The following is a 56,234-nucleotide window of genomic DNA, read 5'->3' on the forward strand; positions in this document are numbered from 1 at the left end:
GCGCAAAAAAACGCCCGGGTGAACCCGGGCGTTTCAGCTTTCAGCCTGCAACAAGCTTAGAACGTATAGCTGCCGCGCAGATACACGGTACGGCCGATGGCGTCGGCATAGCGTGGATCATAGCCAGCCTGGAAGGTCGTGGTTTGATAGCTCAGTGGCGGCTCTCGATCGAACAGATTGCGCACGCCGACGGTCAGGGTCACGTTCTTGGTGGCTGCAACCGTTCCGAAAGCGTCAAAGGTGGTGTAGGACGCCACTTTGTGCTCTTCATCCTGGTCCAGGTAGCCAGACTTGTAATGACCCGACATGCCGGCACTGAAGATACCGCTGTTCCAGTTCACGCTGGCCGTATGCTGCCAGCGGAAGATCGGACCGGCGCCGGAGAAGACGCCGACGTTCTGCTTCCACTTACCGCCTTCGGCACTTTGATACTCGTACTTGTTGACGTACGTGCTGTTGGTGACCAGGGCGAACGTGCCAAAGTCACTCGTGCGCAAGCGGTAGTTGACGCTCAAGTCCAGGCCGCGGGTCTTCACGCCACCCAGGTTCTGGGTACGCAGGTCGACATAGCCGCAAGTGGCCGGATTCGGGCATTGCGAACCGTCGGTGGCCAGGTTGCCGTTCGCCGTGCGGTGGTACACGGCCGCGTAGGTAACCGGATCTCCAAACACGTCGTCTTCCGCCAGGCTGCCGATCGAATGGTCGAGCTTGATGTCCCAGTAATCGATGCCGATGCTCAGGTTGGCGATCGGTTCGAAGACGACGCCCAAAGTAATGTTGCGCGACTCTTCAGGCGACAGCTTTTTATTACCGCCAAACAAGGCCTGGAATTGCTGTTGGCAATTCGTTGCCTTGGGCTTGCCAGGCAATGCCGTACCGCCCGGGCAATTGATAGGGTCATCACGCTGGCTGGTATTGGTGTACGTTTGCGAGGAATTGATCTCGTACAGCGATGGCGCGCGGAAACCAGTCGAGTACGAACCGCGGAACAGCACTTCTTTCGTCGGCTGAAAGCGGAATGCCACTTTCGGGTTGGTCGTATTGCCGAAATCGCTGTAACGGTCATAACGCACGGCGGCGGTCACGTCCAAGGTCTTGAGGATAGGCACGTTCAACTCGGCGTACACGGCTTGCGTCGTGCGCGAACCTTCGTCATGCGTTTCCGGATCGATACCGGTACTGGCAACGACCTTGGCGGCATATTCCGAATTGGCGGTGCTGAGGAATTTCTCATGTCCCACCTGCGCACCCACGGCCAGAGCGGCAGCGCGGCCAGCGCCCAGCCAGTCGCCCAGCTCGCGGCTTGCATTGAAGTCGGCGACCTTGGTCGTACCCTTGGCATTGCGGACATTGCCGTTCAATGCGGCACTTTCGATCAAGGCCATGCCGGCCGCATCCTGGTCGCCGTACGGGTTGATGATGCCGTTCAAGACACCCTTCGTGATGATGCCGCCATCGCTGTAGCCCATCAGATTCACAGCGACCTTGTTTTCATTGAAGGTCAGCGCAGCGTTGTAATCCCAGCCGGCGAGGTTGCCGTTCAAGCCAGCGACGAAGCGCTGTTGCTTGTTGATATTTTCATCAGCGCGCGAACCGTTTGGCAAATCGCGCCATTTGACGTTCACGAAGCCAGGATTGACGCCGGCAGGCATGAAGTTGGGATCGACGTAAGCGGCGTCGAGCGGAATGTTCGGCGTGAAATTGCCATTGCCCGGGTAGTACGGATTCGGCGAACCATCAAGGCGCGTGCGGTTCTGGCGCAAGCCACCATACGGCACCGGGGCGATAGCGCTGTAGACCTTGCTTTCGCTGTTCAGGTATTCCAGGCTCATCTCATGATTTGCGTTCAGCTTCAGGACGCCCTTGAGCAAGCCGGTCGTGCGTTTGCTTTTTGGCACATAGTCCACGAAGTTCGAGGTCGACATATTGCAGCTGGTGCCATCGCCGCTCGGTACCAGGAAGGTACCCGCGGCGCAGCTAGGCGCCGTCGGATTGCCCGTCTGGTCGTCCTGATAGTAATTGGCGGGGCTGGTGGTCGGCGAAATGCCGCCTGGATAGCGCTTGTTGTAATTGCGCTGGGTACCGGTAATGGCACGCTGGCTCTGGGTATCGAGCATACCGAAAATATTGAAGCCATCCTTATCCAGGTCGCCATAGCCGAAACCGACATTGGCATTCTTGGAGAAGCCACCCGATTGTTCCGGCATATCGGCACCGATGCTGACGATGCCGCCCTGGAAGTCCTTGCGCGTGATGAAGTTAATCACGCCACCGACGGCATCGCTGCCGTACAGCGACGACGCGCCATCGCGCAATACTTCAACGCGTTCGAGCGCGGCAAACGGGATCATGTTCAAGTCGGGCGCCGAGGCGTCGAGCGCATTGTTGGCCATGCGGCGGCCGTTCAGCAAGACGAGGGTCTTGTTCGCGCCAATACCGCGCAAGTCGGCGAACGAGGCGCCGCCGGTGCCCAAGCCAACGACCTGGCTGGTGCCCTGCGATGCCTGCGAGGCGCTCAGGTTCGACATGACCTGCTCGATGGTGGTAATGCCCTGCTTTTTGAGATCATCCATTTTCATGATGGTGATCGGCACTGAGGTTTCACCATCGATCCGTTTGATGGCGGAGCCGGTGACTTCGACACGCTGCATGGGTGCATCGTTCTGTTGTGCCATGGCTGGCTGGGCCAGCATGGTCAGGCCAGCGACGACGGCGCTACCCGTAAACATCAAACGCAAAGAACGAGACAAGACTGTTTCCATCATCATTGCAAACTCCCCTTGATATATGTTTTTATTGCATTTTTATCATGTGAACTCGGCGCCACCGAACTGCCGATGCGGCGCTCCGTACAGGGCGGCTATCCGCGCATTAACATTCTTTATCGTTATAAAAACCGCACCCGGGCCTGCGCCAAAGGGCCGTCCGAACTTGATGAATGATGATGCTTAGCCGCCATGCCACTACCGGTCAAAGGCCCAGTTGCCGTTGGCAGACTGAACCTTAATGAACCATCAAAACACGGGGAATTGGAGGGTGTCAACGATGCACTGAGCGCAGGAATGAAAAACAACAATTTACAATTCAGTAATACTGTTTTGCACAATGATGGTGTACGGTATGCACCAGAAATCAGCGTCGCTGCACTATGTCAGTGAGGTTTTTTTACGCCTGCCGGGAGGCAAGCGGCAGCCTGATTTGTATATGACAGCCGGGAGTGCAGTCGATGGCGCACACCTGGCCGCCCAGTTGCTGCACGATGGTGTAGACGATGTGCATGCCCAGGCCGGAGCCGCCCTGCCCGCGCTTGGTGGTGAAAAACGGTTCAAACATGTGTTCGCGCACGGCGGGCGCCAGGCCGATGCCGTCGTCGGAAAAGTCCAGCAGCAGCCAGCGCGCATCCGCGTCATCGCCGTCCGCCTCGATGCGCGCGCGGATCGTGATGCGGCCCGGGCCACCCTGCGGATAGCCATGGCGGGCGCTGTTCATCAGCAGGTTCGAGAGGATTTGCGACAGCTTGCCGGCCGCCAGGCGCACCTGGCAATCGGGCGCGATATCGAGTTCCACGCCCAGCGCCGCCTTGCGCAGTTCCGGGCTGTGCGCCGACACCAGGCCGTGTACATAATCGTGCAACGCCAGGTCGGCCACATATTCGCTGACCTGGTCCACGGCCAGCTGCTTGAAATTGCCGATCAGGTCGGCGGCGCGCGCCAGGTTGCGCTCGATCAGGGCGGCCGCGCCTTTCAAGGATTCGGCGATGTCGATCAGTTCGGCGCGGCTGACCTTGGCGCCGCCCAGCACCTGCACCAGCTGGTCGGCATAGCTGCCCATGCTCGACGCCGCCGTCAGCGCCACGCCGATGGGCGTGTTGACCTCATGTGAGACACCGGCAACGAGCGAGCCGAGGGCCGCCATCTGCTCCTGCTCGATCAGGTTGGCCTGCGCCGCCAGCAGGGACTCGGTGCGCACGCGCACGATTTCTTCCAGCTGCTGGGTGCGCTCCTGGTGCTGCAGCTCGGCCGCGCCGCGGGCCGAGAAGATCGACAGCAGCAGCAAGGCCAGCAAGCGCTTGTTTTCATCGATGGGACGCGTGTCGATGGCCGACAGGATGCCCAGGGTCTTGCCATCGGTATCGATCAGCGGCATGCCGACATAGCTTTCCGCCTGCATGTCGACCAGGAGGCTATCGAATGGAAAGCGGCGCTGGATATCGCTGCCGTGAAAACACATGCTCTGGCAGGTCACGTCCTGGCAAGGCGTGTGCTGCAGGCTGTATTCGATATTCGGCTGGTAGCCGTCGCCGCCCCACAGGGCCAGGGTGCGGATGCCTTCGCTGCCATCGTCCAGGCGCACCAGGCGCCCGGCGATCACATAGTGCACGTCAAGCGCTTCGGCCAGGTCCTTGACGAGGATGCGCAGAAAGTCGTCGCCACGGGCGTGCGCCGTCGAGGCGGTGATCGAGCGCAGGGCCGCCTCCGCCAGGGTGCGCCGCTGCTCGGGATCGAACAGGGGTTCTTGCGAATTCACATCAAACAACGGAATACTCATGAATGCTCCTGCGCAGCACGGAAAGCGCAGGCAAAGCTGCCGGCGCGGCGATCCTCAGCAAAGGCCCGGGTCAACGGACTTGCCGCGATTGTACCCCTGGCTATTGTTTAATAATACAGATACACAGGAATTTTTTATAGCCAGCCGGAACGCTTGAACAAGTAATACATATAACCGCAGACACAGCTCATCACTGCCACGGCGGCCGGATAGCCATAATGCCAGTCCAGTTCCGGCATGAACTTGAAGTTCATGCCCCAGATGCCGGCAAACGCCGTAAACACGGCGAAGATCGCGGCCCAGGCCGCCAATTGCTTGTTCACTTCGCTCTCATCGATGGCGACCATCGACAGATTCACCTGGATCGCCGTGCTGATCGTATCGCGGATGGTGTCGAGCGTGCCGTTGATGCGCGCCAGATGGTCGTGCACGTCGCGGAAATACTCCTGGGTATCGTGGCACAGCGGCGGCACCCGCCCGCCGTGCAGCTTGCCCACCGCTTCCATCAGGGGCGCCACCACGTGGCGCAAGACCATGACCTTGCGTTTCAATTGATACAGCCGTTCGATATTGTCGCGTTCGGTGCCACGGTCGAAGATGCGGTCCTCGATCAGTTCCAGCTCCGATTCGAGCGCGTCGAGCACGGGAAAGTAACGGTCGACAACGGCGTCCATCAGCGCGTACAGCACGAAGGCCGAGCCCTGGCGCAGCAGATGCGGTTCGCGCTCGGCACGCGCGCGGACACCAAGGAAACCTTGCGAGCTGTTGCTGCGCGAAGAGAGCACGTAGTTGGCGCCGACAAAAATATCGACTTCGCCCAGCACCAGTTCGTTCTCGACCATTTCCACGGTTTTCACGACGGCAAACAGGGAATCGCCATACTCCTCGATCTTCGGCCGCTGGTGGCCCCGCTGCGCGTCCTCCACCGCCAGTTCGTGCAGACAAAACTCGTGCTGCATCTGTTTCAGTTCGTCCGGCGTGGCGTCGAGCAGGGCCACCCAGACGAAGCAATCGGGGCGTTCGACGTAATCGCTGATATCGTCGATCGGCAAGTCGGCCAGTTTTTTGCCATCCTGGTAGGCCACGCAGTTTATGAGCATGCTATTCCACAGTTCAAGTTAACACCGGACGAAACAGTCCGGCAGGCGTCAGCTTACCTTATCGACTGCACTTGTTGTGGGTGTTGTGGCGTGCGAGGAACGCCAGGAGGGGAAGCGGACGGGGCGGGGCCCCGTCCGGACGACAATCAATCGTCCTTGGCGCCGTCGATGCCCAGCTCGGAGATCTTGCGGGTGATGGTGTTGCGGCCGATGCCCAGGCGCACGGCGGCGTCATTCTTGCGCCCGTGCGTATGCTTGAGCGCCGTCTTGATCAGGGCCGATTCGAACTGGCGTCCCAGCACGGCCATGACTTCCTGCTGCCCCGCGCCCAGCATGCCGGCCGCCTGCAATTCCAGCAAACCGATCCATCCTGGCGGCGCGCCGTTGGCGGGCGCGGCCGCTTCGAATACCTGGCCGCCGTGCGGCTGGGCAACGGCCGCCGGCACAGCCTCGCCCGCCGCCGCAGTGGCCGCGCCATCGCCCTGCCCCTGCGTCAATTCCAGCGGCAAGTCCTTGATTTCCACCGTCTGACCCGGCGCCATGACGGTGATCCAGTTGCACAGGTTTTCCAGCTGGCGTACGTTGCCGGGCAAATCGAGGCTGCTGAGGAACTGCATCGTCGGTTCGCTCATGCGTTTGGCTTCCACGCCCAGCTGACGCGCGCTTTGCACCAGGAAGTGGCGCACCAGGATGGGGATATCCTCGCGCCGCTCCCGCAAACTGGGCAGGCGCAGGCGGATCACGTTCAGGCGGTGATACAAGTCTTCGCGGAACAGGCCGTCACGCACGCGCTGCTCGAGGTTCTGGTGCGTGGCCGTAATGACGCGCACGTTCGCCTTCATGGGCTGATGGCCGCCGACGCGATAGAAATGGCCGTCGGACAGCACGCGCAGCAAGCGCGTCTGCAAGTCGAACGGCATGTCGCCGATTTCATCGAGGAACAAAGTGCCGTTCTCGGCTTGCTCGAAGCGGCCCCGGCGCGTCGTCTGCGCGCCCGTAAAGGCACCGCGTTCATGGCCGAACAGTTCGGATTCGAGCAAATCCTTCGGGATCGCCGCCGTGTTCAGCGCGATGAAAGGCTGTGCTGCGCGCGGGCTGTGCTTGTGCAGCGCGCGCGCCACGAGCTCCTTGCCGGAACCGGATTCGCCCGTGATGAGCACCGTCACGTTCGACTGCGACAAACGGCCGATGGCGCGGAAGACTTCCTGCATGGCCGGCGCCTGGCCGAGGATTTCCGGCGTTTCCGACGGGCCCGATTCAACGCTCGTTTCGCGCAGGCTCTCTTCCAGCGCGCGGCGGATCAGCTCGACAGCCTTGTCGATGTCGAAAGGCTTGGCCAGGTATTCAAAGGCGCCGCCCTGGAAGGCTGCGACGGCCGAATCGAGGTCGGAAAAGGCCGTGATGATAATGACCGGCAAGCCGGGAAAGCGCGACTTGACCGTCTGCAGCAATTCCAGGCCGGACGCGCCCGGCATGCGGATATCGGACACGAGCACTTGCGGCGTGTCAAATTCCAGTGCGGCGATGGCGTCGCGCGCATTGGCAAAACTCTTGGTGGCGAGATTTTCCCGCGCCAGGGCTTTTTCCAGCACCCAGCGGATTGATTCGTCGTCGTCAACTATCCAGATTGGCTTCATTAGTGTGTGCGTCCCGCAATGGATTTCATGGGTGGGATACCTCCTCGCTTATGGCAAGGGTAGAACGATCCTGAAATCGGTGTATCCAGGCCGGCTTTCGCACTCGATCACGCCCAGGTGCTGTTGCACGAAGGTTTGCGCCAAGGTCAGCCCCAACCCGCTGCCGCCTTCCCTGCCCGACACCAGCGGGTAGAAAATCCGGTCGCGGATCTGGGGTGCGATGCCCGGTCCATTGTCAATGATATGCAAGTCTAATGCCAGGCCGTAACGGACCTTGGCCAGGGTCACCTGGCGCGCCACGCGCGTCTTGAAAATGAGCTCGGCATCGCCCGCCTCGATGCGCTCGGCCAGTGCCTGCGCCGCGTTATGCGCGATGTTGAGCACGGTCTGTATCAATTGCTCCTTGTCGCCGCGGAATTCGGGGATCGAGGCGTCGTAATCGCGCGATATGGTCAAGCCACTGGGAAACTCGGCCAGGATCAGGCTGCGGACCCGTTCGCACACTTCATGGATATTCACGTCGCCGACGATATGCGGGCGGCGGTGCGGCGCCAGCAGGCGGTCGACCAGGGTTTGCAGGCGGTCCGCTTCCTTGATGATCACTTGCGTGTACTCGCGCAGCTCACTCAGGTGCAGGGCCGGCAATTCCAGCTCCAGCAGCTGGGCCGCGCCGCGGATGCCGCCCAGCGGATTCTTGATTTCATGCGCCAGGTTGCGGATCAGCTCCTTGTTGACCTGGCTCTGGTCGAGGATGCGCTCTTCGCGGTCGAGTTTGAGCTGCTGCACGTTCTCGCGCAACTCGATCAGCACGCCGTCGCGCGGCGCGTCGAGCGCGCTGACGATGCTGTGCACGCGCAGCGGCTCGCGTCCCAGGCGTTCCAGGCTCAGGTCCTGGCGCAAGTCGGAAAATTTATGTTCGAGCGCCTGCGCGCAAATGCCGGCCAGCTCGTCTGGATTCAAGAACAGCGCCGTCAGCTTTTGCCGCGACAGTGCTTTCAATGAGCTTTCCAGCAGGTTCTCCGCCGCCGCGTTGGCATAGCTGATGCGGCCGTCGCCATCGAGCAGGATCACGGCCGAAGCGAGCAAATCGAGGGCGGCCAGGTGCGCCGGGCGACTGGAATGGTTGTCTAGTGTCATGTGCTTTACCGAATATTCGCGATCTCGCGTTTCAGGGCCTCGACGTTCTGCTGTGTCCGGCTAATGTTGTCCTTCAACTGCGCCACTCTTTCCTGGTATTTCGCGTAATTGCGCTCATTGCCCTGGCGCTCGGGCTGGCCGCCATTGAACTCCAGGCGCTGCGCCGCCAGTTTCTGTTCTTCGCTGCGCAATTCGTCCTGCAGGATCTGGCGTCGGTCCAGGTCGCGCGCGCGCTGCTCGGCGCCATCGACCTTGGGAAACGCGCCGGCGGCAGGCGCTGCCGTGGCCGCCGCCTGCGTGGCGGGACGGGCCTGCGTGCCGGCCAGCGGCGCCGTCTTGCGTGGCGGCTCCGTCATGGAGCCCGGCAAATCGAGCAACTGGCAATGCGCGCCAGCCCGCTTGTCCGTATACGTTTTATGTCCTTGCGCATCGGCGCACACATACAATTGCCCGTGCGCCTGTGCCGCCGCGCCCAGCAATCCTGCCATCAGCGCCATTCTGTAATGCTTGGTCAATCTCTACTCCTGTCGGCGCGTGCCGCATCGTTCCTGGGCCGACTATACAACAACGCACTGTGGCGCCATAACAAAAAACGCGGGCAAGACCATCGCCTCACCCGCGTTTTTTTATTCACTACCGGCATGCTGCCGGCGTGGCGCCATTACAGCGAGTAGTACATGTCGAACTCGGCAGGATGCGTGGTCATGCGCATGCGCTGTACGTCCTGCATTTTCAGTTCCAGGTAGGCGTCGATCATCGAATCGCTGAACACGCCGCCACGGGTCAGGAACTCGCGGTCCTTGTCCAGTGCGTCCAGAGCTTCTTCCAGCGAAGCGCACACGGTCGGGATCAGTGCGTCTTCTTCTGGCGGCAGATGGTACAGATCTTTCGAGGCGGCTTCGCCCGGATGGATCTTGTTGGCAACGCCGTCCAGGCCGGCCATCAGCAGCGCGGCGAAGCACAGGTACGGGTTCGCCAGTGGATCCGGGAAGCGCGCTTCGACGCGGCGGCCTTTTGGATTGGCCACATGCGGGATACGGATCGAGGCGGAACGGTTTTTCGCCGAGTACGCCAGTTTCACTGGGGCTTCGTAGCCTGGTACCAGACGCTTGTACGAGTTGGTGCCCGGGTTGGTGATCGCGTTCAGTGCCTTGGCGTGCTTGATGATGCCGCCGATGTAGTACAGGGCGAAATCGGACAGGCCGGCATAGCCGTCGCCAGCGAACAGGTTTTTGCCATCTTTCCATACGGATTGATGCACGTGCATGCCCGAACCGTTGTCGCCAACGATAGGTTTCGGCATGAAGGTGGCGGTCTTGCCATAGCTGTGCGCCACGTTCCACACCACGTATTTCAGGTTTTGCGTCCAGTCGGCGCGCTCGACCAGGGTCGAGAACTTGGTGCCGATTTCATTCTGGCCGGCGCCGGCCACTTCGTGATGATGTACCTCAACCGGGATGCCCAGCGACTCCAGAATCAGGCACATTTCCGAACGCATGTCCTGGAAGCTGTCTACTGGTGGCACTGGGAAGTAGCCGCCCTTGACGGTAGGACGGTGGCCGCTGTTGCCGCCTTCGATGTCCTTGCCGGTCGACCACGAACCTTCGTCCGAACCGATCTTGACGAAGCAGCCCGACATGTCGATCTTCCAGCGCACGCTGTCGAAGATGAAGAATTCTGGCTCAGGGCCGAAGTAGGCGGTGTCGCCCATGCCCGACGATTTCAGGTAGGCTTCGGCGCGTTTCGCGATCGAGCGCGGGTCGCGGTCGTAGCCCTTGCCGTCCGACGGTTCGATCACGTCGCACTGCATGAACAGGGTCGTTTCTTCCATGAATGGGTCGATATTGGCCGTGTTTGGATCCGGCAGCAAGATCATGTCGGACGCTTCAATGCCTTTCCAGCCAGCGATCGAAGAACCGTCAAAGGCGTGGCCCGACTCGAATTTGTCCATGTCGAAGTGCGACACGGGAACCGTCACGTGCTGCTCTTTACCACGGGTATCAGCAAAGCGGAAATCAACGAATTTGACTTCGTTTTCTTCTACCATCTTCAAGACTTCTGCGGCTGTCATTGCCATGCGTATCTCCTAAATGAATGTGGGGTGAGCCGACCTTAATGCGTCTGGGCTGATGAAGCGAAGCAAACATTGCGTGCCACCAAAACTCATAAGGATCATAGCAGATTCCATGCCAGCTTCTGGTGGGATGACGCCGCCAAGGTCAAAACCCGGCCATCCCAATGAAAGTTTTCGTGCCCGCGATTTTCCTGCTGCGTTTGCGTCAAATCAAGAATGCACTAAGCAAGTGCAAAAAACGAATAACGCACCATTATCGTGCATTTTATGCCGATTCTTGAAAAATGCCTCCTTGTGGTGCATGCGCGATGCACCATGGTTTCCCGTTTGCGGCGCGCGGATGGCGCACTATAATCGACCACACCTGCCACTTTCATCGAGGACGCCATGACCACCGCCGCCGACATCCTGACCACCGCCCGCAGCCGGGCCAATGAAGGTACGCCGTATGCCGGCGCCGTCACGCCGCAGGAAGCGTACGACCTGCTGCAGCGCGATGCGGCCGTCAAGCTCATCGACGTGCGCACGAATGCCGAGCGCGACTGGGTGGGACGGGTTGATATCGCCGATACCCAGCATGGTGCGGTGCAGTGGGCCACCTACCCCGGTGGCGTGCCGAATCCCGATTTCCTCGCGCAATTGGCCGCCCAGGCCGGCAAGGACGAGGTGCTGCTGTTCCTGTGCCGCTCCGGCGTGCGTTCGCGCCACGCGGCCAAGCTGGCGACCGAGCACGGCTACCTGAACTGCTACGACATCCTCGAAGGTTTTGAGGGCGACAAGGACGCCGACGGCCACCGCAAGCAGATCGGCGGCTGGTGCAAGGCGGGGCTGCCGTGGCTGGGCGCCTGACGCTGGCAGCCTGATTATCTGAACCGTGTTTGATCTGGCGGGCCACCCTGTGGCCCTCTATCGGCTACAACCATCCATGCGCGCCCGATTTTTCAACTGCGGCGCAAATTCTCCTTGCAAGCGCGTACCTTATATAGTACAACATAGGGGTGCGTCATGGATGCTTCCGGCTTGCGGCAGATTACCCTGCTGTTCTATGCGAATGGCAATGGCGGCGAACCCGTGCGTGACTGGCTCAAGTCGTTGCCGGTTGAAGAGCGCCATGTGATCAGACAAGACTTGATGCATGCGCAATGGCGCTGGCCCGTGGGCATGCCCTTGTGCCGCCATCTGGGGCAAGGCTTGTCGGAGGTACGCAGCAGCCTGCCCGGCAACCGCATCGCGCGCGTGCTGATCTGCCATCACGGCGACTGCCTGGTGGCGCTGCACGGCTTTATCAAGAAAACCCGCGCCACGCCCGATGACGACCTGGCGCTGGCCCGCAAACGCTACAAGGAACTGACATGAACGCCACCGCTCCGCACCTCGGCAGCAGTCTCGACGACTTCCTCAAGGAAGAAGGCATTTTCGAGCAAACGCAAAACCGCGCCATCAAGGAAGTGATCGCCTGGCAACTGACGCAGGCGATGCAGGAACAATCGATGTCGAAGACGCGCATGGCGGCCCTGCTGCAGACGAGCCGCTCGCAGCTCGACCGCCTGCTCGACCCCAGCAGCGACGTGACGCTCTCCACCCTGGAGCGGGCCGCCGCGCTGGTCGGACGCAAGCTGTCGATCACCCTCATTTAGTACGCCTATCAAAACCTACTACGCGTCGTAATTTGCGGTCTGCGATGCTCACTGTACCTTCGTACAGCTGCGCTTCTCAACCACAACTTCCTTCCGCTCGCTACGGTTTTGTTAGGCGTTGTTAAGCGAGTTAATCGCTCAGGCCGGCTCGCCCACCTCGGTGGCAGGGTGTTCGCCCATCAGGGACAGAATACGCTTGCGCACGAAATTGATGTGGCTGCGCAAGCCATACAGCCCATCGGCAAACGACAGGGGAATCGAGATCTGGTTGACCATTTCCTCGATCTGGTCGAGCCGCTTCAATTGCGCCGCATACACTTGCGCGCGCTGCTCTGGCGGCACGTCTTCCAGCGCCTGCTCGACCGTGCGCAGCTGGCCGTACCAGCGGTACACGCGCGAGCGGATGCGCCACACGTACAAAGGCGGCACGACGCGCGACAGGGGCAGGATCAGGGCGCCGAGCGCCACCACCAGCACCCACATGCGATCAAAGAAATTGGCCAGCCAGAAACTCATGTAGCGCTGCAGCACGGGCGCGCCATCCTTGTAGAATTTCAGCGCTTCCGGTGCCACGGGAATTTCCGTGTAGCGCGCGGACGGGAACTGCCCCTGCTGCTGGAACCAGCCCGTGCCCCCATGGATGCTGGCCGCCGCCTGCACGAACAGGTCGACGAGGGCCGGATGCAAGTCTTCGCGCGCGACCAAAGTTGCCGTCGGCGCGATCAGGTGATAGTCCTGGGCGGGAATGTTCTGCCCCAGGTCGACGATACCGCGCGGCAAGACGACGTGGGTCAGGAAAGGCAGGCGCCGCGTGTACGCCTCCGCCTGCGAAAAATCAAACAGCTTGATGCCCGGCGTTTGCAACAGCATCTGGATCAGCGGCGCTTCCGGCGCCGAGCTGAACACGAGTCCGTCGATACGCCCTTCCAGCAGCTCCACCGTGGCGGGCGTGTTTTGCAAGTCGCTCACCGTCAATTCCTTCGCCTCGACGCCATTGACAGACAGCAACTGCCGGAACAGGCCGGGCACGCCCGTGCCTTCCGGTCCCAGGTTAATCTTCATGCCCTTCAATTGCGCCAGCTCCGTCACAGCCTTGTCTTCGCGCATGAAGAGCCAGACAGGTTCCGTAAACAGGCTGCCCAGGGAAATCAGGCCGTGGCGCTCGGCATCCTCGTGCTCCGTCGAGCCGCTTTGCACGAAGGCGATATCGGTTTTGCCATTGTTGAGGCGCTGCAGGTTTTCCTGCGAACCCAGCGACGGCTGCAAGGTCACCTTGATGCCGTGCTTGGCCAGGGTGGACGCATATTTCTTGCCGAACTCTTCATAGGCGCTGTTGTCCTGCCCCGTCGACAGGCTTACCTGGCGCGGCGGCGCCGGGTCGACCAGCCAGTAAGCGAGCGCGCAGAACGCGCCGACCAGCAGCAAGGTGGGACCGGCGGTGGCGAGGAAATCGCGCACGGAAAAACGGCTGAACGCGAGGATTTTGGACATGTGGTGGCGCATAGGTTTCATGGGTGGCTACGATGCCAAGAAAAGCTCAACTATGCAAGGCACTTTCACATGCGCGGCGTGGCCAAATCCGCTACAGTGGCAGATCAACCACCCGCCCTCCGGAGCCCCGCATGCTGAAAATTCTTGGAAAAGCCGCCTCGATCAATGTCCGCAAAGTCCTGTGGACGTGCGATGAACTCGACCTGCCGTATGAACGCGAAGACTGGGGCAGCGGCTTTCGCAGTACCGATGACCCCGCATTCCTGGTCTTGAACCCGAACGCCATGGTGCCCGTGCTGCTCGATGGCGACCTGGTGCTGTGGGAATCGAACACGATTTGCCGCTACCTGTGCGCCCAGGCGGGCCGCGACGATTTGCTGCCAAGCACGCCCCGCGCCCGCGCGGAAGTGGAAAAATGGATGGATTGGCAGATGGGTGACCTCAACAACAGCTGGCGCTACGCCTTCATGTCGCTGGTACGCCAGAGCCCGGCACACCAGGACGCGGCGCAACTGGCGGCCGGGATCGCCGGATGGAACAAGATGATGGGCATCCTCGAGCAGCAGCTGCAGCGCACGGGCGCTTTCGTCTGCGGCGAGCAATTTACCTTGGCCGATATCGTGCTGGGCCTGTCCGTCAAGCGCTGGCTGATGGCGCCGCTGCAGCGTCCCGACTACCCTGCCATCGCCGCTTATCACGCGCGCCTGGCGGACAAGACGGGCGTGTTTGCCGGCTAAAAAAAACGCCGGCGAGAACGCCGGCGTTTTGCTACAACTGCTTGCCAGCGGCTAATTCGTGCACTGTTTCGCCACGCCTTCGGCCGGCGCAGGCGCTTCGATCAGCGGCATCAGGCTTGGCGCCAGGGACACCAGCAGTTGCACGGGCAAGGCGCTGGTGAAGTCATAGTTTTTCGATTCCGGTCCGCGCACATACGCCGTCATGCTGCCATAGAATCGCTCGCCGATATTGAAGACGAACGTGGCCGAACGGTTCACATAGCGCGACTCGATCAGGCGGCCGCCGGCGCCATAGACGTCGAAGCGCTGGTCGCCCGTACCCGTCTTGCCGCCCATCGGGATCGGCACGCCGTCGGCGCCAACGAATGCCGTCTTCGCCCGTTTCGCCGTGCCGTCCGACACCACTTCGCGGATGGCCTTGGCAACGGCGCGCGCCACGTCCGGCGACAACACTTGCTCCGCTTCCACCTTGCTGCCCCGCTTGACCATGGTGTCGTAAGGCGTGTTGGCGGCGAAATGCATGGAATCGATGCGCACGCTCGGTTTGCGCACGCCATCGTTGATGATGATGCCCATCAACTCGGCCAGCGCGGCGGGACGGTCGGCCGACGCGCCCAAAGTCGTCGCATAGGACGGCACGAGCGAGTCGAATGGATAACCCATCTTCTTCCACTGGCGGTGGATTTCCAGGAACCCTTCCACTTCCAGCAAATTGGCGATGCGGCGGTCCTGCGCGTGCTTGCGGTGCGTATTGAACAGCCATTTGTAGACTTCCTGGCGTTCCTTTTCGCTGGCCGCCACCATCTGCGACAAGGTGGAACCTTCATGCTGGCGCAGGTACGCCACCATCCACAGTTCCAGCGGATGCACGTTGGCAAGATAACCGCGGTCGGCCAAGGACCAGTTTTCCATCGCGTACTGCTGGTACATCTTGGCGACGCGCTCGGGCGGCACTTCGTTTTGCGACGTCAGGTTGGCGTTGAGGAAATCGCCGAACTCCGCCACGGTCCCTTTTGGATTGACGGTGCGGAAGATATTCGCCAGGCGCACGGGGGTCGGGCGGATGCTGGCCAGCAGGATCTTTTCCTGCTCGTCAACGCTCTTGCCGCGGTACTTCTGGTAGAAGCGATGCAGGAATTCTCGCCCTTCCTTGTCGGCAAACCGGCTCAGGTACTGGGCCCGGCGCGGATCGTCCGCGTCCGCCAGCAGCGAGGCCGAGGAATCGGGGCGCGAAAACATGTAGTAGCGAGCCACGTCGCGCATCAGGCGCACGAACACCAGGTTGGTCGACTGGCGCAGCGCCTGCTGCACCGTCATGATGCGGCTGTCGTCGAGCTTGGAGAAGTTGCCGAAATGGTGCAAGCCGCCGCCCGTGAAGAAGCCTTCACCGGGGTTGCCCGAATATTTGCGCTCCATGGCGGCCGCCAGCATGGCGGGCAAGTTACGCGCCTCGCCGAGCGGCAATGGTTTCAGATAGGCAATCGCCCACTGCGACAGCATGTCCTTCGGATCGACGGCGATTTTATTCAGCTCGGCGGCGCCCATGCCGCTGTAGCGCTGGTGCAGCTGGTCGATGATGTCCATATACGTCACCAGGGTGCGCAGCTTGGCCGTGGAACCGAGGTCGAGCTTGGCGCCCTCGTTGATGTCGAGGGGCTGGTCGTAGTTATCCGTCTGCACGCGCAGCAAGTTGGCCTGGTCGCCCTTTTGCAGCAAGGTAAAGCTGTAGACGACGTTGGCCGGGTCGCCATTGCCCAGCATGCCCTTGCCCGTCAAACCGGCCGCTTTCGCCACTTCCGGGTCGCGCAGTTCGCGCAAGACCTTGGTGACGGCGTTTTGCGCCTGCGCGTCGAGCGTGCTGACCACTTTCAGGTCCAGGCGGTCGAGGTTGTACAAGCGCGGATCGCCGAGCATGCTGGCCAGGTGATTGCGCACGGCATTCGAGGCCTTGCGCGTGACGAACGAGGTCGACGCTTCCGATTGCACGCCAGAGGCCGTCGATGGGCGCAGCTTCTCGGCGATGGCCGCATCGCGCAGCTGCGGCGAAATCACGCCCGCTTGCGCCAGCAGGCGCAGATGGCTGTTCGCCAGCGCTTCCAGGTCGGCGCCGCCAGCCACCAGGTAATGCGAAGGACGGCGCTGGGCGATCAAGAGGCTCAGCGCCTGCTTGTAGGCCAGCGCGCTGCCCGGCTGGTCCATTTTGCCCTTGAGCAAGGTCTTCACTTCGGCAAATGGACGGCCATACCAGACCCACATGCCGTCGCCGATGCCGTTGACTTCGCCAAAACCGCTCTTTGCCGACAGCGGCACGGTGTTGAGGTAATTGACGACGATCTTGCGCCGCGCTTCCATGGTGTTTTCGCCATCCTGGTACGAACGCAGGCTGGCCGAAATCATTTGCAGCAGCTTGTCCTGCATGGAACTGGTGCGGCCATCTTCCGAATGCCGGTATTTTTCAATTTGCGTGGCCAGGGTGCTGCCGCCGCCGCCGCGGTGGCCGCCGAACAGGTTCAGCGCCTTGTCGAGGACGGCCTTGCTCAGACGGTCCCATTCCACGGCCGGATTGCGCTCGGGCGTGCCCGGGTCGAGCAATTCGCGGTTTTCAATGAACAGCAGGCTTTGCACGAGCGCGGGCGGCGCTTCGGCAAAGCCGTCGAACATGCGCTCGGGATAGCTGGCAGCGAACAGGGGCGCGGCGCGGCAATCGAGGATGCTCAGCCCCGCGCGGTTTTTCTCGTGATACGTGGCAAAGATGCCCCGGTCGACCAGTTGCACCATTTTCGGCGACATGCGCGCCTGCGCCGTCACTGCATAGTCGCGGGCATTCAGCTTGGTAATGAAATCCGGCAGGCTGGCATAGCCAAGGCGCTCATCGTAGGGCCCGTGCTGCGGATAGCGGATGGCGCCGGCCGGTGCTGGTCCAGGCTCGACCTTGAACGCCAGCTGGCGGTCAAGGCGCGTGAAAAACTCCGCCTGCAGGGCAGATGTGCGCACTTCGCGCATGACGAACCACGCCACGCCGGCGATCAGCGCCAGCACGATGATGGCAAAGATCGGCCAGATGCGCGAACGGCGCTTCTTCGGCGGACTCGCCGGCGGTGGCGCCTCCGCGCCCGTGTCGGGGAGTGGATCAGAAGGGGGCCGCTCTTGCGCGGCCAGATTGACGCCTGTGTCTTTCATGGGATGCTGGGGTAAGGTTGGGTTTGGACGGCGCGGAAAATGCGGTAGCGATACCGCTCCGCGCAGGATAAGACGAGGGCCAGCCAGGGCCGGTCACAACAAAGCTTGCTTAACATGATGTCCATACCGGTGAATCAAAAAAACACGCTGCTGCACAGGCAGGCGACCCCGCGTTCGGCACGCAAGGCCCCTGTTCACCATTCCACCACATCGGCATGAAAACGACTGACGAGCGCACACAAAAATCTTGCTTCATTGAAGATTTTCGCAAAAAAACAACGTCCTGGAACGTACGCTAGCGTACATAGAGGCAAGGCGGGCTGAACGCCAGCGAAAAAGCCGCCGGCGCCGGGCTGGCTGCAGCTCAGATGGTGGTGTATTCCGCCTGCAAGGTATCGAGCGCGGCGCACATCTGCGCAAAGGCGGTGGCGGCCTGCGCGGGCTCGCCCTTGACGCCCAGTTCGATATGCCGGCGCGTCTGTGCATCACCCACGCTGGGCAGGCTGAACACTTTGATCAGCGGAAACTCCGCTTCCAGGCGCACCATCAGCGGCGTCAGCAGGGATTCGGCCGTTTCGTACACGAGCAAGGCATGTTCCGCGTGCGGCACCTGGTTGAACAGGTGCGCATAATGCGTGTCGAGCACCCATTCGATCATGGGCCACGACATGACGGGAAAGCCGGGCACGAAATAATGCTCGCGCACGGCAAAGCCGGCAATCTTGTTGTACGGATTCGGAATCAGCTCGGCGCCTTGCACGAATTCCGCCATTTTCAGGCGGTGCAGGTTTTCCGGCGAGTTCAAATCGGCCGGCACGCCCGCCTCTTCGCCCATTTCCGTGATCCGTTGCTGGATATTGAGCTTGCCCTGCGGATGCAGCACCAGCGGCAAGCCCAGCGCATCGGCAGCCGCCTGGCGCGTATGGTCGTCCGGCGTGGCGCCGATGCCGCCAAAACTGAAGACGATGTCGCCGCTGGCAAAGCTGCGCTTGAGCAAGGCCACCAGGCGGGCCGGCTCGTCGCCCACGTATTCCGCCCAGCTCAGCTGCAAGCCCCGCGCCTTGAGCATTTGTACTACTTTCGGGAAATGCTGGTCCGTGCGCTTGCCCGACAGGATTTCGTCGCCGATGATGATCAATCCGATAGCCATGAAACTCCCTCGTAGAATTCGATAAAAATACTCAAGCGTCCGCTGTCGCCACGTCGGTCATGCCGCGTACGCCCCGCAAACGCGACAGTGCTTCCAAGCAGTAATACTGGAACCACAGGCCCGTAAAGATAAAGATCAGCACATACAGCCAGATGGCGAACGCCGCCAGGAAGGGGAAGAACACCACCGACATCACGCCGCCCATCCACAGCATGCCTGGCACGGCGCCGGCCGCGCCCGACACCATGCCGATGGCCAACAGGGGCCAGCGCTGCGTGCGCATGATGGCGTGGCGCTCTTCCGCGCTGGCGTAGTCGGCCATGGCGTCATACGCCATCACGCGGTACGTCAGCCAGCCCCACAGGACGGCTTGCCCCATCAATGCGGCCGGCGGAAACGCGTACAGGGGCAGCATGATGACCCAGGCGATGATGAACAGCAAGAACGTGGCCAGCGAAGTGGCGACGCTACCCAGCAGGCTGCCGCCATGCTTCTTGTCCAGCTGTGGAAAGTGCCGTCCGCCCACATGGCGGCCGATGGCCGGCATGGCGAACAGGCCCATGAAGATCAGCGCCGTCAGGATCATCAGCGGCAGCAGCATGAACATGGCGATCAGCGGCACGATCACGGCTTTCAGCATGCCCAGGCCAAAGGTGGACAGCACCTGCCCGCTGGTGCGGAAGAAATCGTACTGCGTAAACAGCGCATGCAGGCTGTCGATCAGCGGCTGCAAGCCCACATACAGCAGGCCGCCCCACAGGATCAGCGACAGGATGAACGGCGCCACACTCAGCAGCAATATCCTGCCGTGCAATTGCGACAGCAGGGCGCGGCCATACGAATTCAACACTTTACGCATCAACGGCGTCCTTTTCGTTTGATTCTTGCAAATTCCACCATGCGGCGCAGGCCCAGCCATTGCTGCTGCCAGAAGCCGCGGCCATAGTCGCGTCCGGGCCGGCCCATGCCCTTGCTGTCGATGCGGGCCAGCTGGTCGCGCACGCCCGTGCGCGCATAGCCGGCCGAGAAATTCGCGGTGCCCAGCAGCATATCCCAAATCGGCAAGACGACGCCGAAGTTGCAGCCGCCCATGCTGCCCTTGCCTTTCGACTCATGCCCCACGCCGATCGCGTGATGCGTGCGGTGGAAACGGGGCGAAATCAACAGCCGCTCGCCGATGCGGCCGAAGTGTATCCTCACATTCGCATGCTGCAAGCTTTGCAGAATGCGCGAAATCGATACCAGCAGCACATACTGGCCCGGCGGCACGCCGATGCCGAGCGCCACCAGCGCCATCACCACGTCGCGCAGAAAGTCATCGAGCAGGTGGTTGCGGTCATCGCTCCACAAATTCATGTTTTGCTGGCTGTGATGCAGGCTGTGCAAGCCCCACCACCAGCCGAAATGGTGCGAAGCCCGATGGTAGCAATAGTCGACGAAGTCCAGTATCACAAAATAAATGATAAAACTGAGCAAGGGACTGATGCCAGGCAACAGCGACTCCAGGTTCAAGGGGTGGATGTCATCGAAGCGCAAGGCGCCCGCCAGCGCATCCATCAGCGGATCGAGCGTAAAGAAGACGACGACGGAAAACAGGCCGATCCGGTGCAGCACGGTGTAGATGAAATCGTTCCAGCGGGCGCGCGGATCCGTGATCTTTTGCGCCGGAATCCAGGCTTCGAGCGGGCGCAGCACGAGAAACAGCAGCACCAGTTCGCACAGGCCGATCAGCAGCCACTCCGTGCCCTCGAACGCTTCTTCCGTGAATTCGCCAAAGCCCAGGTGATACACGAGTGGGTTGACGATGGTCTGGAACAGCCAGCCTTGCGCCACGCCAAAGGCATCGACCACGGCGTCGATCACCGGGGTGACGAAGCCGAGGATATCGGCGGCCATCATGGCTGGCCCTTCTTCTGCGCGTAGGCGGGATGCTCGCGCAAGGTGGCAAAGCAGAAACCCTTGTCTTGCAAGCCAGAAATCAAGGCATCGAGGTTGGCCGGTGCCCACGCATCCTTGCGCGACCAGATGCCCATGTGCGAAATGAAAATGTCGCCGCTGCGCAAGTTCGCCAGCGCTTTCTTCAGCAGCATGGCGTTCGGATACTTGTCGCTGGGCAGCTCATCGCCGGAATACCCCGCCGGCGCCCAGCCCGCGTGCTGGTAGCCGCAAGCGCTGCCAGCCGCCAGGGTACGCGGCGACGTATAGCCGCCTGGCGCGCGCCAGAACGGATCGAGCTTGTGCCCGGTCAGTTCCTGGAAGCGCGTATCGACCCGGCGCAATTCTTCGCAGAACTGCTTATCGGTGAAGGCGGCCAGCTTGCCGCCATCTTTGCCGAACTGGGGCTTGACCTGGATCAATCCATTGGCCAGATCTTTCTTCCAGTACACGTGGTCAAACGTATGCGTGCCAAATGCATGGCCTTCGGCGACCCGGGCTTTCCAGTACGGCGCCCACGAGGCATCGAGCGAATAGTCGCCGCGCGTCGTCTTTTCATTGGCCAGGAAAAACGTGGCTTTAACATGACGCTTGTTCAGCACGTCGGCAATCAGTTGCGCTTGCGACTGACTGCCCGTGTCGAAGGTCATATAGATGGTGCCCTTGCAGGCGGCCGGGGCTGAAGATGCGGCTGCGGCCGGGGCTGCTGGTACCGGTGCGGCGGCATGCGCGGGCGACAGCATGGCGCTGGCGCACAGCAGCATGGCGGACACGCGGCCCGCGGGAATCAGGTATTTCATCATCACACCCGCCATCACATGCGCGGCGAGTGGGTGGCGAAATACACGCCATGGGGCGAGCGGCCTACCGGTATCGTCTTGATGACCTTGCGCGTCGTCAGGTCAATCACGGCCACTTTCTTGATCCAGCGCAGGGTCACCCACATGGTCTTGCCATCGGGTGTGATTTCCATGCAGTCCGGACCGCCCGGCACATTGATGGTGCCCACGTTTTCCAAGGTTTTCTGGTCGATGATGTTGATGGTGTTCGACACGCGGTTCGAGACAAACGTCATGCGGTTGTCGCCGAGCGCGCGGAAATTATGCGTACCGGCGCCCGCCTTGATGCGCTTGACGGTCTTTTGCGTGCGCCAGTCGATCACTTCCACGTAATCGCTGCCCATGATGCCGACCAGCAAATGCTTGCCATCGGGCGTCATCGTGATACCGGCCGGCGCGGGGCCGACAGGCATGGTCCACTTGACGGTTTGCGTGGCCAGGTCGATGGCGCTGACCTGGTTGCTGCCCTGCTGGGTAATGAAAGCTATGGTGCTGTCGGCCGTGAACGCCATGTGGCTGGGCAGCTTCGGCAGCGGGATGCGCTTGGCCAGGGTCAGGTTCTTGCCGTCGTAGCGGTACAGGTCGATGCGGTCCAGGCGCAGCGAATTCGAAATGAACCACTTCTGGTCCGGCGAAAAGCCGATCTGGTACGGGTCGAGGATGTTGCTGATGCGGCGCTGGATCTGGCCCGATACGGGATCGAGGAAAATGAGCTCGTTGCCAACGGAACTGGCGACGATCAGCGACTTGCCATCGGGCGTTTCCATCAGATGGTGCGGTTCCTTGCCGACGGCAAAGGTGGACAGGGGAGCATAGGTTTTCTGGTCCAGCAGTTGCACCGTAGCATCACGGGAATTGAGCACCACCACCACTTCGGCTTGCGCCGTCGATATTGCGGAAACCAGGCACAGCGAGGAAAAAACAAGGCGGCGTAGACTGCGGAACATGGAAGAAATCACTGTTAAATACAAAACATGCATTTTACGTGGAACACTGTATTTATTGTGTGAAATCCCCTTTAAATGCGACCGACAACCACACATCGGCGTAATTTCCGGTTTTTCCCTGCACCGGGCCTGGAATGGCGCTTTGCAACTCATTGCTCTACAATCTGAAGCTTTCATCGCCTACACAAGGATTATCATGACCACCACCACTACCGCTTCCGGCCTGCAATACATCGATACCGTCGTTGGCGAAGGCGCTGAAGCGCAAGCCGGCAACAATGTTGTCGTGCATTACACGGGCTGGCTGCAAAACGACGACGGCAGCGCCGGTTCGAAATTTGACTCGAGCAAGGACCGCAACGATCCATTCGAATTCCCGCTGGGCGCAGGCCGCGTCATCCAGGGCTGGGACGAAGGCGTGCAAGGCATGAAAGTGGGCGGCAAGCGCCAGCTGATCATTCCTGCGGCACTGGGCTATGGCGCACGCGGCGCCGGCGGCGTGATTCCACCGAACGCCACCCTGATTTTCGACGTCGAACTGCTGGGCGTATAAGTAGCTGAAGGCTGCGATCCAAAGACCGCGCCAGGCGCCGCCCTGTTCACTCAGCGGCGGCGTTTTTGTTTTGAGTGTGTCCTCTAATGTACGGCGCGCTTTTTTCACTATGATGTCAGGCACTGCAGCACGCACGGTGGCCACTCCGCCGCGCCTGCCGCACTTTTCCAGCGATTCCATCAGCACACAGGAGCCATCATGAGTTTACAAGAGCAATTCGAACAAGCGCAGCTCGATTCCAAGACCCTGTCCGAGCGTCCGGACAATATGACCTTGTTGAAAATATACGCCTTGTTCAAGCAAGCGTCGAGCGGCGACGCCACGGGCGAGCGTCCTAGCATGACCGACTTCGTCAACCGCGCCAAGTTCGACGCCTGGGCGGCCCTGGCCGGCACCTCGAAGGAAGATGCGCAGCAACAATACATCGACCTGATCGAAGACTTGAAGGACTGATCGTCCCTCCCTGCCCCGGCGCCTGCCGGGGCAGTATAATTTCTGTATGACACCATCACCGAATTCCCTGGTTTCCCTGGCCCATGCCGCCGACCTGCCCCGCTTGTTCGATGTCTGGCACCTGTCCGTACGCGCCACCCACGATTTCCTTGCCGATAGCGATATCGCTTTCCTGGTGCCCTTCGTCCGCGACGAGTTGGCCAGGGTGACGGCAGAACGCCTGCTGCACGTGCTGCGCGCCGATGACGGCGTCGCCTATGCCTTCCTGTGCGTAGAGCACGCCAGGATCGAGATGCTGTTCGTGCATCCCGACCAGCGCGGCAGCGGCGCCGGCCGCGTGCTGGTGCGGCACGCCATCGCGGCCCTGGGCGCCACGGCTGTCGATGTCAACGAACACAACACGCAAGCGCATGGCTTTTACCGCCACCTGGGCTTTATCGGGGAAAGCCGCTCCGAACGCGACCCGTTCGGCAAGCCTTTCCCCATTTTGCACCTGAAACTGGCCGAAAATGGCTAAAAACTCACCAAAAACCACCAAAACAGGCCGTTAACGCAAAAGTGGCTACCAAAATGGTAGCCACTTTTTCATGTTGAAACGGCGCTAGAATTTACTTTTTCGCCGCCGCCAGCGCTTGCGCGATCCAGCCGTCAAACTTTTGCTGGTGGAACTTGATCCAGCCAGCCGTATGGCGGGCGATATCGGCTTGCGTGTTTTCGCCACGGCGCATGCGCTCGTTCTGCGCATTGATGTCGGCCACGGGCAGTTGCATCACTTCGAACAGCTTGGCAGCCGCCGGGTTTTTCTCGGCCCAGGCCTTGTTCGACACGATGCGCGCCGTGTTGACGGCAAAGCCGTAATCGCTGCCATTGTCCAGACGCGTGTTCACTTTCTCCGGATTGGCCGAGAACGGCACTTTCAGCCAGACCACGTCCTTGCCCGGCACCAGCACGCCGCTGACCCAGTACGGCGTCCACGTGTAGTACAAAATCGGTTCGCCGCGCTTGTAGCGGCCCATGGTGTCGGCGATCAGGGCCGCATAGCTGCCCTGCACGTGCGTCACCGTTTCGCGCAATTTATACACATCCATGTGATTTTCGATCAGCGCTTCGCAGCCCCAGCCGGGGTTGCAGCCCGTCAAGTCGGCCTTGCCGTCGCCGTCGTGATCGAACAGCTTGGCCAGGTTCGGGTCGCGCAACTGGTCGATATTCGTGATGTTGTACTTCTCGGCCGTCGCCTTGTCGATCAGATAACCTTGCGCGGCAGGACCGGCGTATTGGCCCGTGCGCAACAACTTGGCGTCGCCGCCCGCATTGTTATAGAAATCCTTGTGCATCGGATCCCAGTGCACGGCCATGAAGGTGGCGTCGCCGTTGGCGATGGCGATATGCGCCGTCGGATACTCCACTTCCTTGATCGGCTGCACTTCGTAGCCGAGCTTTTCCAGCGCCTTGTCGACCAGCATGGTCTGGAAGGTTTCTTCCGCGATCGAGCTTTGCAGCGGCTGCACCTTGATGCCCTTGCCGGGCAGCGCATCGGCGGGCGCGGTCGGCGTCTGCGCCATGGCCAGGCTCGTGGTCAGGGCCATGGCGGCGATTGCCAGGGCGGAAAACAGCTGGAACTTGCGTTGCGATTTTTGCGTCACTTTAAAATTGTCAATTTGATGCATGTGGTTCCTTTATTGTGCGTTGGCCAGCGTAGCTTGCTGTTCAACATTATTTTTCTCCGTATTGCCGCGCACCAGGCGCAGCACGAAACCGGCAGGACCCGTCTGGTACCAATGGCGCACGCCGCGACGTGGCTGGCCCATCGCTTGCGTCAAGCGGTCCAGGGTGATGGCCAGCAGCACGATGCCCAGGCCACCGACGGTTGCCAGGCCCATGTCCAGGCGGCCGATGCCGCGCAATACCATCTGGCCCAGGCCACCGACGGCGATCATCGAGGCGATCACGACCATCGACAGCGACAGCATCAGCGACTGGTTGATACCGGCCATGATCGATGGCATGGCCAGCGGGAACTGCACGCGGGTCAGCAACTGCCACGGCGAGGCGCCATAGGCGCGGGCCGCTTCGATCAGGTCGGGACGCACCTGGCGGATACCGAGGTTGGTCAGACGCACGAGCGGCGGCAGGGCAAAGATGATCGTCACGATCACGCCTGGCGCATTACCGATACCAAACAGCATCACCACCGGCACCAGATAGACAAACGCAGGCGTCGTCTGCATGGCGTCCAGCAAGGGACGCAGGATATTCTGTGCGCGGTCGCTGCTGGCAAGGAAAATACCCAGCGGCAAACCGATGGCCAGGCAGAAAGCCAGCGACGTCAATACCAGCGACAGGGTCGTCATGGCTTCCGGCCAGATGCCCAGCATCGACACGACCAGCAGCGCCAGCACGGTGCCGATGGCCAAGGTGCGGCTGGTAAATTGCCACGCCAGCAAGCCGATGATGGCGATCACCGTCAGCGACGGGGCCGCCAGCAGCACGCCTTCCACGCCGGACAGCACGCTGTCGATCGGTGCGCGCACGGCCTGGAAAAACGGGCGGAAATGGGCGACAACCCAGCCCAGGCCCTGGTTGATCCAGCTTTCCAGCGGCAGCGAGCCGTCGAAAATCTGCGTCAGGTGAAAACCGGAGGCCGCGTGTTCCGGCTGTACGGCCGGTCCGGCCGCATCCAGCCAGGACGTGTCGCCCGGCGGCGTCAGCGCCCAGGGATTGATTTGCGCGGCCGGCTGTTCAACAACAGCTTCTACTGTGGAAACGGTGCTTGGATTCATGCTTGTCCTTTCTGTTGTTGTTCGGCAATGGCTGGCGTATCGCGGTCGAGGAACTTCAGCAAGGTTGTCTTGCTGATGGCGCCGCGGAAGCTGCCGTCATCGGCCACCACTGGGACGGCGTAAGGCAGCTGCGCCACCTGGCCGAACAAGCCGGCGACCGGCTCGTCCGCATTGATGGTCTGCACGTCGGGCAGATAGGCATGCGCCAGGCCCAGCGGACCAACATGGCCGTCGAGCGCGCTGCGCAGTGAATCGGCCGACACGACGCCGAGGAACTTGCGCTGCGGATTGACGACGTAGGCAAACGCGCGATCCTGCTCTTCCAGCATCGACAGCGCGGCGCGCGAGCCGCGGCTCGGCGACTCGGACACGACGATCTGGCTCTTGCGGGCAATATCGCTGGCCTTGAACACGGCCGCCGCATCGACGCCGCGCACAAAGTTGCGCACGTAATCGTTGGCAGGTTTGCGCAGGATTTCTTCCGGCGTGCCTACTTGCACCACGTGGCCGTCTTTCATGATGGCGACGCGGTCGCCGATACGCATGGCTTCATCAAGGTCATGCGAAATGAAGACGATGGTGCGGCGCTTGATTTGCTGCAAGCGCAGCAGTTCCGATTGCATTTCCGTACGGATAATCGGATCGAGCGCGGAAAACGCTTCATCCATCAGCAAAATCGACGGATCGCAAGCCAGCGCACGGGCCAGGCCCACGCGCTGCTGCATGCCGCCCGACAATTCGTCGGGATAGCTGGCGCCGTAGCCGTCCAGGCCCACTTGCTCCAGTGCTTGCTGGGCCAGCGCATGGCGCTCGGCCTTGGGCATGCCGGCCAGTTCCATGCCGAAGGCAGTGTTGTCGAGCACGGTAATTTGCGGCAGCAGGGCGAACGACTGGAACACCATGCTGATGTCCTTGCGGCGCAGGGCGCGCAGCTGGGCGTCGGGCAAGGTATTGATGTCGTTGCCGTCGATCAGGATGCGGCCGGCCGTCGGTTCGATCAAACGGTTCAGCATGCGCACCAGGGTCGACTTGCCCGAACCGGACAAACCCATGATGACGAAGATCTCGCCCGCTTCAATGGTAAAGGTGGCGTCGAAAACGCCGATGGTGCAATCGGTCTTGGCCAGAATGTCCTGCTTGCTGGCGCCTTGATGAACGAGTTCAAGCGCTTCTTCTGGCTTGTCGCCGAACACTTTGAACACATGGTCGATAATGATTTGTTTTGCCACGATGTGGTTCTCCCTCGATTTGACGAATGGAATGAAACCCTGCAAGCCTGCTAGCTTGCGGCGGGAATCAACAAACCCTGTTGCGTCGGCTACGCCACGGCGCACAAGCGCACGGGAGCGACAGGAAACAGGGGGTGACACGCGTGTGACCAGCGGATGGCCAAAGCCGGTGCCGGGGTGCCGTGTGCGTGCTAAAAGAGGCTGTGGTTCAGGACTTTTAACAACGCTAGCGCCATGCAAATACATGGCACCAAATGTATTTGACCGAAAAAAAATCGACCAAGCTACTTTTAACTGGATGCGGGTGTAAAACCCGAAGAATTATTCACCACTGAGCGAGTGGAGAGTACTGCGAAGCAGAAGGTGAAACGCGGTGTAGCTGTTGTAAATATGACTCAAGTATAACGCAAAAAGCCAGCAAAGTCCAATGGCTTTCCAAATAGAAATGTGCTAGCAATGTTCGCTAGCGTACAGTCAGACGTCAAAAAGGCGAAAAGCGACGTGTTTTCGTCGTCTTTTCGCCTTCCGCCGCAGCTTCATTTTTTACCACCAAATGGAGCGCCAGACAAGCGGATCAAGCTGGCTCGGTAAACACCTTGCGCATCTTCTCGGCGATCTTGCCTTCAATCGTGGAAGCGAAGGCGCTGAGCATGAAGCCCAGCTTGATTTGCAGTTGCGCCTGCTCTTTTTCCAGGGTCAGCGAACCATCGACGCCGCTGCGCTCGAAGCGCAGCACATCGCCATCCCAGGCGCACGCCAGATCGTATTCCTGGGCCAGCTTGTCGGCCACTTGCTGCGCCGCTTCGCGCGCCTTTGCTGCTGTCAGCTTATGTTGCTGAACTATATTTATATCCGCCATCAAACGATCCTTTTATTATAAAAACGGGTGCCATACGGCCAGCATCATACCAGCCGCCATGCGGCGGGCACGGCCGCAGCCGGCGCCGGACGGCTAAAAAAGCCCGCCCTTCCCGCCCATCGCTTGCGCCGGATCAAACCGGGCACGCCGAAGCGGGACGACTATTCCTGTTCCAGCTGCGCGTCTTGGAGAACCACCATGGACCAGAAAGTCATCGTGCCGGTCGAAGCCGTACTGACCAAATGCGTGTCCCTGCCCGTCGGCTATGTCCCTACTCCCTCGGCGCCATACCGTTTGCACCGCAAGAATGCGCAACTGACTCTGCAGCCGGGTCCGCCCCGCCTGACCGAGGCCACGGTGCGCAACGTGGCCGCCGTGCCCGTCGGCTCGCGCGTGCTGATCTGGAAGCAAGACCCGTCCGTCAGCGAACTGGGCACGCGCAAGAGCTTTTTGCCCGGCCTGATCCTGCAAGGCCCGCGCGACGCGCGCATCACGTTTGGCGAACCGGGCATCGCGCAGGTCAGCCCGAATGCCTTCGGCGACTTCATCGTCTCGCCCAACACCGACCAGTTCGACGCCGTGCACACGTTTGCCATCGTGCGCATGACATTGACCATGTACCAGCGCGCGCTGGCCAGCAACGACACGGCGCCACCCCTGCCCTGGCAATGGAACAGCGCCAGCAACACGGCACCGCTGCGCGTGTTCCCGCACGGCTTGCCCAATGTCATGAATGCCTATTACAGCCGCAGCGACAAGGCGCTCAAGTTCGGCGACTTCATCCCCAGCGGCGCCACCGAGCGCGTCTACACCTGCCGCTCGCTCGACATCGTCTCGCATGAAACGGGGCACGCCGTGCTCGATGGCCTCAAGCCCAACTGGCTGCTCAGCAACAACCCGCCGCAAACGGGCGGCTTGCACGAATCGTTCGGCGACCTGACGGCCATCTTCCTGGCCCTGTCGCAGCTGGACCAGGTGGAAGCGGTGATCGCGCAAACGAAATCCGACCTGCACGACAAGACCTTCCTGGCCGACCTGGCCGAGCAGTTTGGCCTGGCCCTGGGCCGGCCCAACGGCTTGCGCAATGCGGACAACGACATCAAATTGTCGGAAGCGGGCACGGAAGTGCACGCCATCTCGCAAGTGTTTACGGGCGCCATCTACGACATCCTGGCCGACATCTTTGCCCACGAACGTCAGCCCCAACTGGAAGACGATGCGGCCGTGCTGCACCGCTGCGGCGACTACCTGCGCAGCCTGGTCCTGCGCGCCCTGGTGGCATCGCCCGACCAGGCCGCCACCTATGCCGACGTGGCCGGCCACATGCTGACGATCGCCCAAGCCGATGGCAATGGCGCCTACCTGGACTTCATCCGCAACAGCTTTACCGTGCGCGAAGTATTGAAAGCCAATGCCATGACGGAAGATGGGCAAATGACCTTTGCCCCCGATATCGTCGACGACGACAACGCCGTGCAAGACAGGCGTGCCTGCTGCGGTACCATGAACCATGCGGAATACAGCGAGTCGGATCAATTGCTCGAAGCGGAGCGCGAAGCGCTGGCCGCATGGTGCCGCGATTACGGTCCCCGATAAATAGCACTGCGCACCAGCGCGCCCGCGTCAAGCCAGCCGGAACAGCGGCAGGCTGTGGCGCGTCCCACCACCACCCACAGCAAGGAACAGCATGAAAATTTCAGCCCGCAGCAACGGCGGCTTTGCCGGCCTGAGCGAACAGTATGAGATCGATACGCAAGCCCATCCGGCTGGCCCCGGTCTGGAAGCGGCACTGGCCAGCAGCGGCTTTTTCACGCAGCCGCAGGCCACGGCCGAACAGGTGGGCGCCGATATTCCCCGGTGGCAGATCACCGTCGACGCACCCGCCGCGCGCCGCACCATCACGTTTGCCGAGGATGGCAGTGCCGAAAATGCACGTTGGCAGCAATTGCTGACGCAAATACGCGCCAGTGCCTGATCGTTCCGGCACGTATTGTGTGCCGATCTTGATTTGGGTAAAACAAAAACACCACACGGCAAGCCAGCATGCGACCCGCCCCGCACCCTGCAGCATCGGGCGACTGTCGCTTTCTTGCCGCGTTCTTCATGGCAACGTCCCGGATAGTCGCTGAATTGCCCACTCTGCGCGGCAACGGCACTGCCAAAAAATGAATTTGCTTATATGTATTGTATATAAGCGGGATTTGTGAGAAATAGCGAATTGCCTTAAAATACAATGCTTTGCTTTAGTATGCGCCGCCGACGTTCCTGCAGGCGCTACAGCACCTCCCCCAAATTGATAGGACTGTTATGACCCACGTTGTCACCGAATCCTGCATCGCCTGTCGCTATACCGACTGCGTCGATGTCTGCCCGGTAGATTGTTTCCGGGAAGGCCCGAACTTCCTGGCGATCGATCCGGACGAATGTATTGACTGCGCCGTCTGCGTGGCAGAGTGCCCGGTGAACGCGATTTTCGCGGAAGAAGACGTGCCGGGCGACCAGCAAGCCTTCATCAAGATCAACGTCGATCTGGCCCGTAACTGGCCTTCGATCACCAAGACGAAGGCAGCCTTGCCGGAAGCCGAGCAATACAAGGACGTCAAGGACAAGCTCGACATGCTGGTGCGCTAAGCGCACGTCAGCACGGCGGCCGTTCCTGCCGGGAGACTATTTCCCGCAGGAGCGTGGCAGCAAAAAACAGACAAAAAGCAGCGGAAACGCTGCTTTTTTTGCTTTTAAAGCATGGTTGCAGGTCTATCCATGCAAGTGTGGCGCGCTGTCACAACTATGCGCAAACTGTGGATCTATGCGCGGTAAAGCACATTTTGTCCTCAACAAATATCGTAAAATTGGATTATGATATTTGAGCCGATATTGGCGCTTGGAATTAAACAAGGACTCTATATGCTTTACCAACTGCACGAACTGCAACGCTCTTTCCTCACTCCGGTGATGCAATGGGCAGACATGTCCTCCAAGTTATTTACCAACCCGGTTTCTCCACTGGCCCACACCCCGTTTTCGCAACGCATCGCAGCCGGCTACGAGCTGATGTACCGCCTTGGCAAAGACTACGAAAAACCGCAATTCGACATCCAATCCGTTCTCGTCAAAGGCGAGAGCGTCGACATCCGCGAACACGTTGTCGTGACAAAACCGTTTTGCCGCCTGATTCACTTCAAAAAAGAAACCACTGGTTTGCAACAGCCCAAAGTTTTGCTGGTTGCCCCCCTGTCCGGTCACCACTCGACCCTGCTGCGCGACACCGTGCGCGGCTTGCTGGCCGAGCACGATGTCTACATCACCGACTGGACGGACGCGCGCATGGTACCGCTGACGGAAGGCCCGTTCCACTTGGACGACTACATTTATTATGTGCAGGAATTCATCCGCCTGCTGGCGCCTGACTTGCACGTGATTTCTGTCTGTCAACCGACCGTGCCCGTGCTGGCCGCCATCTCGCTGATGGCGACGGCAAAAGATCCGCACATGCCGAAAACCATGACGATGATGGGCGGCCCGATCGACCCGCGCCGCTCGCCCACGCAAGTGAACAACCTGGCGACGGAAAAGAAATTCTCGTGGTTTGAAAACACCGTGATCTACGCGGTGCCGCCGAACTATCCGGGCTTTGGCCGCAAGGTGTATCCGGGCTTCCTGCAGCACGCCGGCTTCATCGCCATGAACCCGGGCCGCCACGCGCAAAGTCACCGCGAGTTCTACATGCACCTGGTAACGGGCGACGACGAGCCGGCGGAAGGTCATCGCCAGTTCTACAACGAGTACAACGCCGTGCTGGACATGCCGGCCGAGTATTACCTGGAAACCATTAAAACGGTTTTCCAGGAATTCAGCCTGCCGATGGGCACGTGGAAAGTGGGCGGCCAGCTGGTGCGTCCGCAAGACATCACGAACGTGGCGCTGTTCACGGTAGAAGGCGAACTGGACGACATTTCCGGCGCCGGCCAGACGCAGGCGGCGCACGACCTGTGCTCCGGCATTCCTGCCGAGATGCAGCAAGACTTCGTGGCGCCGAAATGCGGCCACTACGGCATCTTCTCGGGCCGCCGCTGGCGCGAAATCATTTGCCCGAAAATCGGTGAATTCATCCAGAAGCATTCCTGATCCGGATAGCACCACCCAGAACGCCACGCCAGTTCACACCGGCGTGGCGTTTTTTTATGCCCAGCTCATGCGCGCGACGTTTCGATTTTCACCGTCGGGCGCGTATTGACAAAGATCTGCTCGACTCGCGGCTCGCCCGGCCCCGGCTTCTTCATCGCATAGCCATTCACGGGTTGCGAACGGTTCACCCACAGCGCGTAATACAGGTGGTCGGCGCGCGGATCTTCCGTGTTCGGGTGGATCAGTATGGTCAGGCCCAGGCTGTTGAGCTGCAGCCACGGCACGATCACGTGCAGCAAGTCATTCGTAAAGCCAAAATAAAACGACGGCGTCACATGCGGGCCGCGCGGCTCCAGGTTCCAGTCGCCCAGTTCGATCTGGAAGCGTTCGGCCGCCCACTTGCGTATCAGCGCCGCCTTCTGGTAACTGTCTTCGTCAAAATAGATATGCGCGTGATAGCTCTCGATATCCGTGTAGGCGCGCGGTGTCGACGGCAAGGTTTCCTCGCCGGGCCGCACGCTGACGGGGCGCGGCGTGGGCGCCGTGTCCGTATGCTCGCCCCATGGACTCTTGCCGGGTGCAGGTTTGACACGCTTGACGGCGCCATCTTGCGCCAGGGCCGTCCCCGCCAGCCCCGAAGCGGCCAGCGCCGCCACCAGGCCGCCGCCGCGCAAGATCGTGCGGCGCTGCGGCGAGAGGAGGTTAGCCCATTCCAGATCGATGGCCGCGTGTTGAGTGTTGTCAGACATGTCAATTCCTGTTCTTGATGATAGGTATGGAGAGAGAAGGCAGATCAAAAGTGAACGGTGGCGCGGGCATAGTAATAACCGCCAAGCACGCCAAGCGGTCCCGAGTTATCGTAGGCGCCCGTGTACTGCGCCAGATTCGCGACGCTACGCGCCTCGCGCGGCACCTGGCTCGGTTTCTGGTCGAAGACATTGTTGGCGCCCACCGTCACGTTGATGCGCTTGCTGATGTCGTAACCGAGGCTGACATCCGTCACGAAGGCGGCCTTCAGCTGGTAATCGCCACCCGTGATGGTGTTCAGGCGCTTGAGCTTGCCGTAACGCGTCTCTCGCAGGTTGAATGTCCAGCCGGCTTTTTCATACGCCACGGTGACGATCTCCTTGTCGCGCGGCGCCCGGTACAGCAAGTCGTACTCGGCCGACTTGCTCAGGGTGCCGATGTTCGGCAAGCCTTGCAGCACAGCCGGCAGCGCCGCCTTGCCAACCAGGCTCGTGTGGTTGATATTCGCGGCCGCCGTCCAGCGCAGCTTGCCATCGGCCACGCGCAAGATATCTTCGGCCGTGAAATCGATGCCGCGCGTGCGCGTGTCGCCCACGTTGGCAAAGTAATGCGCAACGAGGCCATTGCCGACCGTCAGCTCCGCCGAACGCAGCAGGTTTTCAATGACTGTTGCTTGCGCCGCCGTCAAGGGCCGGCCGCTGCCGTCGAGCGCCACGCCCGAGCTGCGGTCGATGCCGATGTTTGACGACACGCCCAGGCGGTCGCTGACCTTGATTTGATACGCATCAACGGCCAGGCGCAGGGTGGGCGTGGGGTTGAAGGTCAGCCCGGCCGACAGATTCGTCGATTTTTCCGGTTTTAATGCTTGCGCACCCAAAGCCCGCGCGGCAAGCGAATTGGGCTGCGCCAGGGTATAGGGCACGCCCGCGTGGTCGGACGTGTTCGAATACGATTGCGTCACCAGGCTGGGCGCGTGAAAACCGTTGCTGACGGTGCCGCGCACGGCCACCGTGGGCGTGACGTCATAACGGGCGGACAGACGCCCCGTCGTCTTGCTGCCGAAATCGGAATATTTCTCGGCGCGCAGGGCCGTGTCGAGCAGCCATTGCGGCGTCAGTTTGGCGCCCAGGCCGATGTACGCGGCATAGCTGTGGCGCGCCGTGTCGGACGCGTCGACGGGCAAATAGCCGGCCAGCGCCGACGAGCCGCTGCCCTGCCAGGAAGCGGGTTCGCCAGGGCTGCGCTGCTGCGTTTCATGCGAATACTCGAGGCCAAGGCTCAGGTCCACCGGCTCGCTCAAGCCCAGCTGCACGGGACGGCGCACGTCGGCGTTGGTGGTCGAGCGGCTGTAGCGCTGATTGCCGATGTCAAAATCCGTCTTGCCACCCGGATAGGTCAGCGAGTAATTGGCCGAGTGTTCGACGCCCACGTCGATATCGTCGCGGCCATAGGTCGTGCTCAGGTCCCAGGACCAGCCAGCCGTCTCGCCCTTGACGCCGCCCGTCAGCGAAAAGTCGTTTTCGCTCGTCGTTTCATACGGCGTGAAGCCGTCCGGATACACGGCCAGCAAGCCTTTGTTGTTATTGAAAATGGTATTGGGCAGGCGGAAATTCTGCGCCGAGCGGGCATTGCGGTGCGCATACGTGCCGAAACCGTACAGTTGCACTTCGTTCGACACGTCGTAACCGAGGTTGGCGCTAAGCGAGGCGGTCGTGCTTTGCGGCACGCCCGTATTGCGCCAGGGATTGCTGTTGCGACTTGCTTCGGCCGGGTTTGGCGAAGCGCCGGCCGGCAAGCTGTTGTTCGGTCCCAATTTCACCAGCTGACCATCGCTGTTGCGCACGACCGGATACGACAGATAAGCGGGATTGAGTGCAAAATTGCGCACGGCGATGCCCTGGCGCTGGACTTCGGCGCCGAAGTGGGCAAAGCCGTGTTCGCCCAGGCGCGTGCCGCCGTCGATGCGCACGGAACCGTTCGTGCCGTCGCCCTCGTAGGTGGAGCCGAGCTGCGTGCTGAAGCTGCCTTTGTCATCCGCCTTCAGGATGATGTTGATGACACCGGCGATGGCGTCGGAACCGTAGATGGCCGAGGCGCCGTCGCGCAGGATTTCCACGCGGGCAATGGCGCCCGTGGGAATCAGGGCCAGGTCGGTGGCGACGGAACCGGGAAAACCATCCTCATTGACGATGGCTGTCGTATGGCGGCGCTTGCCGTTGACCAATACCAGGGTATGCGCGGGGTCGAGGTTGCGCAGTTGCCCGGCGCGCACGATGCTGCCCAGGTCAGGCTGCACGCGGGCCGGCAAGTTAAACGATGGCAAGGCCGTGTCCAGCGCGTCGAGCAGGTTCAATTTGCCCGTCGCCTGCAATTGCTGCGCGCTGATCACGTCGACCGGCGCGGCGCTGTTGGCCACCGTGCGCCCCGTGCCGCGCGCACCCGTGACGATGACGGTGTCGAGCGGAGCTTGCGCATGCGCCACGCCAGGCGCTCCCAGCACGAGCACGGCCGCCGAGATGGCGTGCGCCAGCTGCCGCAGGCACGGGGCCGGGTCTTGCTTGTCAATCAATTCCAGCATACGAAAACATCCTTTCAAAGTCGTCAACACAGTGGCTGCAGACTAAAGGATGGACAAACAAACAAGAACGAATGGTTTCGTATTTAGATATTTCGTTTTGGCAACGTGCAACAGCGGCGCCGCAGGTCAGGGAGAGGATGGGGCCGTAGCCAGGCTCTGGTCGAGCCGCTTCCAGTAATCGCGTTCCAGCCGGGCCGTGTCGATATCGCGCGCCGCTTCGTTGAAGCGCTTTTGCCGCGCCGCACCTTCGGCATCGCGCTGGAAGCATACGTAGACGGGGCGCTCCTTGAAGACGGTGTCGATGATGGCGATGCGTTCCCGTTCGGCCTTGCTGAAGTTGCGTCCCATCAGCAAGTGCTGCAGGACATGGCGCTCGATGACGATCACGCGGTAACGCTTGATCAGCAGTTTCTTCAGATTCGTCGCGTCGTTCAAGCCTTCTTCCGTCTTCAGCTCGCCGCGCGCCACCATGCCATCGAATTGTTCCCCATTCGAATAGCCAGCCACGGTACCGATGCGCAACTTGCCCAGATCGGCCAGGGTGGCGCCGGGCACGCCATCCTCCTTCAGGTAGGCCAGCACGCCCTGTGTATTGCCAACCGGCACAGAAAAGTGGCAGAGTTTTTCCCGTTCCGGCGTGCGCCAGACGGCCAGCAGTCCGGCGTAGCGAGGACTGCCCAGGCCGAATTGCATGGCGCGCTTCCAGGGAAAATATTCATACTTGACCGTATAGCCGAGGCGCTCGAAGACGGCGCTGACCATGGCGCCCGACATGCCGTCGGCAGGCAGGCTGCGGGTAATGAAGGGCGGCCAGTCTTCCGCCGCGAAGCGGACGATGCGCGAGCTGGCAGCGCCCGGCGCCGCCATGGGAGTAGCCGTCTGCCCGTGCCCGAGGGCAAACGCAGAGTGCATGAACAAACAGAAGGGCAAACCAACTGTCCGGAGGAAACGCATGTTTGGCTCCTATGGCCTGGCGCGCATTGCAATGCAGGTGCGGCAACAGGACTGGCGGTCGGCTTTTGATAACTAACTTGATAAAACCATGCTCCCACAAAAAAAAGAAATTGCAAAGTTGTTTATTTGCACTTTGACATTCCCATTGGAAATAAAATACGATTGCGGCGTGCCTGCAACAGCCCGCCTTGGCGCACCTTATCCCCTCTTGCAAAACAGGTTTTTACTTGTGCGCGCCCCAGATGGCCGATAATGGCGTTTTACCGTATCGAAGATGACCGTGCCGCATCCCGCCTCTCCCTCACTTGCCGACCAGATCGAAGACTTGCTGCCGCAAACGCAATGCACGAAATGCGGCTACAACGGCTGCCGCCCGTATGCGGAAGCGATAGCCGCCGGCAGCGCCGACATCAACCAGTGCCCACCGGGCGGCGCGCAAGGCATCGCGCGCCTGGCCGGCTTGCTGGGCAAAAAAGTCATTCCGCTCAATCCCGTCAACGGCCTCGAACGTCCGCGATCTGTCGCCTATATCGACGAATCGCTGTGTATCGGCTGTACCCTGTGCATCCAGGCCTGTCCCGTGGACGCCATCGTCGGCGCCGCCAAGCAGATGCATACGGTGGTCACCAGCCTGTGCACGGGCTGCGACCTGTGCGTGGCGCCCTGCCCCGTCGACTGCATCGTCATGTACCCCGTCAGCGGCGACGCGACGGGCTGGGATGCCTGGAGCCAGGCCGAAGCGGACGACGCGCGCGCGCGCCACGATTTCCGCACGCAGCGCCTGCGCCGCGAAGCCGAGGCCAACGACGCGCGCCTGGCCGCCAAGGCCGTCGCCAAGATGCAGGAAGTAACGCAGGAAGTACCCGTCACGCCAGATGAACAGGCAGAAAAGGAGCGCAAGCGCGCCATCATCGCCGCCGCCATGGAGCGCGCGCGCGCCAAGGCCGCTGCCGCCAGCCCGGACACCGCCCCGCCAGCCCCCAACACGCCCAAAAAAGACGCATGAACGCCGCCAAACGCCTGGAAATCTTTACGCGCTTCCGCGCCGCCAATCCATCCCCGAAAACGGAACTCGAATACACGTCGCCGTTCGAGCTGCTGATCGCCGTGCTGCTGTCGGCGCAGGCAACGGACGTGTCCGTCAACAAGGCGACCCGCTTGCTGTATCCGGTCGCCAATACGCCTGCCAAGATACTGGCGCTCGGCGTCGACGAGCTGGCCAGCTACATCCGCACCATCGGCCTGTTCCGCACCAAGGCGAAGAACGTCATCGCCACCTGCCAGATCCTGCTCGAGCAGCACGGTGGCGAAGTGCCGCGCGACCGCGCCTCGCTGGAAGCCTTGCCCGGCGTGGGCCGCAAGACGGCAAACGTGGTCATGAACACGGCGTTTGGCGAACCAACGATGGCCGTCGACACGCATATCTTCCGCGTCTCGAACCGCACCGGCATCGCGCCAGGCAAGAATGTCGATATCGTCGAGCAAAAGCTGCTCAAATTCGTGCCCAAGGAATTCCTGCACGACGCCCACCATTGGCTCATCCTGCACGGCCGCTACACGTGCACGGCGCGCAAGCCGCAGTGCTGGAACTGCATGATCGCCGATCTGTGCGATTACAAGGACAAGTCGCCGATGCCGGCCGTGGTGTAAGCAAAGAAAAACGGCCCGAATGGGCCGATGTCGTTGCGTCGTAGGTCGGGTTAGCCCGCAGGGCGTAACCCGACAACACCGCGGTCCGTGCCAACAATGTTGTCGGATTACGCTCCGCTAATCCGACCTACAGCAACACCATATTGTCGCGGTGGATCAGCTCGTGGCCTTCCATGTAGCCGAGAATCGCCTCGATCTCGGTGGAAGGCTTGCGCATGATGCGGCGCGCTTCGCCGCTCGTGTAGTTCGACAGGCCGCGCGCCACGGGCACGCCGTCCGCGTCGACGCAGGTGATGACGGCGCCGCGGCCGAACTCGCCATTCACGCCCGTCACGCCGATCGGCAACAATGATTTGCCTTCCTGGCGCAGCTTTTGCACGGCGCCCGCATCGAGCACGACGGCGCCAGCCGTATGCAGATGATCGGCCATCCACTGCTTGCGCGCCGTCAATTGCCCCGTTTGCGCCCGCAGCTCCGTGCCGATCGCTTCGCCCTGAGCCAGGCGGCTGAGCACGTCGCTGTCGCGGCCCCAGGCGATGATCGTGTGCGCGCCGGACTTGGCGGCACGCTTGGCGGCGAGGATTTTCGTCAGCATGCCGCCACGCCCCAGGCTGCTGCCGGCGCCGCCGGCCATCGCTTCGAGGGCAGGGTCGCCAGCGATGCCTTGCGTGATCAGATAAGCGTTCGGGTCCTTGCGCGGATCAGCCGAGAACAGGCCGTGCTGGTCCGTCAGGATGACCAGCGCATCGGCTTCGATCAGGTTGGCCACCAGGGCGCCCAGGGTATCGTTGTCGCCGAACTTGATTTCATCGGTGACGACGGTATCGTTTTCATTGATGATCGGCACCACGCCCAGGCGCAGCAAAGTCGTCAGGGTGGAGCGGGCATTGAGGTAGCGTTCGCGGTCGGCCAGGTCGGCGTGCGTGAGCAGCACTTGCGCCGTGCCAAGGCTGTGGGCGCGGAAACTGCTTTCGTAGATTTGCGCCAGGCCCATCTGGCCGACGGCGGCGCACGCCTGCAATTCGTGGATATCGGTGGGGCGCTGCTCGAAACCGAGGCGCAGCATGCCTTCGGCGATGGCGCCGGAGCTGACCAGCACGACTTCCTTGCCCAGGGCGCGCAAGCCGGAAATCTGCGCGGCCCAGCGCGCGATGGCGGCATGGTCGAGTCCGCGGCCATCGTTGGTGACCAGCGAGGAGCCGACTTTGATGATGATGCGGGTAGCTTTTTGAATCACGGAATCCATGGGGCGGCGCTCTTCACTTAATAGACGTCAGCGCGCAGGACGCAGCAGCAGCAAGGCCAGCCCCGCCGTCAGCTCCATTGCGCACATGAACAACACAAAACCCTGGGGCAAGCCGAAGCTGATGGCCGCGAACAGACGGCCGGCGGGCTGCGCCAGGACCAACATTGCAGTGATATCGCCGAGGACAGGCGGTTCGCCCTGCCGTGCCGCGAACAGCGCCAGGAGCGCGGTAGCGCCCCAGACACCGACATGAGTAGCGTAGAACTGGCTGTAGCCATTGACGCCATTGAGGAAGATGCCCATGCCGGCCGCCATGTCATCGGCGAACAGCAGACAGGCGACCGCGCTCAGCCCGTAAGCATACGCGATCAGATGCAATACACGGCGCTGCCACGCTTGCTTGCGCGCGGGCGCGGCAGCGACCATCTGTACCGACATCAGGATAAAGCCTTAGTCGAGGATCTTGAAACGCGGATCATCCGGGTCGATCGACGAGATACCACGTGCTTCTTCGGTCATCTGCGTTTCTTCGGCACGGCTTTCGCTGTGTTTCTTTTCTTCCAGATGCTGGTAAATCGCATTCACCAGTTCCGGGCAACCTTGATGGTTCAGCGCGGAGATCTCGAAAACAGGACCTTTCCAGGCGAAACGCTTGAGGAAGTCCTTGACGATCTTCTTGCGCTCTTCTTCCGGCACCATGTCGAGCTTGTTCAACACCAGCCAGCGCGGCTTGTCGACCAGCGACTCGTCGTACTTTTTCAATTCCTTGACCAGCGCCTTGGCTTCCTTGACAGGATCGACGTTGGTTTCAAACGGCGCCAGGTCGACGATGTGCAACAGCAGACCCGTGCGCTGCAAGTGACGCAGGAATTGATGGCCCAGGCCCGCGCCTTCGGAAGCGCCTTCGATCAAGCCGGGAATATCGGCGATCACAAAGCTTTTCTCGTGCGACACGCGCACCACGCCCAAGTTCGGGTGCAGGGTGGTAAATGGGTAATCGGCAATTTTCGGACGCGCGTTCGAGACGGCCGAAATGAAGGTTGACTTGCCGGCGTTCGGCATGCCCAGCAGGCCAACGTCGGCCAGCACTTTCAGTTCCAGACGCAGTTCGCGGCGTTCGCCTTCCTTGCCCTCGCCTTTTTGGCGCGGTGCGCGGTTGGTCGAGGACTTGAAATGGATATTGCCCCAGCCGCCTTCGCCGCCCTTGGCCAGCATTTCCGTCTGGCCGTGTTCGGTCAAATCGGCCAGGATTTCGCCGCTCGCGTTGTCGATGATCAAGGTGCCGACCGGCATGCGCAGGTGGATGTCATCGGCGCCCTTGCCATAGCAATCTGCGCCACGGCCAGGCTCGCCATTGCGAGCCTTGTGCATTTTGGAGAAGCGGAAATCGACGAGCGTGTTGATATTGCGGTCGGCGACTGCCCAAATGGTGCCGCCCTTGCCGCCATCGCCGCCATCGGGACCGCCGAAAGGCCGGAATTTTTCACGGCAGAAAGAGGCGCAGCCGTTGCCGCCATCGCCCGCGATGACTTCGATTTTTGCTTCGTCGATAAACTTCATAATTTTGCCGCCATAAAACTAAAAAGGCTCTACCTTGGGCAGAGCCTTTCGATTGAAGGCTTGCGCCTTACATCATACGATCATTGCGGAGCGAACTGGCTCCGCGATGAATTACGCTGGTACTGCTGCGTTAGGTACAACGGTCACGAATTGCTTCGAGCCAGCACCTTTGACAACGAACTTCACTTTGCCCGCGATCAGCGCGAACAATGTGTGGTCCTTGCCCATGCCTACGCCTTCGCCGGCGCGCACTGGGGTGCCGCGTTGACGAATGATGATGCCGCCAGCATTGATAGCTTGGCCGCCGTAGACTTTAACGCCCAGACGTTTTGATTCTGAATCACGGCCGTTTCGCGTTGTGCCGCCGCCTTTTTTATGTGCCATTTAAGACTCCTTGATAGCTGATTAATTCAAACAGCGGCGATTAGCCGTTGATCGAAACGATTTGGATTTCGGTAAAATTCTGGCGATGGCCTTGATGCTTTTGGTAGTGCTTACGACGACGCATCTTGAAAATTTTGACCTTATCATGGCGACCATGCGCCACAACCGTAACCAGTACCGTTGCACCTTCGACCAATGGAGCACCAAACTTGATGCTGTCGCCCGCGCCTACTGCGAGAACTTGATCGATGGTGATTTCGGAACCAATGTCTGCCGGTATCTGTTCTACTTTAAGTTTTTCGCCAGCGACAACTTTGTATTGTTTGCCACCGGTTTTTATGACCGCGTACATGATTTGAAACCTCATCAAATGTTGAAAGAATTTGTCCCACTGCCATGAAAAGCAAGCCATGCACAACAGGGGGAACCAGCGATTATACACGGACTGATAAATTGCGTCAAAAACTATTCACAAAGGCCGATGATCGTGGTATGTCGACAACCCGGCCATCCTGTCAGGCTTGCGCCAGGCGGACAGCAAAACGCGCGCCAGTGCCAACAAGATCAATCAATTGCCCTACAGTCATAGGCAAACGTCACGCACGCGCAAGCCTTGTCGTATAATCGCGGCACCCACAATCTAATGCAGGTTCGCCTTGTCTGACGCTAACAAACACGTTAACCAAAACACCATCGTGCAAACGATTGCCGCCGATATGGACGCAGTCAATACGGTGATCCGCCAAAAGTTGCACTCCGATGTAATTCTGATCAACCAGATCGCTGAATACATCATCAGCGCAGGCGGCAAACGCATCCGTCCCGTGCTGATTTTGCTGGTGGCCAATGCCCACGCCTATCGCGGCACGGCGCATCATGAACTGGCCGCCGTGGTCGAATTCATCCACACCGCCACCCTGCTGCACGACGACGTCGTCGACGAATCGTCGATGCGCCGCGGACGCCAGACGGCCAATGCCCTGTTCGGCAATGCCGCGTCGGTGCTGGTGGGCGACTTCCTGCACTCGCGCTCGTTCCAGCTGATGGTGTCGCTCAATAATATGCGCGTCATGCAAATCCTCTCGGACGCCACCAACGTGATCGCCGAAGGCGAAGTGCTGCAGTTGCTGAACATGCACGATCCGGACGTGACGCAGGAAAGCTATTTGAATGTCATCCGCTCGAAGACAGCCAAGCTGTTCGAAGCGTCGGCGCAACTGGGCGCCCTGATCGCCGGCGCCAGCGAAGACGATATCGAAGCGGCAGCCGAATACGGCCGCTCGCTGGGCACGGCTTTCCAGCTGATCGACGACGTGCTCGACTATGCAGGCGACGCCGCCGAAATCGGCAAGAACGTGGGCGACGACCTGCGCGAAGGCAAACCAACGATGCCGCTGATCTGGCTGATGGAAAACGGTACGCCGGAACAGCGCGAACTCGTGCGCAGCTGCATAGAGCAAGGTGACGAACAGCATTTCGATACCGTCCTGACGGCCATCACCAGCAGCGGCGCCCTCGACTACACGCGCAAGCAGGCGGAAATCGCCGGCCAGCGCGCAGCCGACGCCATCGCAGGCTGGCCGGACAGCGTCTACAAGCAATCGATGCTGCAACTGTGCTCGTTTGCCGTGGACCGCAATCACTGATCACGTTTTACTATATGCAATACAAAACGGCGCCACTGGCGCCGTTTTTTTATTTCACCGGCTTGCCGTCGGCGCCGACCACGGCCTGGCCATCTTCCTTGGCAAATGCCCCTTGCTGCGGCAGCGGCAGGATCTCCAGCACCTTTTCCGACGGCCGGCACAGGCGCACACCCAGTTGCGTGACGACGATGGGTCGGTTGATCAAAATAGGATGGGCTTGCATAGCGTCCAGCAGGGCCGCGTCGGGCAAGTCCGGATTGGCCAGGCCCAGCTCGTCATACAGGGCGCCCTTGTCGCGCATGGCGGCGCGCACGGACAGGCCCGCGCGCGCGATCAGGTCGACCAATTCCTCGCGCGAAGGCGGGTGCTTGACGTAATCGATGATGACGGGTTCGACGCCCGTGTTGCGGATCAGGGCCAGGGTATTGCGCGACGTGCCGCACGCCGTGTTGTGATAAATCGTGATCGTCATGTCGTGATGTCCTTCAGTTAGTAGGTTCGCTGACGCAGCAAGGCGCGCCAGCACAGCAGTTTTCGGTCAGGAAGGCCAGCAAGCCGTTCATGCCCGCATAATTGGCGGCGTAAATGATGGAGCGCCCCGCCTTGTTCGCCGTCACCAGATTGGCGTGCGCCAATTCTTTCAGGTGAAACGACAGCGACGATGGCGCAATCGCCAGCGCTTCGGCGATTTTCGTCGCAGCCATGCCTTCCGGCCCCGCTTGCACCAGCAGGCGGAACACGGCCAGCCGCGATTCCTGCGCCAGCGCAGCCAGCGCTGCGATGGCGGCCGTGCTCGTCAGTGGCTCGGCTTGCGCCGCGATTGAGTTTTCATTTTCCATATTTCAATAATAGTCGAATTATTGAATCATTTCAAGCGAGGTGTCTTGCCGAGGTGTCTTACGTAACCCAGCGCACCGACTGTCATGGCCTATCGGTCTACCTTGATGAAAAAATCATTGCGATCGGCTTACCATGACACGCTCAACCCCGCTCAAAATCCTCGGCTGGAGCCTGGCCGCCCTGCTCGCCCTCATCGCCATCGTCATCATCTTCGTGCTGACCTTCGACTGGAACCGCGCCCGCCCCTACATCAACGAAAAGGTGTCGGAAAGCACGGGCCGCAGCTTCGTCATCGGCGGCGATCTGCAGGTGAAATGGCAGCAAGGGCTGAAGACGGAACCGGGCTGGCGCCGCTACGTGCCGCGCCCCGTCATCAGCGCGCAGGACGTGCGCATGAGCAACCCGGACTGGGCGACGGCCGGCCCGCAACTGGCCAGCGCGAAACGCATCGACGTGGCCATCCACCCGCTGCCCCTGTTGCAGCATCGCGTGGTGTTGACGGACCTGGCGCTGACCTCTCCCAACATTGCCCTGCAGCGGCGCGCCGACGGCAGCAACAGCTGGACCCTGAAGGACAACGGCCCTTCGGCATGGGACGTGGAAATCCAGCGCATGGCCTTCGGCGACGGCGTCATCCGTTATCTGGACGAGGGCATCGCCCTCGACGTGCACGCCAAGGTCAGCTCGACGGCGCCCGACGCCACGCCGGGCGACGCGCCAGGCAATGTCCCCGTACAAAAATACGGCATCGCCTTCACCCTGGGCGGCACCTACCGCAAGGCGCCCGTGACGGGCGGCGGCAAGGCGGGCGCCGTGCTGTCATTGACCGACAACAACACCGTCTATCCCGTGCAGGCGCATGCCGTGCTGGGCAAAAACAAGGCCAGCATCGATGGCACCTTGACGGACCCGCGCTCGCTGTCCGGTATCGACTTAAAGCTAAGCCTGGCCGGCGCCAGCATGGCCGACCTGTACCCGCTGACGGGCGTGCTGCTGCCGGAAACGCCGGACTACGCCACCAAGGGTCGCCTGCTGGGCAAGAAGGACGGCGCCACCTGGAACTGGACCTATCAGAATTTCAAGGGCACGGTGGGCCAGAGCGACCTGGCCGGCACCCTGCAATATTTGCCGCGCCAGCCCCGTCCATTGCTGCGCGGCGAAGTGACGTCGCAGCAGCTGCGCCTGGAAGACCTGGGGCCCACCATCGGCGCCGACAGCAATGTGCGGAAACAGGCCCGCGGCAAGGCGCCCGTGCAACCCGACAACAAAGCCTTGCCCGTGGAACAGTTCAACACAGCCAAATGGAATGCGCTCGACGCCGACGTGAAATTCACGGGCAAGAAACTGGTGCGCACGCACGATATCCCGCTCAACGATATCGTTGCCAACATCCACATGAAAGACAAGGTACTGAGTTTGACGCCGCTCAACTTCGGCATGGCCGGCGGCAACATCACCTCGAACATCACGCTCGACGGCCGCCAAAAGACCATCGCCGCACAAGCCAAGGTGGCGGCGCGCCACCTCAAGATACGCGAACTGTTTCCCAAGCTGCAATCGATGCAAGCGAGCTTCGGCGAAGTGTATGGCGACGCGGCGCTGACGGGCCACGGTAATTCTGTCTCGGCCATGCTGGCCAGCGCGAATGGCGAACTGGCAGCCACCGTCAGCGAAGGTTCCGTCAGCCAGTTCATGCTGGAACTGGCCGGCTTGAACCTGGCCAACGCCGTCTTCGTGAAAATCTTTGGCGACAAGCAAGTCCACCTGAATTGCCTGGCAAGCGACTTCGCCGTGACGAATGGCCAGGCCGACGTGCGCCGCTTCGTGCTCGATACGGACACGGCCGTCGTGAATGTCACGGGCAACGTCAACCTGGCCACCGAAACCCTGGACCTCGACGTACGCCCCCGTACCAAGGGTGCCCGCATCATCACCTTGCGCACGCCGCTGTACGCGAAAGGCACGTTCAAGAACCCGGACGTAGGCCCGCAAAAAGGCCCGCTGGCCCTGAAAGCCGGCGCCGCCGTGGCCCTGGCCACCGTCGTCACGCCGCTGGCCGCCCTGCTGCCGCTGGTCAACGTCGACAAGGCTCCGGACACGGACTGCGCCGCCGTCATGGCCCAAGCCAACGCCACCCGCAAGGCCCCGACTTCGCCGGCGACGAATGCGCCAGCGAAAAAAGTGAGCGAGGCGGAAATCAAGAAGGCGCAGCAGGAAAAGAAATAAGCAGGCTTGATGCAGCCGCTTGAAACCCGCCCGGCCATCTGCTGTAATGAAGAAAAGCGGGGTGTGGCTCAGCCTGGTAGAGCGCTGCGTTCGGGACGCAGAGGCCGGAGGTTCGAATCCTCTCACCCCGACCAGCCTTTTCCCTCATGCGCCGGCTTGAATTGCTTGCACCTTGACCTGCGCGTTGGCGGCTTGTCGGGAAGTATGTTATTAATTTCATCATTAATATCTTGATCACTTCTCGCGCAAGGGCCTGACCGATGTCTTTCCTGATAGTTCTGGCCGCACTGGCCTTCCTCATGCTGGCAGCCTATCGCGGCTACAGCGTGATCCTGTTTGCGCCCGTCGCCGCGCTCGGTGCCGTGCTGCTCACCGATCCGTCGGCCGTGCCGGCCGTCTTCAGCGGCATCTTCATGGAAAAGATGGTGGGCTTTATCAAGCTGTATTTCCCCGTCTTTTTGCTTGGCGCCGTGTTCGGCAAGCTGATCGAGCTGTCCGGTTTTTCCCAGTCCATCGTCGTGGCTGCCATTCGCTATATCGGCAGCTCGCGCGCGAATGCCGTCATCGTTGCCGTGTGCGCGGCGTTGACTTATGGCGGCGTGTCGCTGTTCGTCGTGGTGTTTGCCGTCTATCCGTTTGCGGCCGAACTGTACCGCCAGAGCAATATCCCCAAGCGGCTGATGCCGGGCGCCATCGCCCTGGGCGCGTTTTCCTTCACCATGGATACGTTACCGGGCACGCCGCAGATCCAGAACATCATCCCGACCACCTTCTTCAACACGACCGGCTGGGCCGCGCCGTGGCTGGGCACGATAGGCGCCGTGCTGACGGTGATCATGGGACTGGCTTTCCTCGAATGGCGCCGGCGCTCCGTCATGGCGACGGGCGAAGGTTATGGGGCCGAGGCCGACAAGGCCACGGCCGGCGTGGGCGACCTGCCCCATCCGCTGCTGTCGGTGGCGCCTTTGGTACTGGTGGGCGTGGCCAACTTTGCGCTGACCAAGCTGATTCCCCAATGGTACGGCGCCAGCTACGTGCTCACCGCCGAGGCCCTGCCCGGCTTGCATGCGCCCGTGTCGACGTCGATCGGCGCCGTGACGGGTATCTGGGCCGTGGAAGGCGCCTTGTTGCTGGGAATTTTGCTCGTCTGCGTGACGGCCTTCGGGCGCATTCGCGCCGCCTTTGCCGAAGGCACCAAGGCGGCCGTGGGCGGCGCCTTGCTGGCGGCCATGAATACGGCGTCAGAATACGGTTTCGGCGGCGTCATCGCCGCCCTACCCGGCTTTCTTGCCGTCAGCAACACCTTGCGCAGCGTGCCCGATCCGCTCGTCAACGCGGCCGTGTCCGTCACGACCCTGGCCGGCATCACGGGCTCGGCCTCGGGCGGCATGAGCATCGCGCTGGCAGCCATGTCGGACAGCTTTATCCAGGCCGCGCAGCAGGCGCACATCCCGCTCGAAGTCATGCACCGCGTGGTGGCCATGGCCAGCGGCGGCATGGATACCCTGCCGCACAATGGCGCCGTGATCACCCTGCTGGCCGTCACTGGCCTTACGCACCGCCAGTCCTACCGCGACATTTTCGGCATCACCGTCATCAAGACGGTGGCCGTGTTCCTCGTCATTGCCATCTATTACATGACGGGACTGGTCTGACCTAGCGCTGCGACGACGATGCAGGCTTCGCCAACGCTTGCGCCGGCTTGAACACATGGCTGATGCCCATGGTCAGCAGCGGGCCGGCCAGCGCCAGGTAGGAACTGTCCACGCCATACGGATTGCCCGCCAGGAACCAGCCGATGGTGGCGATCACGGAAACGATCACGCCGACAAAGGCGCCGCGCGGCGTGCCGAATTTAGGCGCATAGAAGGCCATCAGCACCAGCACGGCGAGGGTGGCGCGCAGGGCCTTGCCGAGGAAGGCGATCATCAGCAGTTTTTCCGCATACAGCGCCAGCACCAGCGGCAGCAATCCCGCCACGACGATGGCGATGCGCAGGAACATCAGCGATTTCGCGTCGTTCTTCGCCTTGTTGTACCAAGGGTCATAAAAGTCCTTCATGGCCAGTGTGGCCGATGCCAGGGTGGTGGCGGAAATGCCGCCGAACAGGGCCCCGGCCAGGCCGACGATCATGATGCTGGCGGAAAAGGCCGGCATGTGGGCGATCATGGTGGGGAAGGCGTCGATCGACTTCATGCCCGGATACAGCACGGCGCTGCACATGCCGATCAGGGCCGCCATCAGGCCGAACGGGATCATCAGCGACGACACGTAATAGCAGGCGCGCTTGGCCACGGCCGGATTGTCCGTGCTGACCAGGGCCTGGATCACGTATTGCGTGGCAAAGATGGAACCGATGCCGCCGATCATCCAGGCGATGATCTGGCCCCAGCCAATCTCGACCCAGTTGAACATCTTGGCCGGCAGCTGCGCCTGCAACTCGCCGATGCCGCCCGTTGCTTCCAGCGCATACGCCAGCGCCAGGATCACGCCCAGGTACTTGACGATGGAATGGGCAAAGTTGGTGTACACGACCGAGCGCATGCCGCCCAGGCTGACATAGATCACGGTGATGGCGCCGACCAGCAAAATGGCCACCGTTTTGTTGATGTGCAGCACGGCCGCCAGCACGGCGCCGCCGCTCGCGTACAAGGCCACGGCAACGATGCTCAGCGCAACGATGGTGAGGATGGACGCCGCATAACGCACGGGCTCGCCATACGTTTGCGCGAGGATGCCGGAAATCGTCGATTGCCCGCTTTCCTTGTATTTTTTGACCAGCACGATGGCCAGCAGGAAAAAGCCCAGCGACAGCGCCACCAGATTCCAGGCGGCGGAAATGCCCAGTTCATAGCCCTTCTGGGCCGTGCCGATGCTGACGGAACTGCCGATGAATTCCGACAACAAGAGAGCCCCGATCAGGAAGGCGGGATAATTGCGCCCGCCCGCCGTCATGCCCTCGGCGCTGTTGGCATGCTTGCGCACGCTATAGGTAATGTACGACATGAGGGCGAAATAGCCCACCGTGACCGCGGCGATGATGATCAATCTGTTTTCCATCCGTCTACTCCAAGTCTGCTTTTCTTATTATTATTTTTCAAGAAAGCTTTCCCTGCCGCATGCCGGACCAGCCGGCGGCGGTGCTCAGGAGAAAGCCGCATTCCCGCCGTACCGATACGATACAGCAAGCCTTACAATAAAAAATTCCGCAACTGCGCCGTAAACATGTCCGCCGCCTCGATGTTCGAGATATGCGAGGCGGGCAGGCTGGCCAGGCGGGAACCCGCGATCTGCTGCTGCAGCCAGCGCCCGTCGTCGATGGTGGTCACGGGATCGTGCTCGCCCGCGATGATCAATGTCGGCACGGCGATCGTGCCCACGGCATCGTGCAAGTCCGTCTGGGCCAGCACGTCGCAACAGGCCGCATAACCGCCGGCATCCTGGCCCCGCAAAATGCCGGCCAGGCGCGCCACCGTCTCCGCTTCGCGTTCGATGAACTGCGGCGTGAACCAGCGCGTGGCGGCGCTCTCGGCCACTGCGGCCATGCCGTCGCGGCGCACTTGCTCCGACCGCAGCTGCCACGGCGCGGCGCCGCCGATGCGCGCCGCCGTATTCGCCAGCACGAGGTGCGTCAAACGCCGCGGCTGGTGTATGCCCAGCCACTGGCCCGTCAAGCCGCCCATGGAAATGCCGCAGAAGGCGGCGCGCTCCACATCGAGGTGGTCGAGCAGCGCCACCACGTCCAGCCCCAGCCGCTCGATGCCGAACGGCGCGCCGCCGCTGGCCGACCGGCCATGGCCGCGCGTGTCGTAGCGCACGACAAAAAAATCGCCGGCCAGCGCGGCCGCCTGCGCATCCCACATGGACAAATCCGTGCCGAGGGAATTCGACAGGACCAGGCAAGGCTTGCCGCGCTCGCCATCCGTGCGGTAATGCAGGCCGATACCGTCCACCTTGCACGTCTGCCCGACAGTGTCGTTGCCTATCTGCGTCATGGCATGTCTCCTCAGGAATCGTCGTCGCGCACCGACGAGGGATGGCGGCATAGCGGCATCACGTCGATCTGCATATGGGGAAACAGCGGCAGCGAGGTGAGCAAATTATGCAGCTCGTCCACGCTATCCACGTCGAAGACGCTGACGTTGGCGTACTGTCCGGCGATACGCCACAGGTGGCGCCACTTGCCCTCGTGCTGCAGGCGCTGCGCCAGCTCCTTTTCCGTCTGCTTGAGCTGCGCCGCCTGCTCGGCGGGCATGCTCAGCGGCAGGTTCACGTTCATGCGTACATGGAATAACATGGTGTCTCCTTATTGACGCTGCATGGAGCGCAGCTTGTCCATATCGATCTCGACGCCCAGGCCCGGGCCCGTCGGCACTTGCAGCATGAAGTCGCGGTAGACGAGCGGCTCGCGCAAGACTTCCTGCGTCAGCAGCAAAGGCCCGAACAGCTCCGTGCCCCAGGCCAGTTCCGCGAACGTGGAACACACGTGGGCCGTGGCGGCCGTGCCGACGCCGCCTTCGAGCATGGTGCCGCCGTACAGGCCCACGCCCGCCAGACGCGCCACAGTGGCCACTTCCAGCGCGGGCAGCAAGCCGCCCGACTGGGTGATTTTCACGGCGTACACGTCGGCCGCATCGGCTTGCGCCAAGGCCAGCGCATCGGCGGGGCCATGCAAGGCTTCGTCGGCCATGATGGCCACGTCGAAGCGCTGTTTCAGGCGCGCCAGCGCGGCGCGGTTGCCGGCCTTGACGGGTTGCTCGATCAGGTCGACGCCGCCCGCTTCCAGCGCGGCGATGCCGCGCATGGCGTCCATCTCGCTCCAAGCCTGGTTGACGTCGACGCGCACGCTGGCCCGTTCGCCCAGCGCCCGTTTGATCTCCAGCACGTGGGCCACGTCGTCCATCACGTCACGCAGGCCGATCTTCAGCTTGAAGATGCGGTGGCGACGCAGTTCCAGCATTTTTTCGCCTTCGGCGATATCGCGCGCCGTATCGCCGCTGGCCAGCACCCAGGCCACGGGCAGCGCATCGCGCACGCGGCCGCCCAGCAGTTCCGACAGCGGCACGCCCAGGCGGCGCGCCTGCGCGTCCAGCAGCGCCGTCTCGATCGCGCACTTGGCGAAGCGGTTGCCCTGGATAAGCTTGCGCACCCTGGCCATGGCCTTGGCCACTGCGCTCGCTTCCATGCCGACCAGCAGCGGCGCGATATAGGTATCGATATTCGTCTTGATGCTTTCCGGGCTTTCGCCACCGTAGCCCAGGCCGCCGATGGTGGTCGCTTCGCCCCAGCCCGTGATGCCGTCGGCGCAGCGCAGCCGCACCAGCACCAGGGTTTGCGTATTCATGGTGGCGACCGACATGCGGTGCGGACGGATGGTAGGCACATCGACCAGGTAGGTCTCGATATTTTGAATCATATTTATTCCGTATAATTCTGTGGAGTGGTGACACGATATTCCCCGAATCTCCCCACGTCCAACACCGAGTTGGTATCAAACCTATACCTGAAAGGTATGAAGATGGAATTACGGCACTTGCGCTACTTCGTAGCGGTCGCAGAGGAAAGGAACTTCACGCGGGCCGCCGCGCGGCTGCACATCGCGCAGCCGCCGCTGAGCCGCCAGATGCAGCAGCTGGAAGAAACCCTGGGCGTGGCGCTGATCGAAAAAGGTTCGCGCCCCTTGCGGCTGACGGAAGCGGGCGAGTTTTTCCTCGCCCATGCGCGGCCCCTGCTCGACCAGGTGCGCGACCTGCAGGCGATGACGCAGCGCGTGGGCAAGCTGGAACGCACGCTGTCGATCGGCTTTGTCGCCTCGACCCTGTATGGCGAATTGCCCGATATCGTGCACCGCTTTTGCGAGCGCCATCCCGAGGTCGACGTGACCTTGCATGAAATGACGACGGTGCAGCAGTTGAAGGCCCTGAAGGAAGGCCGCATCGACGTGGGCTTCGGGCGATTGAAAAGCGAAGACCCCAGCATCCGCCGCATCCTGCTGCGCGAGGAGCGGCTGGTGGTGGCCCTGCCGCCCGGCCACCGGCTGGCCAAGGGCGAAGGCGGCTTGCGCCTGACTGACCTGATCCACGAAACCCTGCTCGTGTATCCGAAAGCGCCCCGTCCCAGCTTTGCCGACCAGGTGCTGGCCATGTTCAGCGAAGGCAACGTCACGCCCGGCCCCGTCACGGAAGTGCGCGAGCTGCAGATTTCCATGGGACTGGTGGCGGCCGGCCAGGGCATTTCCATCGTGCCCGAAAGCGTGCAAGCCATGCATCACCGGAACGTCGTGTACCGCAAGCTCGACGACAAGCACGCGTTCTCGCCCATCTTATTCAGCATGCGGCATAGGGACCGCTCGCCCGAGCTGGAAAACATCCTCGCCGCCGTGTACTCGATCTACGATGAACACGGCATCGCGCACGTCAAGGAAAGCCTGTAGCAGTAACTACGCGGCGTCGGCCAGCAATTCCGGGCGCAGCGCGCGGATGCGCAGTTCCGTGAAATAGCCGCCCGCCTCGTTGTAGCGCAGGTAGTGGCGGCCGCAGTCCAGGCAGCGGGCCACCTGGCTCAGGTTCGCGGGATAGTAGCGCGGCGCGATGGGCGCATCGACGCTGTCGTAGCGCGTGCCGTGCGGGTGGTACTCGGCGAACGTTGGTTCCTCGTACGGGTCTTCGCGCAGGGTGCCGATTTCTTCGAAGCGGTCCAGCTCCAGCGAAGTGGGCAGGCGCTGCCAGGCGTCGAGCGGAACGGCGCAGCAGCTGCATTTTTTTGTCACCAGTACCGACGCGGCGGCCAGCGCGGACAAGGCGGGGAAGTCGATGAATATCATGTTCAGCCATTGCAAAGGTGCGGCCTGTGGCAACGAGCCTGGCCGCGCCCTTTCATTCTAGCGGAATGCGTCTTTCAATGTCCCATGAAGTCATTCCACTTCGGCAGCAGCACGATGCTGTTCGGATTGAGGCCCTTGTTTTTCAGGGTATCGACACTGCCCGCCACCGCCTCCTTTTTCATGTCGATGACGGTGATGCTGCCATCGCTCATGCCCGGCAGGTTGAGCAGCGCATTCTGCACGAAGGCATAGCGGCCGTCCCTGGTGAACGCCACGTGGTGCGCGCCTTCGGCTGCGGGAATCGATTTCACCAGCCGTGGCTTGCCGATGCCGCCCGTCAGGTCGAAGATATGCAGGTGGCCCGGCTTGGCCGTCGTCAGGTACAGGCGCGTGGCGCCCTTGTTGAAATACAGTTCCAGCGGCACGCCCGCTTTTTGCTCGGCAAAGTCATGCACCTGGGCCGTGTCGAAATCCTTTGTCGTCGGATTCCACGTGGCCGTCCACACGGTGCCGCCGTACATATTGGCGACATACGCGACGGGCGGATTGCTGCCCGGGACGAACAGCACTTCCACCGGCGCTTCGCCCGACGGCGACGGCTTCTTCGACAGCTTGTGCGTACCCAGCACCTTGCCCGTGCTCGTTTCCACCACGCTGATCACTTCCCCCGCATCGCCCAGGTCCGTGGGGCGGATGGTGCTCGTCAACAAGGTACGGTCGATGCCGTCGTGGACGGCCAGGCCATGCGGATATGGCGCGGGCAGCTTGACGGTGCGCCCCGGCTTGTCGTGCACGGCGTCGCCTTCCAGCATCACCTGCGAGCCCATGCAGCTCAAATACCAGCGCTTGCGGTCATCCGAAAAGACGATGTCCTCGCCCACCTGGCAGGTCGGCACCTCGATCACCTTGATCGGCAAGTCCTTGTGGCGCATGTCCATCACGCGCAGCTGCGTCTTGCCCAGCGCCGTGATGTAGGCCTTGCTCATGTCGTGGTTATAAAAAATATGGTGCGCCACCAGGTCCGGCGGCAAGGCAATGTCGCGCATGATCTTGCCGAAGTTTTTCGACTCCGGATCGACATCGATGATGGCGATGCCCTCCTTGCGCGACGGCGGCGCGACGGGGCTTTTCAGCGACTTCAATGACTCGGGCGCCTTGCTCTCGTAATTGACCATGGCGAGGATTTCAGCCGTCGCAGGCAACGCCGCCATGCATGTCACGGCCAATGCCAACATCGCTTTTTTATTTGTCATCATGTCCCCTGCCTTTCCCAAGTGTGGTCGGATCCGCGCCGATCATTCTACGGCCGCACTTTTTCAAACTGGCGTTTTTTTTCAGATGGCCAATGCTGGAAATCTTTCCTAGAATTTAAGCATGAAAAAATATTCACTCCGCCCTTCCCTTGCCGGCCTGGGCCTGGCCATTTTCCTGCTGTGCATATCGGCGCAAAGCCAGTCGCAGAGCGGCCCGGCGGCCAGCCGGCAGTTGCCGCAACAGCGTGTGGCGCTGGCCATCGCGCAGCGCAAAATCGCCGCCAAACCGCCGACGGTACGGGTCAAACAACACGACACAATCACGCTCGATTGGACTACCGACGAAATAGTCAATATCCACTTGCATGGCTACGACCAGCTGCTGAAGGTCAAGCCGGGCGAGACAAAAGCCATGCGTATCGACGCTGCGGTGCCGGGACGCTTCCCCGTGTCCGCGCACGGCTATGGCGCGGACACGGAGGGCAAGCAGCACAAGCACCACCGCGAGGCCCCCCTGATGTACCTGGAAGTGCTGCCGCGATGATGGCGCGCGCTGCCGCTGCCGGCCTGCTGGCCGCGCCAGGCATCGCCCATGCGCACGGCTTTGGCCAGCGCTACGACCTGCCCTTGCCGCTATGGCTTTATCTCACCGGCGCGGCGTTGACAGTGGCGCTGTCGTTTGCCTTCCTGGCCCTGTGGCGTCGTGGTGACACAGCGACCTACCAGGGCGATTATGCACGCCTGCTCCTGCGGCGCATCCCCGGCGCGGACGTCATCGCCTTCGCGCTGCGCCTGCTGGTACTGGCCCTGTATGTCCTGGTGATCGTGGCAGGCCTGGTGGGCGTGCAAAATCCCGTGAAAAATATCGCGCCCGCCATGGTGTGGGCCATCTGGTGGGTGGGCATGGCTTACGTGTCGGCGCTGCTTGGTGACCTGTGGGCGCTGGTCAATCCGCTCGACAGCGTGGCGCGCGCGGGGCAGCAGCTGTTTCCCCGCTGGCGCGCGCCGCTCAGCTGGCCGCGCTGGCTCGACAGATGGCCGGCCGCCATCCTGTTTTTCGGCTTTATCTGGATGGAGCTGAACTGGGAAGGCAGCGAACAGCCGGCCAGCCTGGCCTGGAGCATGCTGCTGTATTCGGCCTGCACATGGGCGGGCATGGCGCTGTTCGGCCGCGCCGCCTGGCTGCGCCATGCGGAAGTGTTCAGCGTCGTCTTCGGCCTGCTGGCGCGCTTTGCGCCCATCACCATGCGCAACGGCGCCTGCTACGTGCGCCCGTATGCGGCGGGCTTGCTGACGGTGGAACCCGTACGGCCCGCCTGCCTGGTGCTGGTGATCCTGATGCTGGCCTCCGTCAGTTTCGACGGCATGCTGGAAACGCAAACGTGGTACGACATCGTCGACGCCGTCCTCGCCGTGGCGCCGGGCGCGCTGGCCTGGATCACCACGGCCGCCCTGCTGCTGATGCCGGCCCTGTTCCTGCTGGTGTTCCTGCTGTTTTGCGCGCTGGTCGCCCGTTGCGGCGCCAGCGATGGCCAGCCGGCCCTGCCCCTGCCGCGCGTGGCCGGCCACTTCGTGCTGACCCTGGTGCCGATCGCCATCGCCTACCATTTCGCCCATTACCTGTCGTTCTTGGCGATGGCGGGCCAGTATCTGATTCCGCTGGCGTCGGACCCGCTGGGCCTGGGCTGGGACCTGTTCGGCACGAAGCTGTACTTCATCCGCCTTGGCATCGTCGACGCCAAGGTGGTGTGGTACGTGTCGCTGTTCGCCATCGTCGCCGGCCATGTGGCGGCCGTCTGGCTGGCCCACGTCTGCGCGCTGCGCCTGTACGCCAGCCGTCGCGCGGCCCTGCGCAGCCAGTATCCGATGCTGGCCCTGATGATTGCCTACACTTTGCTCAGTCTCTGGATCATCGC

At 61.5% G+C, this 56,234-nt stretch carries 54 protein-coding genes and 1 tRNA gene (2 of these 55 cut by a window edge); 20 read left to right on the forward strand and 35 right to left on the reverse strand.

All coding sequences use genetic code 11. The features are described 5' to 3' along the window. Positions 1 to 56: 56 nt before the first annotated feature. From VM94_RS22710 to glnA, 7 genes are all read right to left on the reverse strand, one after another. On the reverse strand, positions 57 to 2,750 hold the full coding sequence (locus VM94_RS22710; RefSeq protein WP_160309318.1) for a TonB-dependent receptor: 2,694 nt from the start codon (positions 2,748 to 2,750) through the stop codon (positions 57 to 59). A gap of 415 nt (positions 2,751 to 3,165) precedes the next feature. After that, positions 3,166 to 4,548 carry a GAF domain-containing sensor histidine kinase gene (locus VM94_RS22715; RefSeq protein WP_046685421.1) on the reverse strand — a complete coding sequence of 461 codons (1,383 nt, stop codon included), beginning with the start codon at positions 4,546 to 4,548 and terminating at the stop codon, positions 3,166 to 3,168. 134 nt (positions 4,549 to 4,682) lie between these two features. Then, positions 4,683 to 5,648: a magnesium/cobalt transporter CorA gene (corA, locus tag VM94_RS22720; protein ID WP_034760218.1), complete on the reverse strand. Its 966-nt coding sequence runs from the start codon at positions 5,646 to 5,648 to the stop codon at positions 4,683 to 4,685. A 146-nt stretch (positions 5,649 to 5,794) separates the two neighbouring features. Beyond that, the gene (gene ntrC, locus VM94_RS22725; protein ID WP_046685422.1) at positions 5,795 to 7,285 is read right to left on the reverse strand and encodes a nitrogen regulation protein NR(I); all 1,491 of its coding nucleotides are present in this window, start codon (positions 7,283 to 7,285) and stop codon (positions 5,795 to 5,797) included. 48 nt (positions 7,286 to 7,333) lie between these two features. Beyond that, positions 7,334 to 8,422 carry a nitrogen regulation protein NR(II) gene (gene glnL / locus VM94_RS22730; RefSeq protein WP_046685423.1) on the reverse strand — a complete coding sequence of 363 codons (1,089 nt, stop codon included), beginning with the start codon at positions 8,420 to 8,422 and terminating at the stop codon, positions 7,334 to 7,336. Positions 8,423 to 8,427: 5 nt separating this feature from the next. Then, entirely contained in the window at positions 8,428 to 8,910 is a 483-nt protein-coding gene (locus VM94_RS22735; protein ID WP_046685648.1) for a DUF4124 domain-containing protein, read from the reverse strand. Positions 8,911 to 9,083: 173 nt separating this feature from the next. Continuing rightward, positions 9,084 to 10,499 carry a type I glutamate--ammonia ligase gene (glnA, locus tag VM94_RS22740; protein ID WP_029496182.1) on the reverse strand — a complete coding sequence of 472 codons (1,416 nt, stop codon included), beginning with the start codon at positions 10,497 to 10,499 and terminating at the stop codon, positions 9,084 to 9,086. A 384-nt stretch (positions 10,500 to 10,883) separates the two neighbouring features. Between glnA and VM94_RS22745 the strand changes: the two genes are divergently transcribed. From VM94_RS22745 to VM94_RS22755, 3 genes are all read left to right on the forward strand, one after another. Then, a complete protein-coding gene (locus tag VM94_RS22745) occupies positions 10,884 to 11,345 on the forward strand; it encodes a rhodanese-like domain-containing protein (RefSeq protein WP_046685424.1) in 462 nt (153 codons plus the stop codon). Between the two features lie 156 nt (positions 11,346 to 11,501). Continuing rightward, complete coding sequence (locus tag VM94_RS22750) at positions 11,502 to 11,852, forward strand: type II toxin-antitoxin system RelE/ParE family toxin (protein WP_046685425.1); 351 nt, start codon at positions 11,502 to 11,504, stop codon at positions 11,850 to 11,852. Then, positions 11,849 to 12,133, forward strand: a complete 285-nt coding sequence (locus tag VM94_RS22755; protein WP_046685426.1) for an XRE family transcriptional regulator — start codon at positions 11,849 to 11,851, stop codon at positions 12,131 to 12,133. Before VM94_RS22750 ends, VM94_RS22755 begins: the two co-directional genes overlap by 4 nt. Before the next feature lie 138 nt (positions 12,134 to 12,271). Here the strand turns inward: VM94_RS22755 and VM94_RS22760 are convergent, their stop codons facing one another. Continuing rightward, the gene (locus VM94_RS22760; protein WP_046685649.1) at positions 12,272 to 13,624 is read right to left on the reverse strand and encodes a TAXI family TRAP transporter solute-binding subunit; all 1,353 of its coding nucleotides are present in this window, start codon (positions 13,622 to 13,624) and stop codon (positions 12,272 to 12,274) included. A gap of 131 nt (positions 13,625 to 13,755) precedes the next feature. Here VM94_RS22760 and VM94_RS22765 point away from each other — a divergent pair, with 131 nt between their 5' ends. Next, the gene (locus tag VM94_RS22765) at positions 13,756 to 14,361 is read left to right on the forward strand and encodes a glutathione S-transferase family protein (protein ID WP_046685427.1); all 606 of its coding nucleotides are present in this window, start codon (positions 13,756 to 13,758) and stop codon (positions 14,359 to 14,361) included. Positions 14,362 to 14,412: 51 nt separating this feature from the next. On the opposite strand, the gene VM94_RS22770 is transcribed toward VM94_RS22765, so the two are convergent. The 6 genes from VM94_RS22770 to VM94_RS22795 form a co-directional block, all read right to left on the reverse strand. Further along, positions 14,413 to 17,541, reverse strand: coding sequence for a transglycosylase domain-containing protein (locus tag VM94_RS22770; protein WP_046685428.1), 3,129 nt, complete (start codon positions 17,539 to 17,541; stop codon positions 14,413 to 14,415). 364 nt (positions 17,542 to 17,905) lie between these two features. After that, a complete protein-coding gene (locus VM94_RS22775; RefSeq protein ID WP_046685429.1) occupies positions 17,906 to 18,691 on the reverse strand; it encodes a competence/damage-inducible protein A in 786 nt (261 codons plus the stop codon). Between the two features lie 31 nt (positions 18,692 to 18,722). Continuing rightward, positions 18,723 to 19,550: an EI24 domain-containing protein gene (locus VM94_RS22780; RefSeq protein ID WP_046685430.1), complete on the reverse strand. Its 828-nt coding sequence runs from the start codon at positions 19,548 to 19,550 to the stop codon at positions 18,723 to 18,725. Further along, entirely contained in the window at positions 19,550 to 20,590 is a 1,041-nt protein-coding gene (locus VM94_RS22785; RefSeq protein WP_409929561.1) for a sterol desaturase family protein, read from the reverse strand. Before VM94_RS22785 ends, VM94_RS22780 begins: the two co-directional genes overlap by 1 nt. Continuing rightward, the gene (locus tag VM94_RS22790; RefSeq protein WP_409929624.1) at positions 20,587 to 21,369 is read right to left on the reverse strand and encodes a polysaccharide deacetylase family protein; all 783 of its coding nucleotides are present in this window, start codon (positions 21,367 to 21,369) and stop codon (positions 20,587 to 20,589) included. The genes VM94_RS22785 and VM94_RS22790 overlap by 4 nt, the downstream gene beginning before the upstream one ends. A gap of 71 nt (positions 21,370 to 21,440) precedes the next feature. Beyond that, the gene (locus tag VM94_RS22795; protein ID WP_046685432.1) at positions 21,441 to 22,412 is read right to left on the reverse strand and encodes a YVTN family beta-propeller repeat protein; all 972 of its coding nucleotides are present in this window, start codon (positions 22,410 to 22,412) and stop codon (positions 21,441 to 21,443) included. 196 nt (positions 22,413 to 22,608) lie between these two features. On the opposite strand from VM94_RS22795, the gene VM94_RS22800 reads away from it, so the two are divergent. The 3 genes from VM94_RS22800 (at position 22,609) to VM94_RS22810 (ending at position 23,935) form a co-directional block, all read left to right on the forward strand. Further along, positions 22,609 to 22,965 carry an FKBP-type peptidyl-prolyl cis-trans isomerase gene (locus VM94_RS22800; protein ID WP_034760263.1) on the forward strand — a complete coding sequence of 119 codons (357 nt, stop codon included), beginning with the start codon at positions 22,609 to 22,611 and terminating at the stop codon, positions 22,963 to 22,965. Between the two features lie 198 nt (positions 22,966 to 23,163). Beyond that, positions 23,164 to 23,418, forward strand: a complete 255-nt coding sequence (locus tag VM94_RS22805; RefSeq protein ID WP_046685433.1) for an acyl-CoA-binding protein — start codon at positions 23,164 to 23,166, stop codon at positions 23,416 to 23,418. Positions 23,419 to 23,464: 46 nt separating this feature from the next. Next, positions 23,465 to 23,935, forward strand: coding sequence for a GNAT family N-acetyltransferase (locus VM94_RS22810; RefSeq protein ID WP_046685434.1), 471 nt, complete (start codon positions 23,465 to 23,467; stop codon positions 23,933 to 23,935). A 91-nt stretch (positions 23,936 to 24,026) separates the two neighbouring features. Here the strand turns inward: VM94_RS22810 and proX are convergent, their stop codons facing one another. From proX to VM94_RS22830, 4 genes are all read right to left on the reverse strand, one after another. Next, positions 24,027 to 25,085: a glycine betaine/L-proline ABC transporter substrate-binding protein ProX gene (gene proX, locus VM94_RS22815; RefSeq protein ID WP_046685435.1), complete on the reverse strand. Its 1,059-nt coding sequence runs from the start codon at positions 25,083 to 25,085 to the stop codon at positions 24,027 to 24,029. A 9-nt stretch (positions 25,086 to 25,094) separates the two neighbouring features. Continuing rightward, positions 25,095 to 26,198 (reverse strand): glycine betaine/L-proline ABC transporter permease ProW, encoded by a 1,104-nt coding sequence (proW, locus tag VM94_RS22820; RefSeq protein WP_046685436.1) that lies wholly within the window; start codon positions 26,196 to 26,198, stop codon positions 25,095 to 25,097. Next, entirely contained in the window at positions 26,195 to 27,427 is a 1,233-nt protein-coding gene (proV, locus tag VM94_RS22825; protein ID WP_035828675.1) for a glycine betaine/L-proline ABC transporter ATP-binding protein ProV, read from the reverse strand. Before proV ends, proW begins: the two co-directional genes overlap by 4 nt. 574 nt (positions 27,428 to 28,001) lie before the next feature. Continuing rightward, complete coding sequence (locus VM94_RS22830; protein ID WP_034760280.1) at positions 28,002 to 28,286, reverse strand: polyhydroxyalkanoic acid system family protein; 285 nt, start codon at positions 28,284 to 28,286, stop codon at positions 28,002 to 28,004. A gap of 198 nt (positions 28,287 to 28,484) precedes the next feature. On the opposite strand from VM94_RS22830, the gene VM94_RS22835 reads away from it, so the two are divergent. From VM94_RS22835 to VM94_RS22850, 4 genes are all read left to right on the forward strand, one after another. Further along, complete coding sequence (locus tag VM94_RS22835; RefSeq protein WP_046685437.1) at positions 28,485 to 29,882, forward strand: hypothetical protein; 1,398 nt, start codon at positions 28,485 to 28,487, stop codon at positions 29,880 to 29,882. 91 nt (positions 29,883 to 29,973) lie between these two features. Then, positions 29,974 to 30,261 (forward strand): protealysin inhibitor emfourin, encoded by a 288-nt coding sequence (locus VM94_RS22840; RefSeq protein WP_046685438.1) that lies wholly within the window; start codon positions 29,974 to 29,976, stop codon positions 30,259 to 30,261. Between the two features lie 332 nt (positions 30,262 to 30,593). Further along, positions 30,594 to 30,917: a ferredoxin FdxA gene (gene fdxA, locus VM94_RS22845; RefSeq protein ID WP_010395176.1), complete on the forward strand. Its 324-nt coding sequence runs from the start codon at positions 30,594 to 30,596 to the stop codon at positions 30,915 to 30,917. 273 nt (positions 30,918 to 31,190) lie between these two features. Next, entirely contained in the window at positions 31,191 to 32,411 is a 1,221-nt protein-coding gene (locus VM94_RS22850) for a polyhydroxyalkanoate depolymerase (RefSeq protein WP_046685439.1), read from the forward strand. A 65-nt stretch (positions 32,412 to 32,476) separates the two neighbouring features. Here the strand turns inward: VM94_RS22850 and VM94_RS22855 are convergent, their stop codons facing one another. From VM94_RS22855 to VM94_RS22865, 3 genes are all read right to left on the reverse strand, one after another. Next, entirely contained in the window at positions 32,477 to 33,160 is a 684-nt protein-coding gene (locus tag VM94_RS22855) for a DOPA 4,5-dioxygenase family protein (protein WP_046685440.1), read from the reverse strand. Positions 33,161 to 33,204: 44 nt separating this feature from the next. Next, a complete protein-coding gene (locus tag VM94_RS22860) occupies positions 33,205 to 35,736 on the reverse strand; it encodes a TonB-dependent receptor plug domain-containing protein (RefSeq protein ID WP_052755895.1) in 2,532 nt (843 codons plus the stop codon). Between the two features lie 126 nt (positions 35,737 to 35,862). Further along, positions 35,863 to 36,603, reverse strand: coding sequence for a substrate-binding periplasmic protein (locus tag VM94_RS22865; RefSeq protein ID WP_046685441.1), 741 nt, complete (start codon positions 36,601 to 36,603; stop codon positions 35,863 to 35,865). Between the two features lie 361 nt (positions 36,604 to 36,964). Between VM94_RS22865 and rsxB the strand changes: the two genes are divergently transcribed. Further along, a complete protein-coding gene (gene rsxB, locus VM94_RS22875) occupies positions 36,965 to 37,696 on the forward strand; it encodes an electron transport complex subunit RsxB (protein WP_046685443.1) in 732 nt (243 codons plus the stop codon). Next, complete coding sequence (nth, locus tag VM94_RS22880; protein ID WP_046685444.1) at positions 37,693 to 38,340, forward strand: endonuclease III; 648 nt, start codon at positions 37,693 to 37,695, stop codon at positions 38,338 to 38,340. Before rsxB ends, nth begins: the two co-directional genes overlap by 4 nt. A 127-nt stretch (positions 38,341 to 38,467) precedes the next feature. Here nth and proB read toward each other — a convergent pair whose 3' ends face one another. From proB to rplU, 5 genes are all read right to left on the reverse strand, one after another. Further along, a complete protein-coding gene (gene proB, locus VM94_RS22885; RefSeq protein ID WP_046685445.1) occupies positions 38,468 to 39,586 on the reverse strand; it encodes a glutamate 5-kinase in 1,119 nt (372 codons plus the stop codon). A gap of 27 nt (positions 39,587 to 39,613) precedes the next feature. Further along, positions 39,614 to 40,024: a hypothetical protein gene (locus tag VM94_RS22890; protein WP_046685446.1), complete on the reverse strand. Its 411-nt coding sequence runs from the start codon at positions 40,022 to 40,024 to the stop codon at positions 39,614 to 39,616. 12 nt (positions 40,025 to 40,036) lie between these two features. Continuing rightward, entirely contained in the window at positions 40,037 to 41,146 is a 1,110-nt protein-coding gene (gene obgE, locus VM94_RS22895) for a GTPase ObgE (protein WP_034754647.1), read from the reverse strand. A gap of 111 nt (positions 41,147 to 41,257) precedes the next feature. Beyond that, entirely contained in the window at positions 41,258 to 41,530 is a 273-nt protein-coding gene (gene rpmA, locus VM94_RS22900; protein ID WP_010395157.1) for a 50S ribosomal protein L27, read from the reverse strand. A 40-nt stretch (positions 41,531 to 41,570) separates the two neighbouring features. Next, a complete protein-coding gene (gene rplU / locus VM94_RS27960; RefSeq protein WP_034754730.1) occupies positions 41,571 to 41,882 on the reverse strand; it encodes a 50S ribosomal protein L21 in 312 nt (103 codons plus the stop codon). Between the two features lie 304 nt (positions 41,883 to 42,186). On the opposite strand from rplU, the gene ispB reads away from it, so the two are divergent. Then, positions 42,187 to 43,176, forward strand: a complete 990-nt coding sequence (ispB, locus tag VM94_RS22910; RefSeq protein WP_034754644.1) for an octaprenyl diphosphate synthase — start codon at positions 42,187 to 42,189, stop codon at positions 43,174 to 43,176. 49 nt (positions 43,177 to 43,225) lie between these two features. On the opposite strand, the gene arsC is transcribed toward ispB, so the two are convergent. Both arsC and VM94_RS22920 read right to left on the reverse strand, forming a co-directional pair. Further along, on the reverse strand, positions 43,226 to 43,648 hold the full coding sequence (gene arsC, locus VM94_RS22915; protein WP_046685447.1) for an arsenate reductase (glutaredoxin): 423 nt from the start codon (positions 43,646 to 43,648) through the stop codon (positions 43,226 to 43,228). A 13-nt stretch (positions 43,649 to 43,661) separates the two neighbouring features. Beyond that, positions 43,662 to 44,015: an ArsR/SmtB family transcription factor gene (locus tag VM94_RS22920; protein WP_185982103.1), complete on the reverse strand. Its 354-nt coding sequence runs from the start codon at positions 44,013 to 44,015 to the stop codon at positions 43,662 to 43,664. A 133-nt stretch (positions 44,016 to 44,148) separates the two neighbouring features. Between VM94_RS22920 and VM94_RS22925 the strand changes: the two genes are divergently transcribed. The 3 genes from VM94_RS22925 (at position 44,149) to VM94_RS22935 (ending at position 47,897) form a co-directional block, all read left to right on the forward strand. Then, positions 44,149 to 46,242: an AsmA family protein gene (locus VM94_RS22925; RefSeq protein WP_046685448.1), complete on the forward strand. Its 2,094-nt coding sequence runs from the start codon at positions 44,149 to 44,151 to the stop codon at positions 46,240 to 46,242. Positions 46,243 to 46,299: 57 nt separating this feature from the next. After that, positions 46,300 to 46,376 (forward strand) — tRNA-Pro (locus tag VM94_RS22930). A gap of 126 nt (positions 46,377 to 46,502) precedes the next feature. Continuing rightward, entirely contained in the window at positions 46,503 to 47,897 is a 1,395-nt protein-coding gene (locus tag VM94_RS22935) for a GntP family permease (protein WP_046685449.1), read from the forward strand. Between the two features lies 1 nt (position 47,898). Here the strand turns inward: VM94_RS22935 and VM94_RS22940 are convergent, their stop codons facing one another. The 4 genes from VM94_RS22940 to VM94_RS22955 all read right to left on the reverse strand — a co-directional run bounded on the left by VM94_RS22940 (position 47,899) and on the right by VM94_RS22955 (position 51,658). Further along, positions 47,899 to 49,302: a sodium:solute symporter family protein gene (locus VM94_RS22940; protein WP_046685450.1), complete on the reverse strand. Its 1,404-nt coding sequence runs from the start codon at positions 49,300 to 49,302 to the stop codon at positions 47,899 to 47,901. Between the two features lie 131 nt (positions 49,303 to 49,433). Further along, positions 49,434 to 50,237, reverse strand: coding sequence for a 3-oxoadipate enol-lactonase (pcaD, locus tag VM94_RS22945; protein WP_046685451.1), 804 nt, complete (start codon positions 50,235 to 50,237; stop codon positions 49,434 to 49,436). An 11-nt stretch (positions 50,238 to 50,248) separates the two neighbouring features. Then, positions 50,249 to 50,539, reverse strand: a complete 291-nt coding sequence (catC, locus tag VM94_RS22950; protein WP_046685452.1) for a muconolactone Delta-isomerase — start codon at positions 50,537 to 50,539, stop codon at positions 50,249 to 50,251. A 9-nt stretch (positions 50,540 to 50,548) separates the two neighbouring features. After that, complete coding sequence (locus VM94_RS22955; RefSeq protein ID WP_046685453.1) at positions 50,549 to 51,658, reverse strand: muconate/chloromuconate family cycloisomerase; 1,110 nt, start codon at positions 51,656 to 51,658, stop codon at positions 50,549 to 50,551. A gap of 102 nt (positions 51,659 to 51,760) precedes the next feature. On the opposite strand from VM94_RS22955, the gene VM94_RS22960 reads away from it, so the two are divergent. Beyond that, positions 51,761 to 52,675, forward strand: a complete 915-nt coding sequence (locus VM94_RS22960) for a LysR family transcriptional regulator (RefSeq protein WP_046685653.1) — start codon at positions 51,761 to 51,763, stop codon at positions 52,673 to 52,675. A 6-nt stretch (positions 52,676 to 52,681) separates the two neighbouring features. On the opposite strand, the gene VM94_RS22965 is transcribed toward VM94_RS22960, so the two are convergent. Next, complete coding sequence (locus tag VM94_RS22965; RefSeq protein WP_046685654.1) at positions 52,682 to 53,065, reverse strand: hypothetical protein; 384 nt, start codon at positions 53,063 to 53,065, stop codon at positions 52,682 to 52,684. A 74-nt stretch (positions 53,066 to 53,139) separates the two neighbouring features. Beyond that, positions 53,140 to 54,321 (reverse strand): YncE family protein, encoded by a 1,182-nt coding sequence (locus VM94_RS22970; protein WP_082127859.1) that lies wholly within the window; start codon positions 54,319 to 54,321, stop codon positions 53,140 to 53,142. 118 nt (positions 54,322 to 54,439) lie between these two features. Between VM94_RS22970 and VM94_RS22975 the strand changes: the two genes are divergently transcribed. Together VM94_RS22975 and VM94_RS22980 are read left to right on the forward strand one after the other, a co-directional pair. After that, complete coding sequence (locus VM94_RS22975; RefSeq protein ID WP_046685454.1) at positions 54,440 to 54,862, forward strand: hypothetical protein; 423 nt, start codon at positions 54,440 to 54,442, stop codon at positions 54,860 to 54,862. Beyond that, on the forward strand, positions 54,859 to 56,234 hold the 5' portion of the coding sequence (locus VM94_RS22980) for a hypothetical protein (protein WP_046685455.1). Its footprint extends 22 nt past the window's final position; the window shows 1,376 of its 1,398 coding nt (coding positions 1–1,376); its start codon is at positions 54,859 to 54,861; the stop codon falls past the right edge of the window. The genes VM94_RS22975 and VM94_RS22980 overlap by 4 nt, the downstream gene beginning before the upstream one ends. Next, positions 56,228 to 56,234: the final stretch of a PepSY-associated TM helix domain-containing protein gene (locus tag VM94_RS22985; RefSeq protein ID WP_046685656.1), read on the reverse strand. Its footprint extends 1,337 nt past the window's final position; the window shows 7 of its 1,344 coding nt (coding positions 1,338–1,344); its start codon lies off the right edge, out of view; its stop codon occupies positions 56,228 to 56,230. The two genes, VM94_RS22980 and VM94_RS22985, sit on opposite strands and share 29 nt — an antisense overlap.

The sequence above is a fragment of the Janthinobacterium sp. KBS0711 genome (assembly GCF_000988085.1).
Lineage (GTDB): Bacteria > Pseudomonadota > Gammaproteobacteria > Burkholderiales > Burkholderiaceae_D > Janthinobacterium > Janthinobacterium lividum_E.

Coding starts and splice junctions, on each gene's coding strand:
- VM94_RS22715 (WP_046685421.1), bottom strand. CDS start 4,548: ATGAGTATTCCGTTGTTTGATGTGAATTCGCAAGAACCCCTGTTCGAT.
- corA (WP_034760218.1), bottom strand. CDS start 5,648: ATGCTCATAAACTGCGTGGCCTACCAGGATGGCAAAAAACTGGCCGAC.
- ntrC (WP_046685422.1), bottom strand. CDS start 7,285: ATGAAGCCAATCTGGATAGTTGACGACGACGAATCAATCCGCTGGGTG.
- glnL (WP_046685423.1), bottom strand. CDS start 8,422: ATGACACTAGACAACCATTCCAGTCGCCCGGCGCACCTGGCCGCCCTC.
- VM94_RS22735 (WP_046685648.1), bottom strand. CDS start 8,910: ATGGCAGGATTGCTGGGCGCGGCGGCACAGGCGCACGGGCAATTGTAT.
- glnA (WP_029496182.1), bottom strand. CDS start 10,499: ATGGCAATGACAGCCGCAGAAGTCTTGAAGATGGTAGAAGAAAACGAA.
- VM94_RS22745 (WP_046685424.1), top strand. CDS start 10,884: ATGACCACCGCCGCCGACATCCTGACCACCGCCCGCAGCCGGGCCAAT.
- VM94_RS22750 (WP_046685425.1), top strand. CDS start 11,502: ATGGATGCTTCCGGCTTGCGGCAGATTACCCTGCTGTTCTATGCGAAT.
- VM94_RS22755 (WP_046685426.1), top strand. CDS start 11,849: ATGAACGCCACCGCTCCGCACCTCGGCAGCAGTCTCGACGACTTCCTC.
- VM94_RS22760 (WP_046685649.1), bottom strand. CDS start 13,624: ATGTCCAAAATCCTCGCGTTCAGCCGTTTTTCCGTGCGCGATTTCCTC.
- VM94_RS22765 (WP_046685427.1), top strand. CDS start 13,756: ATGCTGAAAATTCTTGGAAAAGCCGCCTCGATCAATGTCCGCAAAGTC.
- VM94_RS22770 (WP_046685428.1), bottom strand. CDS start 17,541: ATGAAAGACACAGGCGTCAATCTGGCCGCGCAAGAGCGGCCCCCTTCT.
- VM94_RS22775 (WP_046685429.1), bottom strand. CDS start 18,691: ATGGCTATCGGATTGATCATCATCGGCGACGAAATCCTGTCGGGCAAG.
- VM94_RS22780 (WP_046685430.1), bottom strand. CDS start 19,550: ATGCGTAAAGTGTTGAATTCGTATGGCCGCGCCCTGCTGTCGCAATTG.
- VM94_RS22785 (WP_409929561.1), bottom strand. CDS start 20,590: ATGATGGCCGCCGATATCCTCGGCTTCGTCACCCCGGTGATCGACGCC.
- VM94_RS22790 (WP_409929624.1), bottom strand. CDS start 21,369: ATGCTGTCGCCCGCGCATGCCGCCGCACCGGTACCAGCAGCCCCGGCC.
- VM94_RS22795 (WP_046685432.1), bottom strand. CDS start 22,412: ATGTTCCGCAGTCTACGCCGCCTTGTTTTTTCCTCGCTGTGCCTGGTT.
- VM94_RS22800 (WP_034760263.1), top strand. CDS start 22,609: ATGACCACCACCACTACCGCTTCCGGCCTGCAATACATCGATACCGTC.
- VM94_RS22805 (WP_046685433.1), top strand. CDS start 23,164: ATGAGTTTACAAGAGCAATTCGAACAAGCGCAGCTCGATTCCAAGACC.
- VM94_RS22810 (WP_046685434.1), top strand. CDS start 23,465: ATGACACCATCACCGAATTCCCTGGTTTCCCTGGCCCATGCCGCCGAC.
- proX (WP_046685435.1), bottom strand. CDS start 25,085: ATGCATCAAATTGACAATTTTAAAGTGACGCAAAAATCGCAACGCAAG.
- proW (WP_046685436.1), bottom strand. CDS start 26,198: ATGAATCCAAGCACCGTTTCCACAGTAGAAGCTGTTGTTGAACAGCCG.
- VM94_RS22830 (WP_034760280.1), bottom strand. CDS start 28,286: ATGGCGGATATAAATATAGTTCAGCAACATAAGCTGACAGCAGCAAAG.
- VM94_RS22835 (WP_046685437.1), top strand. CDS start 28,485: ATGGACCAGAAAGTCATCGTGCCGGTCGAAGCCGTACTGACCAAATGC.
- VM94_RS22840 (WP_046685438.1), top strand. CDS start 29,974: ATGAAAATTTCAGCCCGCAGCAACGGCGGCTTTGCCGGCCTGAGCGAA.
- fdxA (WP_010395176.1), top strand. CDS start 30,594: ATGACCCACGTTGTCACCGAATCCTGCATCGCCTGTCGCTATACCGAC.
- VM94_RS22850 (WP_046685439.1), top strand. CDS start 31,191: ATGCTTTACCAACTGCACGAACTGCAACGCTCTTTCCTCACTCCGGTG.
- VM94_RS22855 (WP_046685440.1), bottom strand. CDS start 33,160: ATGTCTGACAACACTCAACACGCGGCCATCGATCTGGAATGGGCTAAC.
- VM94_RS22860 (WP_052755895.1), bottom strand. CDS start 35,736: ATGCTGGAATTGATTGACAAGCAAGACCCGGCCCCGTGCCTGCGGCAG.
- VM94_RS22865 (WP_046685441.1), bottom strand. CDS start 36,603: ATGGCGGCGCCGGGCGCTGCCAGCTCGCGCATCGTCCGCTTCGCGGCG.
- rsxB (WP_046685443.1), top strand. CDS start 36,965: ATGACCGTGCCGCATCCCGCCTCTCCCTCACTTGCCGACCAGATCGAA.
- nth (WP_046685444.1), top strand. CDS start 37,693: ATGAACGCCGCCAAACGCCTGGAAATCTTTACGCGCTTCCGCGCCGCC.
- proB (WP_046685445.1), bottom strand. CDS start 39,586: ATGGATTCCGTGATTCAAAAAGCTACCCGCATCATCATCAAAGTCGGC.
- VM94_RS22890 (WP_046685446.1), bottom strand. CDS start 40,024: ATGTCGGTACAGATGGTCGCTGCCGCGCCCGCGCGCAAGCAAGCGTGG.
- obgE (WP_034754647.1), bottom strand. CDS start 41,146: ATGAAGTTTATCGACGAAGCAAAAATCGAAGTCATCGCGGGCGATGGC.
- rpmA (WP_010395157.1), bottom strand. CDS start 41,530: ATGGCACATAAAAAAGGCGGCGGCACAACGCGAAACGGCCGTGATTCA.
- rplU (WP_034754730.1), bottom strand. CDS start 41,882: ATGTACGCGGTCATAAAAACCGGTGGCAAACAATACAAAGTTGTCGCT.
- arsC (WP_046685447.1), bottom strand. CDS start 43,648: ATGACGATCACGATTTATCACAACACGGCGTGCGGCACGTCGCGCAAT.
- VM94_RS22920 (WP_185982103.1), bottom strand. CDS start 44,015: ATGGAAAATGAAAACTCAATCGCGGCGCAAGCCGAGCCACTGACGAGC.
- VM94_RS22925 (WP_046685448.1), top strand. CDS start 44,149: ATGACACGCTCAACCCCGCTCAAAATCCTCGGCTGGAGCCTGGCCGCC.
- VM94_RS22935 (WP_046685449.1), top strand. CDS start 46,503: ATGTCTTTCCTGATAGTTCTGGCCGCACTGGCCTTCCTCATGCTGGCA.
- VM94_RS22940 (WP_046685450.1), bottom strand. CDS start 49,302: ATGGAAAACAGATTGATCATCATCGCCGCGGTCACGGTGGGCTATTTC.
- pcaD (WP_046685451.1), bottom strand. CDS start 50,237: ATGACGCAGATAGGCAACGACACTGTCGGGCAGACGTGCAAGGTGGAC.
- catC (WP_046685452.1), bottom strand. CDS start 50,539: ATGTTATTCCATGTACGCATGAACGTGAACCTGCCGCTGAGCATGCCC.
- VM94_RS22955 (WP_046685453.1), bottom strand. CDS start 51,658: ATGATTCAAAATATCGAGACCTACCTGGTCGATGTGCCTACCATCCGT.
- VM94_RS22960 (WP_046685653.1), top strand. CDS start 51,761: ATGGAATTACGGCACTTGCGCTACTTCGTAGCGGTCGCAGAGGAAAGG.
- VM94_RS22965 (WP_046685654.1), bottom strand. CDS start 53,065: ATGATATTCATCGACTTCCCCGCCTTGTCCGCGCTGGCCGCCGCGTCG.
- VM94_RS22970 (WP_082127859.1), bottom strand. CDS start 54,321: ATGATGACAAATAAAAAAGCGATGTTGGCATTGGCCGTGACATGCATG.
- VM94_RS22975 (WP_046685454.1), top strand. CDS start 54,440: ATGAAAAAATATTCACTCCGCCCTTCCCTTGCCGGCCTGGGCCTGGCC.